The organism is Paenibacillus sp. GCM10023250, from assembly GCF_042653205.1.
GTDB lineage: Bacteria > Bacillota > Bacilli > Paenibacillales > Paenibacillaceae > Paenibacillus_Z.
Map to the genome: position 1 here is coordinate 1 of NZ_JBHSHY010000010.1, position 57,671 is coordinate 57,671.

The following is a 57,671-nucleotide window of genomic DNA, read 5'->3' on the forward strand; positions in this document are numbered from 1 at the left end:
GGGAGCGCGGCGGCGAGCAGCCGGCGGGCGGCAATGCCGGCGGCGCGGCGCCGCAAGCGAACCGGGCGCGCGGCGAGCAGCGCGCGTGGAAGCCGGAGGACGATTACAATCTCGATCGTCTGCTTGGCAATGACCGCAGCGGCGGCGACAACGCCGGCGGCGGCGATCCGAACCCGAACGGCGGCGCCCAAGGCAGCGGCGGCGAACGGCGCAAAGCCATTCGCACCGACATGTGGGGGCTGCCGGTCCGCAACGCCGGGTCGCTCAAGGATTACGGCGAGGACCCGGATGACAGCTACCGCTCGCGCGGCGAAGGCTCGCGGCGCGGACGGGGCGGCGGACGCCGCAGCACGGCCGGCGGCAGCGCGCCGCAAGCCGGCGGCAGCGCGCCGCAAGCCGGCGGCACGGGCTCGCGCCGCAAGAAGAAAGCCGGCGGCAATGCCGCAGCCGGCCAGCTGCAGATCGCGCCGGTGAATGGCGGCGGCGGTCAGGGCGGCGCAGGTCCGCGCAAGAAGAAGTCCGGCGGCGGCAACGCCACGGCGGCCTTCGTCCGGAAGAAACGCAAGTAAAGCGCGGGTTTCGCCCTTGAACCGTGTTGATTTCGGTTCGCAAAGTTGCTACAATGGACTTCTAGCTGCGGTTAGAAGTCCATTTTTATCCGGGGACGGACAGACAAGGGAGAGGTGAACGGCATGGCGAAGAAGAGCGATGGCAAGCAGCTCGCCCAGAATAAGAAGGCTTCCCATGACTATTTCATCGAAGACACCTTCGAAGCGGGCATGGTGCTGATGGGAAGCGAGATCAAGTCGCTGCGGATGGGCAAGGCGAACATCAGCGATGCGTTCGCGACGATCCGGAACGGCGAGATTTTCATCCACAACATGCACATCAGCTACTTCGAGCAGGGGAACCGGAGCAATCCGATGGACCCGACCCGGGCGCGCAAGCTGCTGCTGCACAAGGCGCAGATCCATAAGCTGCTCGGCCTGTCCAAGCAGGAAGGCTACGCGATCGTGCCGCTCAAGATTTACGTCAAGAACGGGTACGCGAAGCTGCTGATCGGTCTCGGCAAAGGCAAGAAGCAGTACGACAAGCGCGAGTCCGCGGCGAAGAAGGATGCCCAGCGCGATATCCAGCGCGCGCTTCGCGAGAAGCAGAAGGTCGCTCGCTAGGGCAGCGGCCGCAGACAAGGAAGCGAAGGAGATCGTCGGCACGGCTTCCAACAAGACATCGGTTCGCAATGGGCCGGCCTGTGGTATACTAATTAAGCAACACAACGACATGCTCGGTAACGTGAGGCCTGCGATTGATCAGGGTTTCATGCGTCGGCGCGTCGCCTGCTAAACGGAGGGCTGATCGCCGTTTATGCGATTCGGGGGCGTTTATGGATTCGACGGGGATAGTTCGAGCATGGGTTGCGGGTAGTGGGGAGCGTCCGCTTCATCAACGCTAAAGCCTATTAAACGGCAAACAACAACAACAACTCGCTTTCGCAGCTTAATAACCTGTGACGCGGCTTCTACCTTGCATCGCCCATGTGCCAGGCTAGGGGCTAACCTTTAGTGGGATACGCCGATCGGTCTCCGCCTGGGGTCGACGGAAGAAGATAATCAGGCTGACCCAAAACGTAGTCGGTTACGGGACGACGTTCGGGTGACATCAATACCGTGACTACACCCGTAGAAGCCTGTGTGGCGTTGTCTTCGGACAGGGGTTCAAATCCCCTCGCCTCCACCATGTAAATCCACTACCGCATGAGGTAGTGGATTTTTGCTTTTCCTAGGCCTATTCACTTGGACAATCCCTTGGGGCTATGATAAGGGGATCAATCGGGATAATAAGGAGAATCTGCAGCATGCTGCTCCTCACTCTCATCTAACCGAAGGTGAATTTGTATAGCGTTTGCGTACGGTATGAGTAGACTTGCCTGTTAAGGCAGGTTTCTTTGGCTGTGCCTTTGTCTATACGACGCCGGTAAGAAGAGACGACAGCATGAAAACAGATGTATTTTTATCCGGAGGGTTTTAATTGATACCGTTAAATAAGAGCGGTTTGCGCACGCTTTATTTGGGTTTATGGTATGAAGGAAATGGCATTTTCGCTTGCGGGTATTCTTGCGCCCGCGTGCGTAAGTCTGCTCTATGAGCCGTTTGGAATAACGGGCATCGTCCTCAACCGCTTGTCGACCGCATCATGCAACCCGCCGCCGATGAAGGGGCCTATTGCTGGTTGTTTCTGATTTTCAGCGATCGGAAGGTTTCCGGAATAGCGGTTCTATATCTAGCGACCGGAATCGTTATCATTGCCGTTACGTTAACGGCTATGCTACTTCGCCGAAGAAAGAGAAGTTAATTATGTTTGGCGGCGGATCGTGGTTTTGCACAGCCACGGCTCGCCTCCACCATCATGAACCACATCCGCCCGAGGATGTGGTTTTTGCTTTGCCGCCGCGCCATCCCTCTCCTTCCCAGAAGGAAAAACGCGCCCGGCAGGCGAATTAAATGTTCCGGACTTCGTGTTCCAGACTCATGGTGAGGTGATGGAGGATGCATCGTACGCATTGGCTGACATCCGCACGAACGGTTCAAGGGAAGATCGGCGTCTTGGCCAGGCTGCGGAACCGGTTCGGGTTTTCCTCGCTTCGCAAGCGCATCATGGCGTTTCTCACCGTCGGCTTCGCCGGCTGCGCCATCTTGATGGCGACGGTATCGTATAATGCGATTTACGCCATGCAGCGCGATAAGATCCAGACCTCGATGACGTTCGATCTGTACCAGCAGACGACCAAGCTGAACCAAATGTACAACAACCTGCTGCTGGTGACGCAGCAGATGACGCCGGAGGGAACGGTCGGCAACCTCATGGAGACCTATGTCTCCGCCAAGGATTCGTACAGCCAGCGCGTGCTCTCGCGCGACATCTCCTACAACATCGGCCTCATCACGTTCTCGAATCCGGCGATGGAGCTCGTCATGTATTATAATCCCGAGAGCGGGCAAGCCGCGTTGTCGAATTTGCCGCTTCGCGGAGACGTTGATATGCAAGCGCTTCCCAATGTAGCCGGCAAGGGCGTGCTGAACTACCAGTCCCCGCACAAATCGTTATGCCGCTTCAGCGACGACCAGGTCGTGTCGGTGACGCGGGACGTGACCTTCTCGGACGGCACGAAGCTGGTCGTGTACGTCGAGGCCAAGACGGATATCGCGACGGACATGAATTCGCTGACGGCGAACGTGAACATGCCGTATACGCTGGCGTTCACCGATGCGTCCGGCGCCGTGACCTACAGCAGCAATCCGGCGGCGCCCGCGGTGGGCGAGCGGCTCCGGCTAAGCGGGGCGTCAGGCGTGACGGACGATTACGTGTGGAGCCGGATGACGGGCGATTACGGCTACGACATCACGCTGCTGCTGCCCGTGAGCAGCTACAATCATGAGCTCTACACCTGGAAGAACCGCATGTATTGGATCCTCGCCGTCGGGCTGCTGATGATGGTGCTCCTCACGCTGCTGCTGCGGCGGCTGATCAACCGGCCGTTCCGCTTGATCGAGAAGGAGATGATCACGTTCGGCAAAGGGTACATGGGCACCCGGCAGTATCATACGGGCATCGACGAATTCGACCGGATCTTCGAGCAGTTCAATATCATGAAGCGGCAGATCCAGCAGCTAATCGTGGAGTCGGAGCAGAAGGAGAAGCGGCGGCATCAGCTGGAGCTCGAGAAGCTGGCGTACCAGATCAACCCGCATTTTCTGATGAATACGCTCAATTCCGTCCGCTGGCTGGCGGTGCTGCACAAGCAGGAGGAGATCGAGAAGTTCGTGGCCTCGCTGATCTTCCTGCTGAGCTACAACCTGGGCAAGTCGGAGGAGACGGCGACGTTCCGTTCGGAACTGCGGGTGATGCGGACGTATTTGGAGCTTCAGCAGATGCGGCATGATTTCGAGGTGGAGCTGGATATCGAGGAGGGCGCCTACCTCGACAGCCCCGTCGCGCGGTTCATCCTGCAGCCCATCGTGGAGAACGCCGTCTGCCACGGCCTGGACGATCACGGCCGGCTGGACATCCGCGTCGCGTCCGACGAGACGGAACGGCTGGTGCGCATCACGATTCGCGACGACGGCAAAGGGCTCAGCCAGGAAACGCTGGCCCTGCTGCAGCGCGACACGCCGGATCAGCAGCAGACGGGCTGGGGGATCGGGCTGCGCTACGTGCGCTCCATGCTGGAATCCTTTTACGGCCCGAATGCCCGCATGGGGATCGACAGCACGCCGAACCGCGGCACGACGGTCACGCTGACCCTGCCGTATATGCAATCCAGAAAGGAGCGGGGGATATGATCCGGGTATTGATCGTGGACGACGACAAGCTGGCGCGCAAAGGCTTGATCTCGATCCTGCCGTGGGCCGAGCACGATATGACGGTGGTCGGCGAAGCCGCGAACGGCGCGAAGGCGCTGGAGTTCATGGAACGGCATGAGGTGGACCTCATGTTCGTGGATCTCTCGATGCCCGTCATGTCGGGCATGGAGCTGCTTCGGGTCGCGCGGCAGAAGTTCCCGGGCCTGCGCTCCGTCGTGCTGTCGTTCCACGAAGAGTTCGAGAACGTGCAGACGGCGTACCGCATGGGCGTGCTCGATTACATCTCCAAGGTGCGGCTGGAATCCGAGGACGACGAGCAGATTCTGAAGCGGATCCGGCAGCAAATGACCAGCGAAGCGCGATTGCCGGCGCCGGCGCCTCGCGCGGCCGAGCTCCCTGCCTGGCCGGCGGCCGCTCCCGGGCCATCCGGCGGTTCCGCGGATGAAGCGCGGTGGGCCGCGCTGGAGCAGGAATGGCGCGCGCATTACTGGCTGTATAACGAAGCGGTGTTCCAGCGGCTCTGCAAGGAGACCATGGAAGCTGGCGTGGCGTTCCGCCGCGTGGAGGGGCTGTTCGTGCGCGTCCTGTCCCAGATGGAGAGCGTGATCGAGCTGGACGCCGAGCCGCGGTCCGACGTCCACGACGTCCGCTCGGCGATCGCGTGGCTGCGCGATTACCGGCAGCGCGTCTATGCGCGGGTCGCCGCCTCCGCGGATTGCGCCAACACGACGATGAGCATCCTGAAGGCGGTGCTGTACATTCGCGAGCAGGCGTCGAATCCGGTGCATGCCGAGGATGTCGCCGATCACGTGCATATGAGCCGAAGCTATTTCAGCCAATGCTTCAAGAAGCTGACGGGCGCCACGTTCAACGAATTCCTGCGGCAGGAGCGGATCGGCGCCGCCGAACGGCTGCTGTGCGAGACCAACCGCTCCATCGCTTGGGTGGCGCAGGCCGTCGGCTACAACGACTCCAAATATTTCTCGCAGCTCTTCTACGAACAGACCCGCCTGCTGCCCTCCGAGTTCCGCGCCCAGTTCCACAAGGGAGAGGAGTGAAGGGGGAAGAATGATCGCGGCAGAGCGAACAAATCTCTACCCCGCGGCGATATGCGCCGCAAAAGCCGACACAACCGTCGGCCTTTTTTTATGCGCTTACATTGTAAAATGAGGAGGCAAGATCAAGAGGGAGGGATTAGATGAAACGGAATATGGCAACGCTGCTGTCGGTCGCATTGCTCGGTCTCAGCTTGACGGCATGTTCGTCCAACAACTCATCCAACACTGATGTGAAAGCGCCGTCAAACGGGAACTCGGGCACGAACGCGAGCACCGGCGCGAACACGCCGCCGCTGACCGGCGACGACCTGGCCTTCTCCAAATTCCCGAAGCCGGTCGACGTCCACATCGGCATGGTGGTGGACCCGACGGACAAAACGCTGCCGGAAGGCGACAGCGTCAGCAACAACCAGTACACGCGCTACCTCAAGGACAAGTACAACATCAACGTCATCGTGGACTGGACCGCGGCGACGGGCAACGATTTCAAGCAGAAGGTCAGCCTGACGATCGCATCCGGCAAGCTGCCCGACGGCATGGTCGTCGACGACCGTTCCTTCATGACCAAGGCGGCCAGCTCGGGGCTGCTGTACGATATCACCGATCTGTTCCAGCAATATTCCTCTTCGCAGGTGAAGGACATCATGAACAGCACCGACGGCCGCGCGATGGAGAACGCCAGCTACAAAGGCAAGATGGTCTCGCTTCCGAACATCACCGTGGATACCGACGGCGTGCACGTCATGTGGATCCGCAAGGATTGGCTCGACAAGCTGAACCTGCCGGTGCCGAAGACGGTGGCGGATATCGAGAAGACGGCGAAAGCGTTCATGGACAACAAGATGGGCGGGGACAAGACGATCGGAATCGCCGGTCCGTCCAAGAACACGTTCCCGTACTCGACGTTCCTCGTCTCCTCCAACAATATGGGCGGCTTCGATCCGATCTTCGGCGCGATGGACGCGTATCCGGGCTATTGGCTCGACAACGGCGACGGGACGGTCTCGTACGGCACGCTGTCGGACAATACGAAGAAGTCGCTCGCGCTGCTGGCCGACTGGTACAAGAAGGGGCTGATCGACCCCGAGGTCGGGACCCGCGACAACGTCGGCGATCCGATCAACGCCAATCAGACGGGCATTTTCTTCGGTCCGTGGTGGAACGGCGGCTACGGCAATGGCGACTCCTTTAAGAACGATCCGACGGCGAACTGGCAGGCCTACCCGGTCTACTCCGACGATAACAAGTGGAACGTGCATATGAAGACGACGGGCAGCACCTACACCTTGATCAGCAAGAACGCCAAGCCGGACGTCGCCAAAGCCATTCTCATCATGAACAACGCGCTCGTGCGCGACGAGGCGACCTTCGATCTGTCCGTGAGCGTGGGCTGGTATCCGCTTCGCAACGTCATGGCCGCGGCCAACGAGACGGAATACGAGTATACCGAGCTGATGAAGGTGCTGAAGGGCGAAACCAAGCCCGAGGATTACAACAAGCCGAACAGCTTGTACAAACTGATGTATTCGGATGCGACCAAAGTGCAGAACGTCGTCAAGCCTCCGTACGACGAATTGAGCGTCAGCAACTTCAACACGGCGAACTTCGGCGACTTCCAGCGGATGTATTCGCTCCTGATCGGCGACCGTCCGTTCGCGACGACGCCGATCGACAAAAAGGTGTACAGCGTCACGTACAACCAGACGCCGACGATGGAGACGAAGTGGGCCAACCTCAAGAAGATGGAAGACGAGACCGTGCTGAAGATCATCCTCGGCCAGGCGCCCGTCGACTCCTTCGACAAGTTCGTGAAGGACTGGAAAGCGCAAGGCGGAGATGAGATTACGAAGGAAGTCGCGGAGCTGCTCAACAAGTAAGGTGCCATGCGGAAGCTTGCGGAAGGCGCCGGCGGTGCCGGTGCCTTCCGCGGGCGCCGCGATTCTGGCGGGAGGACGGAGGTTAGGCCGCAATGCGGAAATTAGGCCATCAGAAGCACTACTATGTCATGCTGCTGCCGGGCATGGTCTGGCTCGCGCTGTTCAATATCGTGCCGATGTTCGGCATTCTCATGGCGTTTCAGAATTATAACCCGGGCCTCGGCCTGTTCAAGTCCGAGTGGGTCGGGCTGGATAACTTCACGTACATGTTTCAGCTGAACGACAGCAAGACGGTCATCGTTAATACGTTCATCATCGCGATCGGCAAGATCGTGTTCAATTTGCTCGTTCCGCTCGTCTTCGCCATCCTGTTGAACGAGCTGCGCGGCATGCGGTACAAGAAGCTGGTGCAGACCGTCGTGTACCTGCCGCATTTCCTATCGTGGGTCATCATGGCGACGATCGTCATCGGGATTTTCGGCTATTACGGCGTTATCAATACGATCATCGGCATGTTCGGCGGGGATCCGAAGCTGTTCATGGCGGATGCGGGGATCTTCCGGCAGCTGCTCATCGGCACCGACGTGTGGAAGGAATTCGGCTTCAACGCCATCATCTATCTCGCGGCGCTGACGGGCGTCAACCTCAATCTATACGAAGCGGCGGCCATCGACGGCGCGAACCGCTGGCATATGATTCGGCATGTCACGCTGCCCGCGCTGTCGACCACGGTCGTGCTGCTCGGGGTCCTCAGCCTCGGCAACGTGCTGAACGCCGGCTTCGATCAAGTGTATAACCTGTACAACCCGCTCGTCTATTCGACCGGCGATATTTTGGACACCTGGGTATACCGGCTGGGCTTGCAAAACCTGCAGTTCTCGCTGGCGACGGCGGCCGGCCTGTTCAAATCCGTCATTAGCTTCGTCTTGATCTTCATCTCGTATCGTCTGGCGTATCGTTATGCCGACTACACGGTATTCTGAGGGAGGGCGCGAAATTGGTCAGAAATAAAACGTTAGGCTCCAGGACGTTTGAAATCGCCAACGTCCTCATCCTCGGCGTGCTGCTCGTGAGCTGCCTGTATCCGCTGTGGTACACCTTCTGCGTGTCGATCTCCGACAAGTCCGCCGCGAACGCGGGGCTCGTCACGATCTATCCGATCGGCTTCTCACTCACGCCGTACAAGGAAATCATCAACGACGGCAACTTCTTCAACGCATTCTGGATCTCGATCCAGCGGACCGTGCTCGGCACGGGCTTCTCGCTCCTCATGACGGTCTTGATGGCGTATCCGCTGGCGCGTCCGAAGAAGGATTTCAAGATGCGCAATACGTTCATGTGGGTGCTCGTGTTCTGCATGCTGTTCAACGGCGGCCTGATCCCGTGGTACCTTACGATCCAGAACTATCATCTGATCAATTCGATCTGGGCGCTCGTGCTCGGCGGAGGCGTGCCGGTGTTCGACGTCATTCTGATCATGAACTTCTTCCGCAACCTGCCGAAAGAGCTGAACGAGGCGGCCGTCGTCGACGGCGCCGGTCCGTGGTCGATCCTGTTCCGGGTGTACATCCCGTGCTCCATCCCCGTGCTGGCGGCCGTGGCGCTGTTCCTGAGCGTGTACCATTGGAACGAGTTCTTCAACGGCCTGGTGCTGATGAACACCGCCGATAAATATCCGCTCCAAACCTATATCCAGCAGCTCGTCGTCAACATTCCGGTCGGCACGAACCTCACGCCCGAGCAGTACAAGAAGCTGTCGGAGCTGTCGAACCGGACGCTGAACTCGGCCAAAGTATTCATCGCCATGGTGCCGATGCTGGTCGTCTATCCGTTTCTGCAGAAGTACTTCATCTCCGGCATCATGCTGGGCGCCGTGAAGGAATAAGGCCGGGGAAGACGAGAAGGCGGCTGCCGTCCCGGCGCCGGTCGGGGCGCGGAAACGCGTTTAGAGGCGTCTCGTTATCCGAACCGCGTAAACCGAGTAAACGGTAATGCCGAAAGCCGACCGCAGGGTCGGCTTTTTCGTGTCGGCTTTTCGGGCTTTGCAGGAATTTAGCGAATAATGTCGGGGGATTTTGACGAAACAAATCGAATAATGTCAATAAAGTTAACGCTAAAAATGAAAATCGCGATAAATTTTCATAAAACGTTAAAAAAATAAATATATTGACTCTCTTAAATCCGCGAATATATAATCTTCTCATAAATTGGGTAGGGATTGTCAGATTTAATGACATGATATCCGGTTTTTCACCACGGTCCGCGTTCGTAAGCATAGACTAACAAGCCGAGGCGGGGGGAACCAGAGAAGAGGTGATTGAACAGTCCGCAGCGTTTTTGCCCATCGGCGGCGAGAACAGCGCGCGGATCGTCGTTTTGCGAGCAATAGTTACTTACTAGTAAGTAAAGTTACTAACCTATTGTTAAAGCGTTTTCATGATCGTTATTCACTATTAGGCGAAGGAAGTGACAAAGCTTGACCAGAAAAAGCAAGAAAATGGCGGCTGCGGTCTTTTCGGCGATGCTGGCGCTTGGAGTCGTAACGCCCGCTTTGGCCATGCAATCCCAGCACCACGATCCGCTGCGAAAAAGCCAAATGAACGAAGAACCCCCCGCGCTTGATTCCGCAAGCCCCGTAATCCCCGCAAGTCTGGACGCGAGCGCCGCGGCCGGTCAAGCATCCGCCGGGCGTCCCGCGTTCGCGAGCATGCTGCCTGCCGTACCCGAATACGCCCCCGGCCGGGTGATCGTGAAGTACCGGTCATCGGACGCTGCCGTCCAGGCAGAATCGCTATCCGCGCAAATTACAGGCGCCAGCCCGCTGCCGGTTCCGAACGCGGAGCTGCTGAAGCTGGCGGAGGGCGCCGACGTACATAGCGTCATCGAGCAGCTGCGGAAGAACCCGAACGTGCTTTACGCGGAGCCCGACTACAAGGTCTCTTCCGCCTTGAACCCACAGACGTTCCGTCCGGCGGAAGACGCCGCCCCGGCTTCCGCGGCGGCCGCGAAGGCGGACGGCTCCCCCATCCTGCCGAACGATCCGCTGTTCCACGAACAATGGGGCCTGCATAACACCGGGCAAGACCTCAACGACGGCTCGGTTCCGGGCGGCACGCCCGACATCGACATGGATCTGCCGGAAGCCTGGGAGATCGCGCAGGGCGGCCAGGACGTCACCGTCGCCGTGATCGGCAACGGCGCCAAGACCGACGTGCCCGACCTGGTCGGCCGGATATGGACCAACCCGAACGAAATTCCGGATAACGGCGTGGATGACGACGGCAACGGGCTCGTCGATGACGTGAACGGCTGGGACTTTCTGCACGACGACAATACGGTGTTCGATACGAGCGACGGCCTGAGCGATCTGCTCGGCACGACGGTCGCCGGCCAGATCGCCGCCGCGATGAACAATAACGAAGGCATCGCCGGCGTCGCGCCGAACGCGAGCGTCATGCCGCTCAAGGTCGTGTCGCCGGACGGCGGCTACTTCTCCGACGTCGTCGATGCGATCGAATACGCCGAAGCGCACGGCGCGAAGATCGCCACGCTCGGCATCGTGTACACCTACAGAAGCAAGCTGATCGAGGACGCGATCAACGCCTCCAGCATGCTCTTCGTCGCTCCGGCGGGCGAGAGCTCAGGCATGTTCGGCCAAACCTTGAACCTCGACGTGGATCCGGTATACCCGGCCGCCTACCCGAGCCCGAACGTGCTGTCGGTGACCGGCGTCGACATTCTCGGCAACCTGGCGCTGGACAATGCGATCGGCCAGCAGTCCGTGGACGTCGCCGCGCCGTCCGAGCTGATCATCTCGACGGTGCCCGACATCGATGCCGGCTATGCGGCACAGATCGACAACGGCACGTACAAAGCCTATTACAACGGCATCGGCTTCGAGGAAGTTCCGATCGACGATCCGCAGTACGCCGGCCAGCGGCAGGATATGTTCGACCGCGCCATGAACTTCCTCAAGCCGGATGGCGCCGAGGCTCCGAGCATTCTGCTCGTGAACGACAGCCAGCGCAGCGGAGGCGGCGGCATCGGACCGATGTACGAGAGCGACCAGCTGGCGGTCTACGAAGAGCTGCTTCAGCATGCCGGCTACGCTTACGACACGGCAACCACGCAGGACGAGAGCTTCGACGGACCGCCCCTCGAGCAGCTGAAGGACTATGACATCGTCGTCTGGTTCACCGGAACGGCGGGGACGCTGAACGGCAAGAAGCTGATTACCGACGCCGACCAGGCCAATCTGACGGCGTACCTGAACGGCGGCGGACACCTGATGCTGACGGGTCAAGACGCTATCGATCAAAGCCCGGCCTCCCCGTTCGTGCGGGACGTGCTCGGCCTGACGATCGTCAAGGAAGGCGGGTACGTCTTTAAGGGCTGGGGCGTGCCGGACACGATCTACGACGGCCAGATCTACAAGCTGATGGATTTCGCGCTGTTCTACGATACGGTCATCAGCAACAAGCCGGACATGACGAAGGTCAACATCAAGAACAGTAACGGCAAGTATTCCTACTCGCAGGGAACGCTGTACGCTGCCGCTTACGCGGCCGGCGTGGCCGCGCTGGTGCAGGGCGAATACCCGGACCTGAGCGCCACGGACGTCAAGCAGCGCGTCGTGACGAGCGGCAAGCCGCTGGACAGCCTCAAGATGAGCACGGCGAGCGGCAGGCTGATCAGCGCGTACCGCGCGCTGTGGAACAAGGACATTCCGGGCATGACGCTGATCGATCCATCCGTGACCGGGAAGCTGGATCATGCGGCCGATCCGAACCATGTCTACGCCGTTGAGCTGAATGCCGGCGAAGAAGCGGCCTTCTCGCTGACCGGCGCGAAGGGCACGGACTTCGACCTGATCCTGTACGATTCCTCCGCGAAGACGGTGGCGAGCCGTGACGGCGCCGTGGCGTTCTCCGAAACGCCGGGGACGTCCTCCGAAACGATCAAGTTCCGTGCGTCCGAGAAAGGCACGTACTACATCAACGTCTATGCCGTTGCCGGCGCAGGCCAGTATACGCTGAACGTCGATTACGGCAACACGTCGGGCAAGTTCGAGGACGACGACGCATCGTTCACGTATGAGGGCGATTGGACGACGGTATCGGACGCTTCGTATTCCGGCGGCACCATGAAGCAGCTGACCGGGGAAGGCTCCGTCAAATTCGGCTTCCGCGGCAACCTGTTCGAATGGATCGGCACGAAGGGCGAGAATTTGGGCGTCGCCGAGATCCGGATCGACGGCTTCCCGGCGGGTTACGCCGACCTTAGCGGCAAGAAGAAGCAAACGCAGCAGTCGCTGTTCAAAATGGTCATCCCGAACGGGCACCACGACGTCGAGATCCGCGCCATGAAGGGCGCAAACCAGATCCTGGCCATCAACCTGGACGCCGTCGCGTTCTCCAGCTTGATCTCGCCGACGTCGAAGGCCGCGAGCTATACCGGCCCGTGGGCGTTCAAGTACGGCAAGAAATACCCGGACGGCTCCGAGAGCTACACGACGACGCCGGGCAGCGCGGTCGAATTCCCGTTCACGGGGACGAAGGTGACGGTCTGGTCCACGACGGGCAGCAACCGCGGCAAGGTGAAGATCTACATCGACGGACAGTCCGTAACGCCGACGCCGGTCGATCTGTACAGCGAGACGACGCGATACCAGGTGCCGGTCTTCACGTCGGGCGAGCTCGCCGGCGGCGCGCATAAGATCAAGATCGAGCATGCGGGCGAAAGCAATCCGAAGTCGAGCGGCGGCATCGTCACGATCGACGGCCTGGACGTCCTGAACCTGAACTAGCCCGAGAGACAGCTATTATTCCGATCCGAAATGGGGTACCTGAACGTGAATCCATCACTTCTCAAAAAATCGCTCTCGCTCGCGGCAATCTCGGTGCTGGCCGGCAGCGTCGTCACGACGAGCCTGCCCGCGGCGCATGCCGTCCCGGGAGACAAGCACTTCATCACGGAGGAAGGCCTGCAGGCGGTCACCCGCCTGCTGCAAGAAGCCGGGCCGGCAGCCGGCGCCGCGGCCTCCGGCGAGGCGTACGTGGCCGAAGACATCAATACGAAGTCGGCGGACGAAATCAACGTCATCGTGCAATTAAGCGGCCAGCCCGCGGCCGTCGGCCGCTATGCGGCCAAGCAAGGCTTCAAAACTTTGGCCGCGGCATCGACCGAGGCGAAGGTGCGCGCCGAGCAGGACGCGTTCGTCCAGCGCGCGCGGGCGAGCAGCGTGCCGTTCAAGGTCGACCGCCGCTTCGATACCGTCCTGAACGGGATGGAGATCACGATCCGCGCGGACGCGATTCCTCAGCTGGCCAAGCTGCCGGGCGTGAAGGCCGTTCATAAGAACATCCGCTATTATCCGGCCGACGTAGCCGACAGCTACCAAGCCGCCGCCGGATCGTCCGCGTTCGATACGGTGCCGCTCGAGCAGATCGGCGTCCTGCAGGCCTGGGAGCAAGGCTACACGGGCAAAGGGCTGAAGGTCGGCGTCCTCGATACCGGCATCGACTACAAGCATCCCGATCTCGCCGGCAATTACGTCGAAGGCGGCTACGATGCCATCAATCTGGATGACGACCCGTACGAGGACCTGCCGGAAGGCGATGGCGAAGGCTCCTACCACGGCACGCACGTCTCCGGCACCATTGCCGGGACGGCCTCGAACCCTACGGCCGAGCACGTGCAGAAGGGCGTCGCTTATGACGCCAAGCTGTACGCGTACAAGGTGCTCGGGCCGAATGGCGGCACGTCCGCGCAGGTCATCGACGGGATCGAGCATGCCGTCGAAGACCAGATGGACGTTATCAACATGTCCCTGGGCAGCGACCTGGAGAAGGATCCGAATTCGCCGGATGCCATCGCGGTGAACAACGCCGTCCTGGCGGGCGTCGTCGCCGTCGTCGCGAACGGCAACGCCGGCGCGGGCAATCATTATTATTATTCCATGGGCTCGCCGGCATCGGCGCAGCTGGCCATCTCCGTCGGCGCGGTGACGAGCGAGAGCATCCGCGTCGCGGGCGGGGTGCGCAGCGAGGTCGGCTCCACGGCGCACGAGGCGCACATGGACTTGATGAGCTGGACGCTGGACAAGGAGAACTTCAACGAGATGTTCGGCGACGGCCCGATCAAGGGCGTGTACGTCGGTCTCGGGTCGAACGACGATTACGATGGCCTCAGCAAGGAGTTCCTGGCCGATAAAATCGTCTTCATCTCCCGGGGCAATCTTACCTTCGACGAGAAGGTGAAGAACGCTGCCAAGCACGGCGCGAAGGCCGCGGTCATCTTCAACGGCAACGCCATCAGTCCGGAAATCAACGAACCCGATCTGTCCGAGAATATCGAGGGCCGCAACGGTCCGATCGGGCCGGTGGCCTTCCTCGGGGACAGCTACGACTATATCCCGACGTTCGACATGGCGGGCGATTCGGGACGCGCCTTGGCCCGCGAACTGAAGGCGCATCCGAACGAAACGCTGCAGTTCACGATGAAGAACGATTTCGAGAAGACGCCCGCGGCGGGCGACTTCATGGCGGACTTCAGCTCCAGAGGCCCGAACTCGGACGGCAACTACGGCATCAAGCCGGACCTGAGCGCGCCGGGCGTGCAAATCTTCTCGTCCGTGCCGGCTTACGGCGCAGCGAATCCGGACGCGAACTACGACCAAGCGTACGCTAAGATGAGCGGCACGAGCATGGCGACGCCGCACGTGGCGGGTCTCGCTCTGCTGATCAAGCAGGCGCATCCGGAATGGACGCCGACCGACATTCGCGCCGCGCTGGCGAATACGGCCGAGGAGATCGTCGACCAGGACGGAACGCCGTACGACGTCTATTCGCAAGGCGCCGGCCGGGTCGACGTCATGCACGCGATCGACACGCGCGCAATCATCGAATCGCTGGATCAGATCACGATCTATGACGACAAGATGAACCCGACGGTCATCCCGAGCGAGGCGAGCAGCGTCAGCTTCGGCCTGATGCAGCCGGGTGACGAGGCGGCGAAGCCGCTCCGCGTCAAGAACCTGTCGGAAGCGGCCGTGACGTACAGCGCGCAGGTCGTCATGCATCCGTCGGTCACCTCGGACCCGCATGACCCGGTTCCGACGCCGGATACCGGCAAGATCGCGGTGAAGCTGACCGGTCTCGCGGGCGACGCGGTGACGGTGGCGAAGGGCGGCGCGGTCGAATTCGGCTTGACGGCGGCTGTCAGCCCGCAGGCGAAGGTCGGCGTATACGAAGGCGAAGTGCTGCTCGAGAGCGACGGCCTTCCATCCCTGCACCTGCCGTTCGCGATTCACGTCGGCAAAGACTCGGAGGACAACGACTTCCCGATCCAGAACCTGACGCTCAGCGGCACGACCGTGTCGAAGGACGCGCCGATCGACGTCACGGCATCGCTGCCGACGGGCACTATCAATCATCTGTACGCGGCGATCTATGATCTGAACGACCAGCCGCTCGGCATCCTGGCCGAATACTACGATCTGGACGAGGAGAAGGACATCCTGAAGCCGCTCCCGTCCGACTTCGTCATCCCGGAATTCGACGGTTCGTACAACGTCGGCACCTGGCTGAACGACGGCAACAAGTATAACGAGCAGCTGCCGGAAGGGCGGTACAAAGTCGTCCTTGTCGCTTCGGAGTACGACGCTGCCTACAATCTCGTCGATCAATCCGCGGCGTTCAAAACGTTCTATGTGAGCGAAGACGAAGGCACTACGCCTCCGCCGCCGCCGACGGACCCGGGCTCGTTCCCGAGCTTCCCGGTTCAGCCGAACGACGCGGCCTATAACAAGGACGTGGCCGCATCCGTGATCGATAAGGGCCAGACGGGCGTTACCGTCGCGGCGCAATCGAGCCTGACCGGCGCGCAATTGGCGGTAACCGTCAATGACGCCGATCTGCAAGCGGCGCTGAAGGACGCGAAGCCGCCGGTCGCGCTGACCATCGGCGCGGCTTCCAAGGAGGCATCCTCCGCGACGCTGACGCTGACCGCCGCGCAGGCGAAGCAGCTGAAGGACGCGGGATTGACCGGCGCGCTCGTCTTCGCCTGGAACGACGCGTCCGTCTCCCTGCCGCTGTCGGCTCTGGCCCGTACGGCCGAGGGCGCGGACATCGTGATTACGATCAAGCGGGACGAAACCGGCAAAGCCGAGTTCGCGAAGCAAGCGCCGGACGCGACGGTGCTGGGTACGCCTTACGTCTTCGAAGCGAGCACGGTCAGCGGCGGCACGGCTTCGCCGCTCAAGCTGAACGCGGACGAAGCCGCGGCGCGCTCGTTCCTGGTTGCCGGCGACGCGGGCACGGCCGGCGCGCTGTACCTCGAGGGCGGCAAGGTCTATCCGGTTCCGGCCGCGATGACCAGGACCGCGGACGGCGCCACGATCGCGACGATCCGCCGTCCGGGCTTCTCGACGTATGCGGCGGCCACGCGCCATGCCGCATTCGCCGATACGGACAAGTCCTGGGCGAAGGAGCAGATCCAGTCGCTCGCGGACAAATTCCTGCTGAACGGCACGACGGCGACGACGTTCTCGCCGAAATCGAACGTAACCCGCGCGCAGTTCGCGTCCATGCTCGTCCGGGCGCTCGGCCTGCAGGCGCAGGATGCGGCGGCGCCGTTCGGCGACGTGAAGCGCGGCGACTGGTTCGCCTCCGACGTAGCGACGGCGTACGCGGCCGGGCTCGTCACAGGAGCGGACGGCCAGTTCAAGCCGAACGCGACGATTACGCGCCAAGACTTGACGGTCATGCTGGCGAGAGCGATCAAGCTCATCGGCCTGCAGCCATCGGGCACGGCCGGCTCGCACGCTTACGCGGACGCCGCGCAGTTCGGCGGCTACGCGAAGGACAGCATCCGCATCGTCACGGATGCCGGCCTGATGCAGGGCGTCGAGGCGCAGGGCAGCTACTACTTCCATCCGGCCGACGCGACGACGCGCGAAGCCGCGGCGAAAGTGCTGCATGACCTGCTGAAAGCCTCCGGGCGCATGCATTAATGCGGTGAATAATTAAGGAAGAGAACGAAAAGGCTGCCGAGCTCGGCAGCCTTTTCGTCGTTATCGGGGCAGGAGAGCGCCTAGGAGGCGGCGGGCGAGTCTCGGCCTGCTCACCCGAGGCGGCTTCACAGCGCCTCGATGATGTCGCCGGCGATCAGGCCGGCTTCCGTGGCGCGGGCGGCGACGGCCCGGTCGCCGGCTTCGCCGTGCAGGTACACGCCGGCCGCGGCCGCTTGCCCGGCGGTCAGCCCTTGGGCGAGCAGGCCGCCGATGATGCCGGCCAGCACATCGCCCGAGCCTCCCGTCGCCATGCCGGGATTGCCGGTCGGGTTCACGTACGCCGTCCCGTCCGGCGTCGCGACGACCGTGCCGGCGCCCTTCAGCGCGAGCGTGACGCCGTGCCGCTCGGCGAAGCGCCGCGCGAGGCCGATCCGGTCGCGCTGCACCTCGCGGACGGTCAGGCCGCAGAGCCGCGCCATCTCGCCGGGATGCGGCGTCAGCACGACCGGCGCCCGGCGGCGCGGCCAGGCGGCGAAGGGCTCGCCGCCGCCGTGTTCGCCGGCGGCGGCCAGCATGTTCAAGGCGTCGGCGTCCGCGACCAGCGGGACGCCGTCCGCCGCTTCCCAGACGGCGCGCAGCCAGGCGCCGTCGCCTTCCCATCGGCCGAGTCCCGGGCCGATGACGAGCGCTTGCTTGCCGGCGGCCAGCGCGGCAAGCGCCTCGGGCGGCGCGGCGCGCCAATCGCCGCGCCCGTCGTCGGGCACGCCGTGCAGCATCGCTTCCGGCAGCCGCCCGGCCATGGGCAGGGCAAGCGCCTCCGGCAGTGCCCAGCTGACGAGCCCGCTGCCGGCGCGCAGCGCCGCCTTCGCGGCGAGCAGCCCCGCGCCGCTCATCGCCCGCGAGCCCGCGGCGATCAGCGCGTGGCCGTACGTGCCCTTATGCGCGTCGGCTTGGCGGCGAAGCGGCCACGCGAGGCCGAGCCGCTCGCGGAACGCCCGCTCGCCGAGCGCGAACGCGCGGACGTCCATCGCCGCGGCCAGCGCCTCGGGGATGCCGATGGGCCGCACGACGACGCGGCCGGCCGCCTCCGCGCCGGGATGCTGCAGCAGCCCGCGCTTCGCCAGCGCGAGCGCGACGGTGACGGACGCGCGGATGCACGGCTCGGCCGTCCCGCCGGTGTCGGCGTTCAGGCCGCTCGGGATGTCCGCCGCCACGATCGGCAGCCCGCTCGCGTTCGCCGCCCGGATCAGCGCGGCGTACGGCTCCCGCGGCGCGCCGGCCGTGCCGGTGCCGAGCAGCGCGTCGACGAGGCCGTCGCAGCCTTCCCAGGCGGCGGGGCCGGCGTCCGCGAAGGCGCGCGCGGGAATGCCGAGCCGCTCCGCGATGCCGCGCTGCACGGCCGCGTCGCCGGTCAGCTGCTCCGGCGGCACGGCGTATACGAGCACCGCCTCATGGCCGAGCTCGCGCAGATGCCGCGCGCAGACGAGGCCGTCGCCGCCGTTGTTGCCTTTGCCGACGAGGATCGCCCATGCGGCCCGGGGTTTGCCCGCCTCGGCGAGCAGCCGGACTGCCTCCTCGGCGATGGCCCGGCCCGCGTTCTCCATCAGGACCAATGCCGGAATGCCGAGGCCGTCGATCGTTTGCCGGTCCAGCCGGCGCATTTCTTCGGATGTGACCAGGTACATGGAGCGTCCTCCCATCGATTCGTTTGTCGGGCAGGGGTTGTCCCGTTTCCTTCGATCTTACCCGTTTCCCCGGCCGGGAACAATGGGAGGCGCCAGACGCGCGGGCAGAGGCGGCTGCTGCTTGACCCTGCGGGTCCAGATTGCGAAGGCCGGGAGAAGCAGCCGAAGCGGAGATAAGAAGCGGAGCGGGACGGCTGGTTAACGGCATGAAGCATCCATGCGCAAAAGGGATACCCATGCGAGAGAGCATGGGTATCCCTTTTCTCGTGTTCTCCGATGCGGCGCGACCCTGCACCGCATCCTCTTCCGCCGGGCGGGCCGGCGAGGGTTCTCCGCCGCAGCCTCCTTTTAGCTTACGACAACTGCTCGATCAGCCACTGCGCGTCCGCGCCCAGCACCGCTTTGGCACCGTCGGACACGTTTTTGCCCATAGCCGGGTTGTTCAGATGCTTCAGGAAATCCCGCAGATGCTTGGCCGCCTGCTTCGGCTTGCCGCCGTCCTGCTGATGCTGCGCCTGGTCAAGCGCGTTGCCGAGCTGCGGCACGAGCGGACCGCGCAGGTCGCCGGAGGCTTGATAGCGGGCGACGAGCCGCTCCAACGCAGCGATGCTCGTCTCGACCCGGAAGCCGAACGTCTGCCGGATCGAGACGCCGGCGTAGTCCGTGAAGACGATCGCCGCCGTCCTGGCGCCAGTCATGCCGGCGAAGTCGAGCTCGGCGGCCGGATGCGCCGCATCGACCGTGTACGTACGACCGTCGACGGTGATCGCGGCCGACCGAACGGCCGTCAGGCCGGCCTGCAGCCGGAACGTCAGCGGCCGGTCATCCGGCACCGCGCCGCCCTCCGGCACCGCCGTTCCGCCGGCTTCCAGCGCGAAGGCCGCTTCGACCGGAAACATCACGCCGTGCGAGACGTTCCCCGCCTTGTCGACCGTCTTGATCGACACCGTGTACGTCGCGCCGTTCTCGATGCCCGGAAGGACGATGCTCTGGACGCCGCGCTTTACCTCGACCGTTTCGCCGACCGGCTGGCTGCCCTTCAGCAGCGCAAGCTGCACCTTCTCGGCGTCGGTGTCGTATGGGCCGTCCCAATAGAGCTTCACTTGGTCGTCTCCGCGCACGAGCTGCACATGCGTCACTTCGCCCGGCGCGACGTGGTCTTCCGCCGGCGTCCCGGGCGCCGGCGGCGCGTCGAATACGGCAGGATCGCCGAACGTGAACTTATCGAGGTTGTACAGATAATCCCCGCCCTTGAACAGCAGGAAGACGATATGCTTGCCGGTCACCTGCGCCGTCACGTTCGCCGTGAACCGTTCGAAATTTTGCCAGCCGCCCGTTCCCGTCACGGTGCTTGTCGCGATCAACGGGCCGCTCAGGCTGTCGAGGCGCACCTCGATCGTCCCGCCGCCCGTGTCGCTGGCGGCGTTGACGGTAAACGCCGTCGGGCTCGCGCTGCCGAAATCGACGTAATTATACATCGCGTACGGCTCGTTCGGTCCATAGACGCCGGCCAGGTACGTCTGCCCGCCGCCGTTCTCGCGGCCCACCGCGACGGCGGTCGTATAGTTCTCCGCCTCGAGCTTGCCGTACGCGTCCCGCGCCTGCCCCTTCACCGTCGAGAAGGTGAACCAGTCGAGATTGAGCGGATAGTCGCTGCCGTTTGCGCCGCGGAAGACGAGGTAGACGTCGCGAATGCCCTTCGCCCGCGTGTCGTCGAGATTGCCCATGATGTCGACCCACTTGTCCCACGTGCCCAGCGCCGGGATGTCGACCGTGCCGGCGATTGGACCGTCCAGGGCGTCAAGCCGCACTTCGATCGTGCCGCCCTGGCTGCCGCTCGCGACGTGGAACGTCGCGCCGGCGGCGGCGGCGCCGAAGTCGATGCCGCGGTAGACGGCATGCGCGCCGTTCGTAATGCCGTCGAGAAAGCCGAATTCGGCGTTCTTGCCGAGCCCGGCGGCATCGTCGTAATTGCCGGCCTTCAGCCGGGCGTAGGCGTCCGTGCGCGTCGGATCGGTCGTGGTGAACTTGAACCAGTTCAGGTTGAACAGATATTGGTCGTTCGTCTTCGTAAAGACGAGATAGACGTCATGCTTGCCGGTCACGACGCTCGGCCGTCCCTGATCGTCCGTCAGCAGCCCGACGGCGTCCGAGAAGTTGTTCCAGCCGCCGGTGCCCTGCACGTTCAAGGTGCCGGCCTTGGGGCCGTCCGGCGCGTCCAGCCGGATCTCGATATTGCCGCCGCCGGTGGCGCTCGCCGCCCGCGCGATGAAGCCCTTGGCCCCGCCCGCGCCGAAATCGACGTTCCGGTACGCCGCGTACATGCCCGGCTGAATGCCGCCGAGCTGAATGGTCCCGTCCGTGCTGTCCTCCATCACGAAGCCGGTGCCGATGTTGTATTTCTCCGCTTCGATGCGGTTGAACGGGTCCTTGTCCGCGTAGCGTACCTGCGCCGTCCGCGGCTCCAGCACGGACAGCGCCTCGACGGCGCCGGAGGCCGACCACGATTCGTACGTGCCGGCTAGCAGCTGCCCCGCCCAGTTGCCGTCGACGATGCCGTCCGGATTGCGGTTGCTCCAAGCCGTCTCCGCATTGAAGGCGAGCCAGTCGGCCAGCTCGCCGCGCGCCTGGACGTACGGGCCGTCGGTCTGCGGCTCCAGCGCCTCGAGCAGATAAGCCATATTGCGGATCAGGATCGTCTTGCCGCCCTTCAAGTCGCCGTTCGGGCCTTCGTAGCGCAGCAGGCCGTTCTCGTCGGTCAGGTCGCGCTTGGTGTAGGCCGCGGCCTTCACGGCATCGTCCAGGTACGTGCGGTCCCCGGTCAGCCGGTACAGGCCGGCGGCCGCGCCGATGAACGTGCCTTGATTGTAGTGCGTCGCGCCGCCGGCGGTCCCATTTCCGACCTCGAGGCGGTCGTATACTTTGCCGTTGCCGTCCGTCAGCATTGTTTTGCCCCATGTGTAAATCCGGGCTGCGGCTTGCAAATAACGGTCGTCCTGCGTGACGTCGTACAGGAACACCGCCGCTTCGGCCGCCGGGAAGTTAATGCACGCGTTCTTGCTGTCATGCTGGCTGTTCATCCACCAGATGCCGCCGCCCGCGAATTCGTCGTCCCACTGCGTGTCGTAGACGAAGTCGAAATAATACTTGGCCTTCTCCAGATAGCGCGGCTCTTGGGTGATCGCGTACGCCCGCGCGCTCGCCATCGCCCACCACATGATGTCGTCGTTGAAATGGTTGTTCGTCCAGTCGTCGCCGTACTTGGCGACCGTGCCGTCGAAGACGTCGTCGATCTGGGTCCGAAGCTGAGCCTTCAGCGCCGGGTCGGAAGTGTGCAGGTACGCGTCCATGACCGTCTCCCACAGCTCCGCTTCCACCCAGAAGCCTTGATAATTGTCGGCTTGCTTGGAATTGGCCCGGAAATACTTCGCGCTGCCGTCCCAGAAAGCCGCGTTGAACGCCTTGATAGCCGTGTCGGCGTCCGTAGACGAGTAGGCGTTCGCCTTGGGGGCGGGGCCCATGGCCGTGAGGGGAGCAAGCACCAGCGAGCAGGCGGCCGCAACCGCCAATAACCGGGATGTCGATTTGTTCAGCACCGTCAGGTTACCTCCATTGCAAAAGGATTGTTCGGCAGCATCTGCGATGAGGACGGACAAGGGTGAACCGAACTATGAAGCGCTTTCATCAACACTATAATTCTCTCGCTCGCGAGATGTCAATATATTCATTTTTATTCAAATGATATATCAATTCAGGCTGGGCGGCCGTTCGAGGTGTGCGCAAGTCGGCTTCGGCGCAGGCCGTCCGGCCGCGCATCCGAATCGGGCATCGCTAAATCGGGCCTGCTGTGGTATAGTATAAGTCTCGTATAAGATTGGAAATGCCGCGTACTGAAAGGGCAGCAGGGCTGCTTGGTTTCGATAGGCGGCTTTTTTCGAGGAGCGATAAGGAGGCTTGCGCCCGTGTACAATTCCCGCAAGAGAGTTCCGGTGGAGTACCCGACGGAAATGACCGCCATCTGGTCGTGTACGAAGGAGGACTGCAACGGCTGGATGCGCCAGCGTTATTCATTCGAGGATTCGCCCGTCTGCGCGCAGTGCGGATCGCCGATGGTGGCGGGCGAGAAGGAACTGCCGATTTTGTACGATTCGGGGCTGGAACGGAAAGCCGCCGAAAAGGAGTCGAAGGAGCGGACGGAAGAGTGACCTTCGGCCGTCCTACGGGGCGAACGCGCGTCAAAAGCCAAACAGACAACTGCGGGCAGTTGTCTGTTTGGCTTTTTTTTTGCGATGGGCATCAGGCGCTCTTGCCGGATTGAGCCGCCCGATACTGTTTGACATAGCCGAAACCCATTAACTGCTTGCGATGTTCGTCCCAGATCCGGAATCGAAGAGAGCGCAGGCTGGATATCAAGGTAACGGGGCGGACGCCGTTCAGCATCGGATTCTCGTCATGCGTCCGTTCCAAAAAGTAATTCGGGACCCGAGGGCTCAGATGATGGATATGGTGATACCCGATGTTTCCGGAGAACCACTGCAGGATGCCCGGCAATTTATAGAACGAGCTTCCGTTCAGCGCGGCATCGACATAGCTCCAATTCTCGTTCTTCTCGAAGTAGCTGTGTTCGAACTGGTGCTGGACGTAGAACAGCCAGAAGCCGGCCACGCCCGAGACAAGGAAGATCGGCGCTTGAATGAGCACGAATGCCTGCCAGCCGACCGCCTCGCACAGCAGCGCGGCGAGCGCGGCGATGCCTAGATTCGTGAGATGCGTATTGAGCCGTTCGGCCGTCTTCGCCTTTTTGCGATTAAACCGATAGTCGATCAGGAACACATAGATCGGACCTAAGCCGAACAGGATGAGCGGATTCCGGTAGATGCGGTAGCCGATACGCTTGAACAGGGGCAGGGCCACATATTCGTCGACCGTGAGCGTCCAGATATCGCCCGTTCCCCGCCGGTCCAAGTTGCCGTTGGTCGCATGATGAATGGCATGGCTGTTCCGCCACTGGCGAAATGGACTGAGGGTCAACACGCCCGCCAGCGTACCGATGATTTCGTTTGCCGTTCGGTTCGCGAAGAACGAGCCGTGGCAGCAGTCATGGAAAATGATGAAAACCCGAACCATAAGTCCGGCGGCGACCAAAGCGATCGCGAGCGTAAGCAAGTAGGAGACGGAAAGACTTCGATACGCTCCGTACCACAGCAAGATCAGCGGTACGAAGGTGTTGAACAGCTGCCAGACGCTGCGAGGCCAGCTCGAGCGTTCGTAGGGGGCGAGCAATTTCCGCAAATAGTTCAAACTTTTCGATAGGGTCATTCAAGAACTCCTCTGCTTTAGCGAACGCCTTGATTGTACCATACCGGCGTCTCCGGCGGAGGAAAGGGCATGAAGGGAAATGCAGGGGCGCGCTCAGCGGGACGCGTCGTCCCGCTGAGCGAGCAGCCCGACCGCCGCCGAGACGGCGCCGCGCAGCGCCGCCAGGTCCTTCGTGCTGGCCGCGTCAAGCGAAGCGCCGAACGGGTTCGCCGCCGTCCAGGCCGTGGCCAGCGCCATAATGGCGGTCATCAGGAAGTCGGGCGGGAACGCGCCGCCGATGCGTCCGTCGCGCTGCGCCTCCGCCAGCTCCTCGACCTTGGCGCCGTGCGCCGCGCCGCGTTCGGGGGGGACGACGTTGTGCTGCTCTAGGTTGAACCAGGCGAGCAGGCGCATCAGATCGGGACGGGACATCCCGAAATCGAACACGCGCGCCGCGTAGCCCGGAAGGTCGTCGGGCGTGAAAGCGATGTCCTCGTACACGCGCAGCAGGTGCTTCTTGAGCAGGGTGGCGAAGAGGGTTTCTTTATTTTCGAAATAGATGTAGATCAGGTTCTTGTTGCAGCCGGCCGCCTTGGCGATACGGTCGACCCGCGCGCCCGCGATGCCGTACGCGGAGAATTCCGCCATGGCCGCCTCCAGGATGCGCTCTCTCGACGCATCGGCGTTTCGCATCGTCATCAGTCCTCGCTTGTCGTGTGCTCTGCACGGTTTCGTTAAGGGACATTATATCACTTGATGATCATAATCGTCAGCGGGACGGTCCGCCGGTCGTTTCCGGCATTCACCAGTCCGTACGGACGCATGGCTTCGCGAAAGGTTGGGGACAATGGGAAATAGAATGCCGGCATGCGAGCCGGCGCCAATCCAGAGGGGTGATCGCATGGAAATGACCAACCGCAACGAGCCGCCGGAAACGATCTCGATTCGCACGAGCGTGACCTGGCGATTGCTGCGCAGATGCTACCGTTTGATGACACGCAAATAGGCGGCCCGCGCCCTTACGCGCATCGCCGCTGATGAAGCTGCGGACCCGGTTCGGGACGCGGCTTTTTTTTGCATGCCGTTACAGCACCTCGGGAAGGGCGTGATGCGCGCGGTCATGCAGCGGTCGTACAGCAGTCGTGCATGCGATGGAGGGTTCGGTGAAGGTTGGGAAGTTGGCGGGAAGGTTGTAATGGAAGTCCGGGAGGACCGCGGCGAGTGCGTCCCTCCCGGCATCCCAAGGACTCTGAAGCGATGACGGACGGTTCGGGGCTTACTGAATCGCTTCCGCGATCGGATCGGTCACTTTGTTGACCATTTGGTTGCGGCTGATCATATGGCCGGCTTGTCCGCCGACCGCGCGTCCGAGACGGTCGCCGAGCACGCCGCCCACGACCGCGCCGAGCACGGTGCCGACGCCCGGAAGCAGCGCGCTGCCGACGACGGCGCCGTATTCGACGCCGGCCATCACGCCTACCGCGCCGGTGACGTTTTCGACCGTATGGGCGGTGTATTCCCGCTTGCCCATCGAGCCATGCTGCAGGCTGCGCGTATCTTGAAGCTGGGTCATGCCACCCGAAAGAATGCCAGCCACGACCGAACTGCTTTGAATCATTGCAATTGCCTCCGTTTCTCGATATCCGATTCAGGCCGCCCGAAAAAAACGGCCTGCTCAGAGTGTGCCCCGATTCAGGCTAATGTTGCGTGTGCCGGTCGCTGGGAATGATTGTATCGGACGGGGCCGCGAACCTTCGCTGAACCGCCGCGCCCGCGCTCTTCGCCATATCCGTCATGTCGAGCACGCCCTCCGTACCCTTGACCGCCCAGCGGCGGACCGCCCTTCTGGCTTCCGGCGACAGCGCCAGCAGCAAGGCCGCCCCGCCCAGCAGCAAGCCTACGCGCGATTTGATCATGATTGTTTCCTCCTTTGTAGTCACGTCGGTCCCCGATTGCGATTACCGAACAAGTAGGCAAATTATCCCTCGCCATGCGGCGATCTATGCACGGTTCGGGCAGCGCGCGGCCCCTGCATAAGCCGATTCATCCTGCGTATACTACGCTAAATACCATGTACCATGCAGCTTTACCCCGAAAGGAGCTCTTCATGATCAGTCACACGCCTCACAATATCATTTGCCGCTCTTTGCCGGGGCGGATTCGCCTGGAATTCGCGGGACTGCAGCATAACAAGCGGATGGAAGCCGATTTGCGCCGGGAGCTGGCGCTATGGCCGGGCATCGCCGCCGTCGACGCTTCCGCGGTGACCGGACGGGTGCTTGTCCGGTACGACGAGCGCGTGCTCTCCGAGCCGGCGCTGCTGCGGCGGCTCGAGGAATTGGAGCGCGGCATCTCCGGGCAGTCGGGCGCGGCAGCGGGCGGACCGTCCGCGGCGCCGGCCGGGGAGGAGGCCGGGCCGGCTGCAGGGCTGGCGGCTCGGCCCGCGGCAGGGCCAGCCGCGCTCGAGCACGCGGACGGTCCGGCGCCGTCCATGGCAGCGGCGCACGCCATGACGGCGGCTTCGCTCGAGCTGCCGGCCGCGCACGCGGAGGCCGCGCACGGCGCGCCGCCCCCGGCGCCGGCTGATCCGCCGGATGCGCGGACGCGTCCGGACGGCGGCGAGCCCGGCAGGTCGGCCGACGCGCCGCTGCCGTCCACCCTCGCGCCGTCCCGAGTGCCCCTGCCGCTCGCCGTGGCGATGGGCGGCCTGCTCGCGCTCGGCGCGAAGCAGCTGATGTTCGGCCGATCCGCTTTGGCGGAGAAGCCAGGCTTGTTTTATATGTCCGGGGCGGTTGCGGCCGTCACCGGTTATCCGTTTTTGCGGCGGGGCTTCGACCGGTTCGCGGAATCTCGGAAGCTGAACGCCGATCTCGTACTGGGCACGGCCGCACTCGGACTCGCGCTGTTCCGCGAAAGCCTTGTCGTGCTGGGCGGCTTCACGGTGCTGCAGTATATGAATTGGCAGCGCAGCCGGCTCGGCGTCCGCGACATAGATGAGCAGCCGCTCGGCCCTGAGGTTCGGGCGTACAGCGAGCGCGCCGGCCGGCTCGGCCTCGCCGCCGCGGGCGTGACCTGGCTGCTGACGCGCAGCCCGATGCGGGCGCTAGGGGTGCTGCTCGCGTCCAATCCGCGTCCGGCGACCATTCCTGTGAAGGCGGCCTGGCAGCAGGCCGAGCTGGCGGCACGCGAAGCGCGCCATCCGCTGCCGGACTCGGTCTCGCTTGCGGCCATCGCGCAGTCCGGCACGCTGCTGCTGGAGAATACGTCGCTGCTCGCGGAAGCGGATTTCCGGGAGACGGCGTCGCTGTCGAACGACGAAGATCCGGACAAGCTCGTGTGCGCGGCGGCGAGCCTTATGGCCAAGGCGGATCATCCGTGGAAGACGGAGGTGCTGCGCAAAGCGAAGGATTCGTGCCGGACGCTGCGTACCGCCTTCCGGGTGGAGCGCGAGGAGGACGGGATGCGCGGCCTGATCGGCGGCGTGCCGTATTGCCTCGGCAGCTTGTCCAGCATGATGCGCCATGGCATCCCGTACGAAGCCTATTATGTAGAGGCGAAGCGGCTGGAGAGCAAAGGCTGCGAGGTGCTGTACCTGGCGAAGCAGGCCGGCGGCGGCTGGCATTGCCTCGGGCTGATCTACCGCGTGGAAGACATGAGCGCGGAATGGCGTACGATGCTCTCTCGTGCCCGCGAAGAAGGGCTGCAAGCGGCCGTGTGGGCGGACGGCGCCGGCTTCGGGCATGCTGCGATGGAACGCTTCGGCTTGCGGACGGATTGGCTGGACGCGCCGGCGTACGAAGTGGCGGAGCGCCTCGCCAAGCTGCATGAGGCTGGCGAAGCGGTGCTGCTCGTCGGCGAGCCGAACGACGACGACGAAGATGCCGGCTTCCGGTATCTGAAGGAAGCGGGCGCGCCGGTTGTCGCGCCGGACGGGCTTGCCCGGCTGCTGGATGCCAGACGGTCCGCGCGGCGGATCGGCGGAGCGGCCCGGTCGCATTTCAAGCTGACGCGGCTGTGGACCGCGTGCGGCGCGCTGCTCACTGCGGCGGGCGTTATCGGCGCGCCGCTCGCGAATCTGATCGGCGACGCGCTGTCGCTCGTCTTCCTGTCGCGCACGCAGCAGCTGGCGCTGCGCGAATTCCCGGCCGGCGGCGCGCCGCGTCCTGCGCCGGCCGCGGCGTTCGCGGCGCACGGCGAAGTGGCCGCGGCGTCGGAGACGGCGGCCTCCGGCGCCGCCCTGATTCATGCGCCTCCGGCGGCGCCGGACGCGGAGACCGCGGCATGGCACGGTCTCCCGTGGGAACGCGTCGCCGAGCGGTTCCGCGTGCGCATTCAGCACGGGCTGTCGGATGACGAAGCGCAGGCGCTCCGTCTCCGGTACGGACCGAACCGGCTCGCGGAGAAGCCGCCGACGCCGTGGATTGTCTCTTACCTCGGCCAGTTCAAGGAATTCACGACGCTTGTATTGCTCGGAACGACGGCCTTCGCCCTGCTGACGGGCGGGATGTTCGACGGGCTCGCGATGGGCGCCGTGCTGCTGGCGAACGCGGCGATCGGGACGTTTCAGGAACGGAAGGCCGAGCGGATCGTGGAGAGTCTGAACCGGGTGCTGCCGCACGATACCAAGGTGATCCGGGGCGGCGAGGAACGGCTGATCGGCGCGGCGGAGCTCGTGCCCGGCGACATCGTCCGCCTGGAGTCCGGCGACCAGGTGCCCGCCGACATCCGGATCGTCCGCGCCTGGAACCTGGAGGCCAACGAAGCCGCGCTGACCGGAGAGTCGCTGCCCGTCGCGAAGACGGAAACCGAAGCGGGCGGCGACTGCCCGCTGCCGGAACGCAGCTGCATGCTGCACATGGGCACGGACATTTCCCGCGGCAAGGCGCTCGGCGTCGTCGTACGGACCGGGATGGACACGGAGATCGGCCGCCTCATGGCGATGCTGAAGCGCGACGACCGCGCGCAGACGCCGCTTCAGGCCAGGGTCACGTCCATCAGCAAGCGGTTCATGAAGTACGCGTTCATCGCGGGCAGCGTCGTGTTCGCGGCGGGCCTGCTGCGCGGCATCCCGTTCCCGGCCTTGGTCGGATCCTCGATTACGCTGGTCGCTTCGGCGATTCCCGAAGGGCTGCCCGTCACCATTACGATCGGGCTGAGCGCCGGCCTCTTCCGCATGGCCAAGAACAGCGTGTACGTCCGCAAGCTCGCGGCGCTCGAGACGCTGGGCCGGGCCACGATCATTTGCACGGACAAGACGGGCACCTTGACGAAGAACGAAATGACCGTCAAGCAGATCGCTTCCGTCGGCCATGCCTGGGACGTCTCCGGCAGCGGCTACGATCCGGCGGGCGGGTTCCGGGAGAGGATGGTTAGGAGCGGCCCCGAGAGCTTGAAGGAGGGGATGAAAGAAGGCTGGAAGTCGTTCGGGGAGAACGGCGCCGCCGTCGCCCAGCCGGAGCTGCTGCGTCTGCTCCAGATCGCCTGCTTGTGCAACAACAGCCGATTGGCCAAAGAGGGCGATACGTGGACGATGCAGGGCGATCCGACCGAGGGCGCGCTTCTCGCGATGGCCTACAAGGGCGGCATCCGGCCGGAGCGGCTCGCCCATTGGCACCGCGGCGCGGAGGTGCCGTTCGACTCCGGCACGGGCAAGATGAGCGTCGTCTGCCGGGACGTCTCGAGCGGCGGCCACGCCTGCTCGATCTTCTCGAAGGGCGCGGTGGAGTCGATCCTCCGCCGCTGCGGGCGCTACCAGCACGAGGGCAAGATTTACCCGCTGAACGACCAGGTGCGGCAGCGGATCGTCGCGCAGAGCGAACGGTTGGCCGCCGGCGCCCTGCGCGTGCTCGCCTTCGCGTACCGTCCGCTGCTGGCGGACGAACACGACGGCCAGATCGGGCTCGACGAGCAGGATCTGATCTATGTCGGCATGGCCGGCATGATCGACCCGCCGAAGGCCGACGTCCGCGGGAGCATCGAAGAAGCGCTGGCGCTCGGCGTGAAGCCGGTCATGATCACGGGGGATCACCCGATCACCGCGATCGCCGTCGCCGAGCAGATCGGCATCGCCGCCGGCAGCCGGCCGGGCGACGTGCTGTCGGGCCACGAGCTCGACCGGATGAGCGATGAGGCGCTGGCGGAGGCCGTCGACCGCGTGTCCATCTACGCCCGCATGGCGCCGGAGCATAAGCGGCGCATCGTGGCGATGCTGCGGCGCAAGGGCCACGTCGTCGCCATGACCGGCGACGGCGTGAACGACAGTCCGGCGCTCCGGCAGGCCGACGTCGGCATCGCGATGGGGCGTGCCGGGACGGAAGTGAGCAAGGCGACGGCCGACATCGTGCTGAAGGAGGACCGGTTCGGCTCCATCGTGGACGGCGTGAAGGAAGGCCGCACGATCATCGGCAATATCCGCAAAGCGATCGGCTCCTTGCTGACCGGCAATCTCGCGGAAATCCTCGTCACCAGCACGGCGATCATTATGGGCATGCCGATCCCGCTCGTGCCGATTCAGATCTTGCTCATGAACATGCTGACGGACGCCATTCCGGCGATGATGCTGGCCGTGGACCCGGGCGGCCGGGCGAAGCAGACGGAGCGGACGGACATCGTGGACAAGCCGCTGTATCGGAAAGTCATCGCGCGCGGCGTCCTGCTGGGCGCGGGAGCGCTCGGCCTGTTCGGGCTGGCGCTGGCTTCCGGCCAGCCGGTGCCCGTGGCGCAAAGCATCGCGTTCGCGACGCTCGTGGCCGGGCAGCTCGGCCAGACGCTTTCCTGGCGGCGCGAGGGGAGCCGGCAGCCGGCGGCGGGGCGATGGCGCGAGGACCGGTATTTGCTCGGCGCCATGGCGTTCTCCTGCGCCGCGCTGCTGGCGGCGCTGTACGTGCCGGCGCTGAACGGGTTCTTCCATACGTCGCCGATTCCGCTGCCGCAATGGCTGCCGATATTGCTCGTTGCCGGCTCGGTGTCCACGCTGTCCAAGCCGATATTGACGCTGCTCGAACGCAAAGGCGCGGCGGCGCCACTGGTCCCGGCCGGTATCGCGGCCTAGACGGCGGCGCATAGACTTGACCGACACAGACTTGAACAACAAGCGAAACGACTTGAACCGATTCTTAAACGACCTTAACGATACGCGTGAGAAGGGGGTATCCGGCCATGCTGGAACGAAACACCGAGAAACTCATCATGGGCATGGCGTTCGCCTTCGCGGCGGCGACGCTGCTGCCGATCGTCAAGAATACGCTTAGGCCGCTCGCCGGGGCGGGGGCTGGCGAAGGAGCGGAAGCTGGTCCGGGCGCGGGAACGGGCGCCGTGACAGGCGCGATCGCCGGCGTGACGGACCGGATCCGGTATGCCTTGCGGACGGCCCGCGAAGAAGTGGAGGACATCGTCGCCGAAGCCCAGTTCGAACGGATGCGCAAACGGCTCGACCGCGAAATCGCGGCGGAAGCCGCGTATGCGATGGAGAAGGGGGAGGCGCCGCATGGCCAGCCAAGCCATTGACCAGCATCTGCGGGAGGCGCTCGCGCATCTCGAGCAGGCGATCAACCAGAGCATCGACGACGTGCAGGCCGATCCGTCCGCCAAGCAGGAGCTCGGCGGGAAATGGCAGCAGTTCCTCGGCGAGTTCTACGGCATGGTGAAAGAGAAGGGCGTCAAAACGCGGATTAACCTGCTGAGCTGGATTTCGTTCGCCCGGCTGCGTTAACCGGCTGGCGGGTCCGGCGGTACGGCGCGAGGCTGTAACCGTCGGCCGCATGGTGCCGCGTTTCGGCGGTGCGCTCCGCCCGAGGCAGTCCCGGGAACGCATCGCGGCAGGCAAGCATGACCAAACCTCCGGCTGCTTGTCAGCGGTCCGGAGGTTATTCATGAATAGGTGGCGGATGGGCCGCGATTGACGCGCGTTTCGGCATCCTAGCGGCGATTTTGTGCCGTGCGGTTCGTCAGGGCAGGGACAAGCTCCGCGGCATTTGCGCTGCCGGCTTTTTCGACCCCGATCGAGACTTGCATGCTCACTCAAACTGTTATACAATTATCTTAATGCAGGTCCGTAGCTCAATGGCAGAGCAACCGGCTCTTAACCGGTAGGTTGTGGGTTCGACCCCCACCGGGCCTATATCCCATCATCCTCCGTTCGCGATACGCGGGCGGGGGATTTTTTTTGGCTTGCGCCCGAAATCACCCTCCGGCCGATGAAGCCGCGGGGTTGTCCGATTTAAGGCGAGCAATGCTTTATCGCATCAATGATCAATGGCTTTAAATTTCAATCCGTATCAGGCGCGGCGGTCCGCGCCGGAAGGCGCATCGGCCGGCCGCCCGTCGAGGCCGCCGCTCCACAACTCACGCCCTTCGCCGCAGCCCGCGTCCGCTAGCCGTCAGCGTCCGCCGTCATCTCGCCCTTCGTCCTCGTCTACCCGCCGCCCGTCGCTCCCGCCGCGCTCAGCGCAGCTGGAAGCGGTAGACGTCGCTTCCCGAGACGCCTTCGGACACGCCGAACAGCACGTTCCCGTCCGGGCTCCAGGCCAGGCTCCGCACGATGCTCGGCACGTAATAGACGCTGGAGGCGTCCGTCAAGCCGCCGCCGCCGAAGCGGGCGACTTTGATGCTCTGCATGCCGGCGGTTTCGGGCTGCACGTAGGCGACGACGTCCCGCGCCGGATCGACCGCAAGGCTCGCGAACGCGCCTTCCGCGAGCAGGGCGGGCTTTTGTCCGCTTGCGGCCGAATAGAGCCCTTCGACCCCGTTCAACGTTCCGGACAGCAGCACGCCGCCGCCGCGCAGCGGCACGAACGCCTTGATGTCGCCGGCCGCTTCTTCCGCGATGTCGCCGGTCGCCGCATCGACGGAAAGGACGAGGCTTTGCTCCCGGTCCGGCAGGAAGTACTGCAGGTAGACGCGGTCAGCGTTCGGGGATGATGCCATCGCCATCATTTTGCCCAGTCCCAGCTTGCCCTTCCGGTTTTCGGCCGCCAGGAAGCTTTCGAGCGCGTCGGTCGTCACGACGATGTCGGTTCGTCCGGTGCGCAAGTCCCGCAGCGCGACCTCGCGGTTGGTCAGCTCCAGCACGCGTCCGTCGGCGAGCAGGCTCTGCCAGTTCTCCCAGTCGCCCGATTTGCTCAAGCGCGTGTCCGTCGGGCGCATGGCCCCCAGATCGTACCAGACCGTCTCGTTCGCGCCCGCGATGGCCTTCTGGTAGACCAGCGTCGTCTTGTCCGGCGACAGGGCGTACGTCTGGAGCCCGGCGTCGGACAACACCGCCGTTTGCCGCTCGCTCGCCACGTCGAGGACCGTCAGGCTGACTCGCGCGGGCGACGTGTCGACGGCCGATTGCGTCGACATGAAGAGGCGGTCGCCGCCGAGCGGCGCCATGCCGAGGACGGTGTCGGCGAGATGCCGCTTGACCGCCCCCTCGACGCGAAAGCCGGCTTCCGCGCCGTCCTCCAGCTGCGAGCGGTCCAGCACGAACGTCTTGTCTCCGCCGAAGGAACGCAGGTAGACGTTCCCGACGCCGAGGAACGACGCGGCGACGAGCGCCGCCATGACGGCGAGCCCGAGCGCGCGGACGGCGGCCCTCCTCAGGTTTCGTAGATCGTTACGCATGCGCCGCCCCTCCCAGCTCGATCGTCAGCGTCGTCCCTTTGCCCGGGGTGCTGCGGATATCTGCCCGTCCGCCGTGCCGTTCGGCGACGGTCTTGACGATGGCGAGGCCGAGACCGGCGCTGCCGCGCTCTTCCTCCGGCTTGTCGCCGGGCACGCGGTAAAACGGCTCGAACAACCGCGCCGCGTGCTCTGGCGGAATGCCGGGGCCGCGGTCGCGGACCGCGATGCGGACCGCCTCCGGTCCGGAACGCGCCGCCCGCACATCGACGGCCGAATCGACGCCGCCGTACTTCACGGCGTTATCGATGACGTTCAGCAGCATCTCCCGCAGCTTCTCCCGGTCGCCGCGCAGCGTCAGGCATTCCTCGGCGTCACAGCGGATCACGATGCCGTACTTGCCGGCCTTCACCTGCATGTCCTCGCAGAGGCTCCGCACCAGCGCGGTCAGGTCCACGGGCTCCGACCGATAGGCGATCCGCTCGGAACCGGACGTCGAGAAGGCCAGGATCTGCACGACTTTGTCGTTCAACCGCTGGCTCTCCTCGATGATGTACCGGATGCCTTTGTCAAAGAACGGCCGGTCCGTGAAGCCGTTCTCCTCCATTAGCTGCGCGTAGCCGCGTATCGTCGCGAGCGGCGTCTTGAGCTCATGGGTCACGTTATCGAAGAAGGTTTTGCTCATGTCTTGGGTGATCTTGAGCGCGTCCCGTTCCCGTTCGATCGTGGCGAACTGCTCGCGGATTTTCTCCACCATGCCGTTGAAGGCCCGGGCGAGCCGGGCGAGCTCGTCGTTACCGTCCGGAGCCGCCACCGGCTCGTAGAGGCCCTCGGACACGCGGCCGAGGCTGCGCGCAAGCCGGTCGACCGGGCGCGTGATCCGGTCCGCCAGCCAAGCGGCGGTCAGGAACACGAGCACGAAGATGCCTACCGCGAACCAGCGAAGCGCGGTCAGGAACCGGCTCGTGAACGTATCGAGGTCGGCATAGCGCTTCACCGTGTTCACGATGCCGATCCGCGTGCCGCCGGCCTCGATCGGGTTCGACAGGCTGATGAACGCGCCCGCGCCGTCGCGCCTGACCGAATAGGCGACATTGCCGCGCAGCGCCTGTGCGAAATCCGCGGAAGCGGGGGCCGAGTCCGCGTTCAGCGCCGAGAGGCTGCCGCCCCCCGCGTCGAAGACGGACACGGGGCTGCCCGCCGCGGCGCTCAGCTCCTTCACGAGCCCGTCGGCCTCGGCACGGAAGGCGTCCGCGTCCATCGCGATGTTTTTGGTCATAAAATATTGCTTGAGGTAAATGTTCATCGTCTTGGCGAGCTGCACGCCGTCCTGGCCGATGATCCGCGAGACGTTTTGCTCCGAGATCCGGATGGAGACGAGCAGCAGCGACAGCAGGCCGGCGACGATGACGAGCGTGAAGGCGACGAGCATCTTGTCCCGGATCGACGAGTCCGGGCGGAAGCGCCGGCGCTTCACGGCATCCGGTAGCCGACGGCGAAGACGGTATCGATGACGGATACCTCGCCGGGCTTGTCCAGCTTCTTGCGCAGCCGCTGCACGTGAATGTCCACGGTTCGCGTATCGCCGGCAAAATCGTAGCCCCAGACGCGGTTCAGCAGCTGCGGCCGCGTAAAGACGATGCCCCGGTGCTCGGCGAAGAAGAGCAGCAGCTCGAACTCTTTGTTTTTCAGCTCGATCTTCGTGCCTTCGCGGCACACCAGGCGCTGCGCCTTGCGAATCTCGATGTCCCCGCGGAGCGCGATCGTCTCCGGCGCCTGCGCCGCCTCGCGTCCGATGACCTGCTCGATGCGCCGGAACACGGCTTTGATCCGCACGACGACTTCGCGGACGTCGAACGGCTTGGTAATGTAATCGTCGGCCCCGAGCTCCATGCCGAGCAGCTTGTCGACCATGTCGGACTTGGCGGTCAGCATGATGATCGGAATGTTCCAGCCTTCACGGGATGCGGTCCGGCATAGGTCGAAGCCGCTCATGTCGGGCAGCATCAAGTCGAGCAGGATGAGGTCCGGCCGGCTCGCGCGGACCCGATTGGCCGCCTCGGTCCCGGAACCGGCGCTCGCCGCCGCGAAGCCTTCCCGCTCGAGCGCGTAGACGAGCAGCTCCGAGAGCGCCTTCTCGTCCTCGACGACCAGGATGGTGCGTTTATCCATAGTTGAAAGCCTCCGTGAAAGTGTGCGTTCCCCTCATCTTAGCAGGAGATTGCGGGGTTATTATGCGCAGCGCCATGATTTTACAATCTGGTTACAAGTCGGCCGCATGCCGGATACATCGCTGCTTCAATCGGCAACAGGACGCCGGTACACTGGGAGTAAACCAAGGCGCGGCGGCATTCCCGCGCGCCGGAGATAAAGGAGAACGAATCGAACATGAAGTCAACCTGGTGGATCCCGCTGCTGCTTGCCGCGATGCTGATGACGTTAACGGCCTGCGCCGGCGGGCCTTTTCAATCGAAAGCCGCTTCCGGGAGCGGCCTTGCGGGACAGGCCTCCGGCGACGCGGACGGCCGGCTCGCCGACGGCGGCGGCCCGAATGAACAAGCCGGCGGGGCTGCCGGTCAGCCTGACGGGCGCGCGGACGCGGCGGCCGGCGGCGCCGGCCAAGCGCCGGCGAACAGCGGCGGCGAGACGCCGGCGAGCGGCGGCGGAGCGGACGCCGAAGCCCGGCAGACGGTCGCAGAGCCGGACGCCGTGACGGCGCTCGTCAACAAGCGCAACAAGCTGCCGGACGCGTACGAACCGGACGACCTCGTGTATCCGGACGTCAAGTTCACGTTCCGCGAAAAGATCGAGAAGCGGATGATGCGCAAAGAAGCCGCGGACGCGCTCGAGGGGCTCTTCGCGGCCGCGAAGAAGGACGGCCTGCCCTTGGCCGGCGTGTCGGCGTACCGCTCGTTCAAACGGCAGAAGGAGCTGTTCGACCGCTACGTACGCGAGGACGGTCTCGCGAAAGCGGAGACGTACAGCGCCTATCCGGGCACGAGCGAGCACGAGACGGGACTCGCGATCGACGTCTCCGGCGCGGACGGCACGTGCCAGGCGACGGCTTGCTTCGCGGACAAGCCGGAGGCGGCTTGGCTCGCCGAGCACGCGCACGAATACGGCTTTATCATTCGGTATCCGAAGGGGAAAGAAGCCGTGACGGGCTACGTCTACGAGCCATGGCACCTCCGTTACGTCGGCGAGGCAACGGCTGCAGCCATGTACGGGCAGGGCTTGACGCTCGAGGAATACGAAGGCGCGGCCGCCGTGACCGCGCCGGGCGGCGACGCGGGGGCTGCGCGATGAGCGGCGCGGGGCAGCTGGCTGCCGCATCGGAACGGGAGGCGAGAGAGGAGGAGTTCAACCGGCTGTACGCGCGGTACGAGCGGCTCGTCCACGCTACGGCCTACGCGATCGTCCGGGACCGGTATTTGGCCCAGGACATCGCGCAGGAGGTATTTCTAAACATCTACGCCCGCCTCGATTCGGTGCGGAACGCCGCGAATCCGGAAGCTTGGATGACGACCGTTGCGCGGAACAAGGCGATCGATTACCGCCGCAAGGCGAGCGGGCGCGTGCTGCTGACGGACCGGGTCGAGCGCTGGAGCGCGGCGGCCTCCGGCCCGGACCGCGCCTCGGTCGCCGAAGACGCGCTTCGGCTGATTCTGCGGCTGGATCCGCTGCTGCGCCAGCCGCTCCTGCTCATCTACGCGCACGACCTGACCTACGAGCAGATCGCGCGCGCCGAGCGCCTGACGGTGGCCGCCGTGAAGACGCGCATCCACCGCGCGCGGAAACAGCTGCGCGCCATGGCGCGGGACTAAGCGCGCGTCCGCCGGCGCGCCGGCCCGCACGAACAGAAAGAGCCTTTGCCCCTGCGGGAGCAAAGGTTCTTTCTGTTCATACCCGCGCGGGGCGGCTGTCAACCGCGCCGCGGTCAACCGCGCCTCCGGCCGCTATGCCGCCCTGCGGCGGAACGCCCCGCGCGCGCATAAGACAACATCCCGCCGCTATATGATGATACAAGGCGTCTTAAAGCCGGCGCACTCGGCCAAGCGCGAAGGAGGAGACGACGGTGGATACGATCGGCAAGGGCGTGCCGAGGCTGGAATCGCGGGACAAGGTGACGGGCTTCGCCCGCTATACGAACGATACGGAAGCGTCCCGCCTGCTGCACGGGTGGCTGGTGACGAGCCCCCATGCTCATGCGCGGATCGTCGCCATCGACGCTTCCGACGCGTTGAAGCTCGGAGGCGTGCGCGCCGTCGTGACCGGGGAGGCGCATCCGGAGCCGACGGGGCCGCTGCTCGCCGACCGGCCGCCGCTGGCCTACGGCAAGGCGCGCTATTTCGGCGAGCCGATCGCGGTGGTCGTCGCCGACACGGAGCGTCTCGCGAAGCTGGCGGCGGGACGGATCCGCACCGCGTTCGAGCCCCTGCCGGCCGTGCGGTCCCCGAGCGCGGCCCTGCTGCCGGACGCGCCGCTCGTGCACGACGACCCGGCCGCGTACCGCCGGTACGGAGACGTGTACCCCGAGCCGAACAGCAATATCGGCAGCCGCACCCGCATCCGCAAAGGCGACATGAATGCAGGGTGGGCGGCCAGCGACGTCATCGTGGAGACTTCGCTGCGGTTCGGCCCGTCCGACCACGCCGCGATGGAGCCGCGCTCCGCCATCGTGGAGATCATGCCGAGCGGGCTCGTGCGGATCGAGTCGTCGACGCAGGACGGCTTTCATATGGGTCCGCTGTTCGAGCAGGTATTCGGCTTGAAGCAGACACAGGTCGCGACGCGCGTTCCTTTCGTCGGGGGCGCGTTCGGCGGGAAGGGCTCCGTGCAGCTGGAATATATCGCGTACCTGGCTTCGAAGGCGTGCGGGGGGCTGCCCGTCAAGATCAACAACGTCCGGGAGACGGACATGGCCGGCTCGCCCAGCCATATTGGCCTGGAAGCGGCCGTAAAGGTGGGCGCCTCGCGGGACGGCAAGCTGCAGGCCGTGGACATCACGTATTTATTCGATACCGGCGGCTACACGGATCTGGGACCTTCGGTGGCGAAGGCCGCAGCGGTCGACTGCACGGGGCCGTACCGCGTCGACAACGTCCGCTGCGACTCGCTGTGCGTGTATACGAACCATCCGTACGCGACGGCCTTCCGGGGCTTCGGCCATACGGAATCGCATTACTGCATCGAGCGGGCGATGGACCTGCTGGCGGACAGACTCGGGATGGATCCGCTCGCGCTGCGGCTGTTGAACGCCGTCAAGCCGGGGGACACGACGCCGACGCAGGCGCCGCTGAACCGCAGCAACCTGGGCGACGTGGAGCAGTGCATCGCGCGGCTGAAGACGCTGATCCGCTGGGAGGACGGCAGGCGGGTCGAGGACGCCGGCGGCAAGGTGAGGGCGAAGGGCGCGGCCTGCATATGGAAGACGTCCACGTCCAAGATCGACACCGGCAGCGGCGCGGTCGTCACGTTCAACCCGGACGGCAGCCTGAATCTCGGGGTCGGCCCGAGCGAGATCGGGCAGGGGAACCGGACCGCGATGGCGCAGCTGCTGGCCCGGCGGATGGACGTTCCGCTGTCGCGGGTGCGGGTCAAAATGGACGTCGACACGGAGCTGACCCCCGAGCATTGGAAGACGGTCGCAAGCTCGTCCACGATGATGGCCGGCCGGGCGGTGCTCGGCGCCGCGGACGACGCGCTCGCGCAGCTAAAGCGCAACGCCTCGCGCGTGCTGAAGCGCCCGCCGGAGGAGCTGGAGACCGCCGGCGGCGCGGTGTACGCCAGGGACGACCCGAAGCGGCGCCTGACGTTCGGCGACCTCGCGAACGGCTACGCCTATCCGGACGGGAGCACCGCCGGGGAACCGGTCATCGGCCGGGGGACGTTCCGGGTGCACGGGCTGCGGACGCTCGACCCCGAGACGGGCAAAGGCATTCCCGGCCCGCAGTGGACCGTCGGCGCGCAGGCCGTCGAAGTCGAGCTCGACACCCGCGACTGGACGTACCGCATCCTGACGGCGGCGTCCGTGTTCGACGCCGGCCGCGTGCTGAACGAAGCGCTGGCGCGCGGGCAGGTCATGGGCGGCATGAACATGGGGCTCAGCTTCGCCACGCGCGAAGGCTTCCTGTTCGACGAAGCGGGCGCGGTGCTTAACCCGCAGCTGCGGACGTACAAGATCACCCGCTACGGGGAAACGCCGGACTACTTGGTGGACTTCGTCGAGACGCCGTACCTCGACGGCCCGTACGGCGCGAGGGGCATCGGGGAGCACAGCACGATCGGCATGCCGGCGGCGCTCGCGAACGCGCTGTCGGCCGCGGCCGGCGTCCCGCTGAACGAGCTTCCGCTGACCCCGGAGCTGATTTGGCGGCATAAGGAGGGCGGTGGACAGCCATGATTGCGTACGACTTCGAATATTTCCGGCCGGCGTCCGTCAGCGAAGCGGTCCGGCTGTACCGGCAGGCGGAGGCGCGAGGCCTGTCGCCGCTCTATTACGCGGGCGGCTCGGAGATCATCTCGATGGCGCGCCTGGAGCAGCTGCGCACCGGGGCGGTCATCGACATCAAGGCGATCCCCGACTGCTGCGTCATGGAATTCCGCGGCGGCCGGCTCGTCATCGGGGCGGCGGTGCCGCTGATCGCGGTGGAGGAGCATCCGCTGTTCCCGCTGCTCGCTGACACGGCGCGGGACGTGGCCGACCATACGAACCGGAACCGCATCACCGTCGGCGGCAATTTATGCGGCCGGTTCTACTATCGGGAAGCGCTGCTGCCCTTCCTGCTCGCCGACGCCGAAGCCGTGCTCGCAGGGCCGGACGGGACGCGGACCGTGCCGATCGCCGATATTCTGAATGGCGAGCCGCGGCTCGCGCCGGGCGAGCTGCTCGTGCAGGTGATGGCCGACCGCCGGTATTTCGGGCTGCCGTACGTGACGGTCAAGAAGACGAAGATGGAACGCATCGACTATCCGCTCGTCCGCGTGACGGCCTTGAAGACGGGCGAAGGCATCCGGATCGCGTTCAGCGGCGTCAGCGCCATACCGTTCCGTTCGGCGCGGCTGGAGGCGATCCTGAACGACGCCTCGCTCCCTATGGAGGAGCGGATCGACCGCGCCATCGCGGAATGGCCGGCGCCGATATTGAGCGACATGCTCGCCTCGGCGGCGTACCGGACGTTCGTGCTGCGCAACACGCTGCAGGATACGATGGCGGAATTGGAACGGAGGGGCATATGAGCGATCGGGGTATCGTCAAAGGCGAAATGGAGCTGCTGGCCAACGGCAAGCGGCGGCCCGTCGTCGTCCGCTCGGCGGATACGCTGCTGCGGGTGCTCCGCGAAAACTTGGGGCTCACGGGGGCGAAGGCCGGCTGCGAGAACGGCGACTGCGGCGCCTGCACGGTCATGCTGAACGGCCTCGCGGTCAAGTCCTGCCTGGTGCTGGCCATCGAGACGCACGGCATGCGCATCACGACCATCGAGGGCTTGGAGGACGCGCCGATCCAGCAGGCGTTCATCGACCATTTCGCGTTTCAATGCGGCTTCTGCACGTCGGGCTTCATCATGAATTGCCAGGCGCTCGTCGAACGGGTCCCGGATGCGGACGAAGCCGTCGTGACGGAATGGCTGCGCTCCAATATTTGCCGCTGCACGAGCTACCAGGAGATCCGGGCGGCGATCCATGCGGTGCTCGGTCGTGAATGACCGCTGCCGCATGCTGCGGGCGCTGAAGGCGCAAGGCCGGCAGCGCTGCGCCATGGCGACGGTGATCGCGGTGGAGGGCTCGGCCTATCGGCACGCAGGCGCCAAAATGCTGATCGCCGAGGACGGGACCGCGCACGGCGTCATCAGCGCGGGCTGCCTGGAGGAGGATCTGCGGCACCGCGCCGTGGAGGTCATGGCCGCCGGCCGGCCGCTGTCGCTGACGTACGACCTGCGCGCGGAGGACGATCTGTCCTGGGGCCGCGGAGCGGGCTGCAACGGGCGCGTCACCGTCTATGTCGAGCCGTGCGCCTGGACGGACGGGGCCGAAGGCGGCGGGGCGTCCGTCTGGGCACGCGCGGCGGCATGCCTGGAGCGGGGCGCGCAGGTCGTGCATGCGCGGCGGCTGCGCGGCGGGGGCGAGGCGATCGGCGCGGGGGACGAGGCGAGCGGGACGGGACCGCGGCCGAGGCCCGAGGCGCCGCCGCGGCCGGAGGAAGGGAGCAGGTGGGCGGGCCGCCAAGGCGGGGGCGAGGCGGCTCTACTCCCGGAGGACGAACACGGGCGGGAAGACCGCCGCGGCGGTGCTGGCGAGGCCGAGGCGGCTGTGCAGCCGGAGCGCGCGGGTTACCGCGATGACGGGGGAGATTCTTGGCGCGGCGGGGAGCGGGACGATGGGCCTGGGTTGTTCTACGCGGAGGACGGCGAGATGTTCGGACGCGCGGCGGGGCTGGAGGCGCCGGACGGCTGGCTGCTTGCGGCGCTCGACCGGTTCCTTGCGCGCGGCGCGGCGATCGGGACCGTGCCGCTGCCCGCGGGCGAAGGGATGCTGCTGCTCGAGCTCTACCGGCCGCCGGAGCGGCTGATCGTCTTCGGCGCGGGGCCCGATACCGAGCCGCTGGTCCGGCTCGCGGCGGCGGCGGACTTCGCCGTCACGGTCGTCGATCCGCGCGAGGCGAGGTGCAGCGCGGCGCATTATCCTGACGCGCGGCTCGTCGCCCTGCACCCGGAGACGTACCTCGCGCGGCATCCGATTCCCGCGGACGCTTTCGTGCTCGTCATGACGCACGGCTTCGCGCAGGACCGGGAGATCGTGCGGCGGCTGATGGCGGCGCCGCCCCGCTACGCCGGCGTCCTGGGCGCGCGGGGCCGGACGGAGCGGCTGGTCGCGCCTGATCCCGTGCCGGGCTGGCTGCGCGCGCCGGTCGGCGCGGACATCGGCGCCGAGGGGCCGGAGGAGATCGCCGTCAGCATCGTCGCGGAGCTGATCGGGCACCGGAGCGGCCGGCGCCGGAGGCGGACATGAGCCGGGTCGGCGCCGTGATTCTCGCGGCCGGCATGTCGACGCGGATGGGGCGGTTCAAGCCGCTTGTTCCCTTGGCCGGCAAGCCATTGTTCCGCTACGCGGCGGAGACCGCGCTCGCGGCGGGGCTGTCCCCGGTCGTCCTGGTCGGAGGCCACCGCGTGCGGGAGCTTGCCGCGGCGGCGGCTCCGTTCGGCGCGCGGCTCGTGATCGCCGAAAACCCGGCGTACCAGACGGGGATGGCATCCTCGCTGCGGACCGGCATCGCGGCGCCGGCGGACCGGACGGACGCGGCGCTCGTGTTTCTGGCCGACCAGCCGCTCGTCCCGCGCGCCGTCGTGGACGCGCTGCTGCGTGAGTACGGCCGCGGCCGCGGCGAGGGCGTCCGCATCGTGCGGCCCGCCTACGCCGGCGCGCCGGGCCATCCCGTGCTGTTCGACGCCGGGCTGTACGCGGAGTTCGCGGCGTTGAGCGGCGACGAGGGCGGCAAGTCCATCCTCGCCCGGCACCGCGCCGCGCTGCGGATCCTCCCGTTCGGCGACGCGGCATGGGGGCTGGACGCCGACACGCCCGAGGGACTGTCGGAGCTGGAGGCGCGATTGGCGCGGGAACCAGGCGGACCGGGGTGAGGGCATGCGGCCGGGCGCACGAGCGACGTGCGCCACGCTTGCTGGTTGAGGCGCGCCGCAGGTCGGCGTGCGCCCGCGGCGCTTGCCGACCGGTTGCAGCGGCGGGGAGGCCGTTGCCCGCTTGCCGTACGGGCGGGCAGCTCCTGCCGCCCCGCCCGCCGCCGTCCTGCCGTCTGGACAAGCTTTTGCCGCCAAGCGCCGAAATGCTGCTTTTCCGCATTCCCGGCGGTCTGCAAAATCGTGGAAGTTTATGGAAATATCTCTTATGATAGATTCATATCCTAAACGATACGGGGGTGGGGATATGGGTTTGCCGCTTCTGCTGCTGGCGGCTCTGCTGGCGTGCGCTTGCGCCGCGGGCTTGGTCTTGTTTCGCGCGAATACGATTCCCTCCGCCCTTCCTTCGGACGCGCCGGCAGGCGGCAGGCTGTCCGTCGTCATCCCGGCGCGCAACGAGGCGCGCAATCTGCCTCGCCTATTGGGCTCGCTGCGGGCGCAGACGCTCCGGCCGTTCGAGGTCATCGTCGTGGACGACGGATCGGAGGACGAGACGCGGGCCGTCGCGGAGGGCTTCGGTGTTACCGTCGTTGCCGGCACGCCGCCGCCCCCGGGCTGGACGGGCAAAAACTGGGCCGTCTGGAACGGCTACCAACGTACGTCCGGCGAGCTGATTGCCTTCCTCGACGCGGACGTGCGGCTCGCGCCGGGGGCGCTGGCTGCGCTGCTCGCGGCGCGGGCGAAGACGGGGGGCGTCGTCTCCGTCGTGCCGTTCCACCAGACGGAGCGGTTTTACGAACGGCTGGCGCTCGTCGCGAACATCCTGGGGCTGTTCGCGTTCACATCCCCGTTCGAGCGGACCAACCCGAAGAAGGGGCTATACGGGTCGTGCATCCTGACGGCGCGGGACGATTACGAACGGGCGCAGGGCCATGAGGCGATCAAATCCGAGCTGCTGGACGACCTGAACCTAGGCGCCAAATTCACGGAGGCCGGCATTCCGGTGACGAATTTTATCGGCCGCGGCACGGTGTCCTTCCGCATGTACCCCGGCGGCATCCGCAGCGAGATCGAAGGCTTCAGCAAAGGCGCGGTGCTCAGCACGGGCAAACTGAACGGGCGGACGATCGCGCTCGTGGCCGCGTGGCTCGTCGGGCTGATCGCGGCGGAGGCGGCGCCATTCCTGCTCGGCACCTCCTGGGCTTGGCCGTTCGTCGCCGCCTACGCGCTCTATACGGCGCAGATTTATTATTTCGTGCGCTATACGGGCCGCTTCGGCCGGTGGCTGCCGGCGGTTCACCTGCTGAGCACCGCGTTTTTCCTGTATGTGATGGCATACTCGGCGTACCAGGTCGTCTTCCTGGGGCATGTCGCATGGAAGGGAAGGCGCATCGAGGTGGGAGGCCGGGAAAATCGATGATCATCGTGTGGACGGTTCTGTCTTTTCTCTGCGGTTCCCTGATGTTCTCCTACTGGCTCGGCCTACTGGCGAACCATAACTTGCGCGACGTCGGCGACGGCAATCCGGGCGCGATCAATTTGTGGCAAGCGGCGGGCTATTCGTACGGGCTGGCCGGCATCGCGCTGGATTTTGCGAAAGGCTGGGCGCCGCTCTTCGCGCTCGCCGCGACGGGCGCGTTGGACGGGTATGGCCTCGTGCCCCCCGCCGCCGCCGCGATTCTCGGGCATATGTTCTCCCCGTTCCTGCGCGGGCGGGGCGGCAAAGCAATCGCCGTGACGTTCGGGGTATGGAGCGGGCTGACGGGCTTCGCCGCCTCGCTCGCTTATGCCGTCATTTTGGCGGCGCTGCTGGCCGGCTCCCGGCTGTTCACGCGGGGCAAGCCGACCTCCTCGGCGGCGGACGGCTTTCAGGTCGTGGCCGGCATGCTGCTGCTGACGGGCTATCTGGCCGTCGCCGGCTATCCGGGCGCGACGGTGCTGTTCGGGCTCGTCAGCTTCGGGCTGCTCGCGTACGCCCACCGGCGGGAGCTGCGGCGGTTCTTCGCGCAGGTGCAGGACAGCCGGGGACGATAGCCTGGCGCGTGACGCGTTGGGGGCGGCGGTTTTGGGCGCGGGGGGGCGCCGGTGCGGTTGAGTGTGCGGCGCATGGCACGCGAGGAAGGTTGTTCGTTCGCTCGCTAGGTCAGGCGAGGTACACTCCGGCGCCGCTGTGGGCCAGGCATTGCCGCGGGGATGCGCCTTCGCAGCCAGACAAGCTAGCCACGCGGACAGGAAAGCCGTTAATGGCGCGAAAGGCTTCATTTTCGGCGCTTCGCGGCCACAGGAGCCGCTATTGGGCCGGATCGAGGGGAAATCGGCGGTTTGGCACCCGAATAGCGGAACGTGTGGCCGCCTAATCGCGAAAATCGCCGTTTTCGGCGAAATAGCGGCATCTGTGTCCGCCAAACTAGCGGGCTGGCTCTTGTTGCCGAGGACAGCCGCAGCCGTCTCCGTTGCAGGCGGCCCCGAAACCATCCCCGAGAAGCCCGGTCAGCACAGGCCGGGCTTTCGCGCGGCGTGGCATCGTTCACGCCATGAATAATCAACGTCGTAACATAGCTGGCGATTCTGCCGAACCGCGAGCCTTTCCCCTCAATGGCTGAATCCTTGCCCCGTCCGCAGCGCCGTGAACGCATAGATCTCGCGCATCATGCCCGCGACCTGCCGGCGGCCTGCCGGCATCATGCCGGCGACCGCGATCCTCATCGTGCCGGCTCCCCGGCTGCTTCGGAACGGCCCTCGCGGCGCGCGGCCGCTTCGGCTTCCGCCTGCAGATAGAGCGCCGCCGCGGCTTCGTCCAGCACGACCTCGACGTTCGGATGCAGCTGCAGCACGGTCGCCGGGCATTCGGTCGTGATCGGTCCGCGCAGCGCCCGGGCGACGATCCCGGCCTTCTCCTCGCCGACCGCCACGAGGACGATCCGGCGGGAGCGCATCACGGTGCCCCAGCCGAACGTCACGGCCGCCGTCGGCACGTCCTCCAGCCGGCCGCCGAACAGCGGCGCGTACAGCTGCCGGTTGACCTCCGCGATCGGCGTCACGAACGAACGCGCGGGCAGCGAGGCGGCCGGCTCGATGAAGCAGAGGTGGCCGTTGATGCCGAGGCCGACGAGCTGATAGTCGATGCCGCCGTGCGCCTCGATGAACCGCTCCATGCGCTCGCACTCGTCCTCGGGGCGCTCCGCCATGCCGTCCGGGATGAAGCGGCGCTCCTCGGGATGGCGGATGTGGCCGAAGAAGTGGCGCTGCATATAGGCGTGGTAGCTTTCCTCGTGCTCGCGGGGGATCCCGATCTGCTCGTCAGGATTGACGAACCAGCAGGATGAGAAATCGGCGGCGCCCGCCTGCTCCCGCGCGATCAGTTCCCGGTAAATGCCGGTGCGCAGCGGGGTGTTCCCGGTCGTCCAGGCGATCAGGGCGTCCGGCTTCGCGGCGACGACCTCCGCGATGTCGTCGGCGATGCGGGCGCCGATCCGGTCAAGCGGCAAAACGCGAATGTTCATGTGAAGCAGCCTCCTTCAGGTAACGGGGGGAGCGGCAAACGCCCCAGGGACCCGTTTCATCCCATAAGTATGGCAAAGGGGATCGGAAAAGTCGATGAAAGGAACCGAATATTTGGTGTACGGATTTGACGTGCGGCCGTCCGCCTGGCGCGGGAGCAGGGGCATATGGACGGCTGCCGGTCCGCGGCGGCGCAGGCGGGATGCGGGACGTTTGGCGTGATAACGGACTGTTCGAATCCGCGCGCGGGCTTATAATGGAGATGTCGAAAGGACGAATAGGGTTGGCCGGGGAGGATACGGGAATATGAAGACGAAAGCATGGTACGCCAAGGCGCCGTTTCAATTCGAGCTACGCGAGGGCGAGCTGGGGGCGATCGGCGAGGACGAAGTGCTGATCCGCGTCAAAGCGTGCGGGATCTGCGGCACGGACATGACAAGCGTGAAGTCGGCCGCGGCCGACTGGGAGGCGATCGGGCACGAAATCGCGGGCGTCGTGGTCGAGAAGGGCGCGCGCGTCGGGCATGTCGGCGTCGGCGCGTCGGTGACGCTGGAGACGAGCACGTTTTGCCGGACGTGCGAATGGTGCCGGGACGGCCGGTACGACTTGTGCAACAAAGGGCCGAGCTTCTGGGGGCGCCGCTTCTCCATGGGCTTCGCCGAGTACGTCGTCGCGCCGAAGGAGGTCGTCGTGCCGTTCGAGGGGCTGTCCTTCGCGGTTGCGTCGCTCGTGGAGCCGCTCGGCGTGGCGGTCGACCTGACGGAGACGGTCGACATCCGCATGGGCGAGGACGTGCTGGTGCTGGGCCTCGGGCCGATCGGCCTGATGGCGCTTCGTCTCGCGAAGCTGCGGGGCGCGCGCAAAATCTACGCGGCGGCCCGCTCCCACTCCGTTAAGCGCATCGAGACGGCGCTCGCGTTCGGGGCGGATGAGATCATCTACACGGACAAGACGCCGCTCGAGACGTACCCGTTCGAACGCGGCGGGGTGGACCGCGTGCTCGTCACGTCGCCGCCGCAGACGATCCCGCCCGCGTTCAAGGCGGCGCGGACGGGCGGCGTGATCGGCTACATCGGCATCGAATACGGCGCGGGCGCGAGCATCTCGTTCGACGCGAACGAATTCCACTTCAAGAAGCTGCAGCTGCGGGGTTCCCACGCGACGCCGGCGCTGTTCTTCCCGAAATGCATCGAGCTGTTGAAGTCGGGCGCCGTCGACGGCGACGCGCTCATCTCGCATACGTTCGCGTTGGACGAGTTTCCGGATGCGATGAAGGCGCTGCGCGACGACCGCGGGTCGGCCATCAAGATGGTCATGGTGAACGAGTAGGGAGAGCAGCAACCCGAATGGCGAAGAGCCCGGCCGAGCAGGCCGGGCTTTTCGCCGTGCTTGGCGCACGGGGGAGGCGGCGTCAATCGCGCGGTCCGGCCGTTCCGGCGTTCCCGGGGCGCATCCCGGCGCCGACCCGAACGTTTAACGGCATGAACCGCCCTCCTTTTGCTGAACGCGACTGCAGCCTGCGGCCGATAACCGAATACCGCGGCAGCGCACAGCCGACACCAAGCCGCCAAGCGGCACGTGTCGGCTATTTATGTTGGATTTTGTTGATTTGGCGTAAAGGAGCCGACCTTCCCGTCTTCGCGGCCGACCGTCCCGGCAAGCGCAAGGCTTCGTGCCGCGCCGGCGCCGTGCAGCGAAGAGGCTTGCAAAACCAAGCACGGGAGCGGGGATTTGCGGCTGCGAGTTTAATATACTGTTAAATCTCCCGGATACGGTTGAATTGCAGGGGAGGCCAATGTATGCTGAATACAAACAACATAATCACAACTAAATACATTATAAAACCAATCGGAGGGACATTCGTGAGAGACATCATTTTGATCGACCGCAACCAACCGGCGTACAAAGGCAATCTGCATCTGCATACCACGTGGTCGGACGGCCGGCTGCCGGCGGCGGAAGTCGTCGAAGCGTTCAAAGCGAAGGGCTATCATTTTATTTCGATCAGCGACCATGACGTGTACACCCGCACGGACGAATTCAATACGGCCGATTTCATCACGCTTCCGGGCACTTCTCGTCGACGCCGGTCGTGCCGAGCGGCCGGTTCTGGGCGCGGGTCAAGGCGATGTGCGAGAAGTACGGAGCGCTCTTGATCTTCGACGAGATCATCGAGGGCTTCGGCCGCACGGGCCGCATGTTCGCCTGCGAGCACAGCGTCACGCCGGATGTGCTCGTCCTCGGCAAGTCGCTCGGCGGCGGGCTGCTGCCGTTCGCGGGCATCGTGACGCGCGAGGCGTACAACACGCTGCCGCATGTCTCGATCGGCCACTACACGCACGAGAAGAACGGGTTGTGCGCCGCGGCGGGGCTCGCGATGATCGAGTACGTCGAGAAGCACGATCTCGTGCGGCAGGCCGAGCGCGTCGGCGCGTTCGCGCTGGATTGGCTCGAAAGCCTGCGCGCGGGCTGTCCGCTCGTCAGCCACGTCAGCGGCAAGGGGCTGCATATCGGGATCGAGCTGGTGAAGGGCGTCGGCGCAAAGGAGAAGGCCGTGGCGGAAGCCGAGGCTGTCATGTACAAGGCGATGGAGCGGGGCGTCGCTTTCAAGATCATCGAGGGCAACGTCATCACGCTGCGCCCGTCCCTGCTCATTACGGAGGACGAGATGCGCGGGGCGCTCGAAATCATCGGGCAATGCATCCGCGAAGCCGCGGACGGCTGCGGTTACGAATAACGGCGCAAATGGTATAATAGGCAATAAACAGATTCGAAGGGGAGAACGGCATGTCCCTGGCGGGAGAAGAACGGAAGCGCGGCATTCTCTTCATGCTGAACGAGAAGGGTAAAGTCAACGTCAACGAGCTGTCGCAAAAATTCGACGTCACGACGGAAACGATCCGGCGCGATCTGGACGAGCTGGAGAAAGACAACAAGCTCAAGAAGGTGTACGGCGGGGCGGTGAAATTCGCGCACGACATCGAGCCGGCGTACCACGAGCGGGAAGTCAGCCGCGCGGAGGAGAAACGGCTGATCGGCCAGCACGCGGCGAAGCTGATCGACGACCACGACGTGCTGGTCATCGACGAGGGCAGCACGGCGATGCAGATCATCCATTACCTGGAGGGCAAGCGCGAGCTGACGGTTCTCGTGTGCGCCATCCCGGCGCTCACCCTGCTGATCGAATACCAGAAGCGGGGCGTCTTCGACGGCAAAATCATTTTCATCGGCGGCGAGGTCAACGCCAAGCATCTGCGGGTGTCGGGGCCGATCGCCGAGAAGATGATGGAGGACTTCTACGTGAACAAGTCGTTCATCTCCGTGGACGGCGTGTCGCTGGATAGCGGCCTGTCCGGATTCGACTACGAGCGGGCGCTGTTCACGCGCAAGCTGGTCCGCAGCTCCGAGACCGTGGTCGCGGTGGCGGATTCGTCCAAGATCGGCAAGCGGACGGTCGCCAAGATCGCCGACCTCTCCGACGTGCACTACATCGTCTCGAACGAAGGGCCGCCCGCCGGCTGGGAGAAAGCGCTGCAGGACATGAGCGTGACCTGGGTGTCGTGAGGCTCCGGGCGGGACGGGCTAGGCCGAGACGCGAGGGCGGACTGATTTCCTAGTTCGTTTCCAATGGATTGCAATGCCTGCTCGTCCTGTGTTAGAATGGCAATACTTACAAGGAACGGAGGGTTACGTGTGATAGACTTTATCCGGTTGAGAACGTTGCGCGGCTAATTGAATAGCGCCAATGCTCTGCCCTGTGCAGAGGATCTCAGGATAGGTCTGTCCGCTTGAAGGTAACCCGTTAGCTTTCATCGACGCCTACGAACCGCCGGCCGGCAGCTGGTCCGGTTCGCGTCGTTGCCTTCGGCTTCATACTCGGCCCGGCGCCGCGTCCCGCCCACCCGCGGGCTTCTTCGCGGCACCCGCTGCCGAACCGACCTTTCGCCCGCTGGCGGGAAGCTATGGCTTCCGTACGCCGCGCGGGCGCCGATCCCGAGTTCCTCCGCTTACGCACAGGCCGGCGCGCCGTGCGTTTTTTGTTTTGTCCCCGTTTTTGTCGCAGACAAAGGAGGAATCACGTATATGATGGAACAACCTAGCTTGCAAAAAGCCATAATCGTCGGCGTTAATTTGAACGACCGGCCAGACTTCGCGTACGCGATGGAGGAGCTCCGGAACTTGGCGGAAGCCTGCAATATGGAGGTCGTCGGCGAGCTGACGCAGAAGGCGGTCAAGCTCAACGGCTCCCACTATCTCGGCACGGGCAAGGTCGAGGAGCTGTCCGCTCTCTCGGAGGGCCTCGAGGCCTCGACGATCATCTTCAACGACGAGCTGTCGCCGTCGCAGCTGCGCAACCTCGAAGGCGAGCTGCAGCGCCGGGTCATCGACCGCACGATTCTCATTCTCGACATCTTCGCCGAGCGCGCCCAGACGCGCGAAGCGCAGCTGCAGGTCGAGGTCGCGCAGCTGCAGTACATGCTGCCGCGTCTCGTCGGCCTGCGCGAATCGCTCGGCCGCCAAGGCGGCGGCTCCGGCCTCAAGAACCGCGGCGCGGGCGAGACGAAGCTCGAGCTCGACCGCCGGCGGATCGAGGAGCGGATCTCCGCGCTGCAGGACGACCTCGAGAAGCTCGTCGCGCGGCGCCAGGTGCAGCGCAAGCAGCGCCGGAAGACCGGCGTGCCGGTCGTCTGTCTCGTCGGCTACACGAACGCCGGCAAGTCCAGCCTCATGAACGCGCTGCTTGCCCGGTACATGCCGGATTCCGCCAAGCAAGTGCTGGCCAAAGACATGCTGTTCGCGACGCTGGAGACGTCCGTGCGGGGCATCGACCTGCCGGACAACAAGTCGTTCCTGCTGACCGACACCGTCGGCTTCGTCAGCCAGCTGCCGCATCACCTCGTCAAGGCGTTCCGCTCCACGCTCGAGGAGGTCGCGGAAGCCGACCTGCTAATCCAGGTCGTCGATTACGCGAACCTGGAGCACGATCGGCTGATCGAGGTGACGAACGAGACGCTGAAGGCGCTCGGCGCGGACCACATTCCGATGGTGTACGCGTACAACAAGACTGACCTGACGGGCGAAGCCTATCCGCGCGCGGAGGGGGACGCCGTCTATCTCTCCGTCAAGGAGGAGGCGGGACTCGAGGAGCTGGTCGCGCTCGTGAAGCAGCGGATCTTCCAGGATTACGTGCGCTGCGATGTCGTCATTCCGTTCACGGAAGGGCGGCTCGTCTCGTACTTCAATGCCAACGGCAACGTGCTCGCCACGAGCTACGAGCCGAACGGCACGCGCCTGACGATGGAGTGCAGGCAGGCGGATTACGACAAATACCGCCACGTGTTCGTCGAGCCGGCGGCGGTGGAATAAGCCGCGGCAAGTCAGGAGCAATGCCCGGTCCCTAAGAGCCTGGTTCCCGAAAGTCCGGTCCCTGAGAGCCCGGTCTCGTAAGCCCCGTCCCAGATAGCCCGGTCGCGCAAGCCCGGTCCCCAATGCGGACCGGGCTTTTTTTCGCGGCGTTCGCGCCGGACTCGCGGGCGAAGCGGCGCCGGGCTGGAAAAACGGGCATACTAGCCCATGTCTCGCAAAAACATCTCGCCTTCTCTTAAAAAGTCTCGCCTATCCGGTATCCGGCGTGCCGGCGGCCGCGGCCGCGCAAAAAAAGACCGGCGCTTGCGCGGCAAGCGGCCGGTCCCCGTGAAGCGCATATGAGGCCTAGATGCAGAATGAAGCGATAATGACAGGCGTCCCGGTCTCCTGGTCTCTCGTTAAGGCGAACGCCGCTCCCCGGCGCTTCCCGGGTTACTCGAAGAACAGGAAGTGCGTCGGCACCGGCCGCGGCCGGCCGTCCGACGGATGGTTCACGACACGGCCGTCGAACACGAGCGTCGACGAGCCGCCGCCGTCGAGGTTGTAGCCGTCGACGGCCCCGAAGCGCTGCAGCAGAATCTGCGCTTCGGCGAGCGTCGCGCCCGAGCTGCCGTTCTCGTTGCGTCCGTCGATGACGAGCAAGAGCAGTTGGTTGTCCTTGTAGTTGGCGATGATCGTCCGCGGCGCGCGCAGCGGGTTCGACTGCCACTTCGCGGGAATCGGCTGCGCGCGTCCGTTCTGCAGCAGCACCGGCACGAAGGAGGCGCCGAACCGCGGCTTCTCGCGGTCCAGCTGGTCCTCGCTCGCGTACTTGCCGCCGATCAGCTCCATCTTGTTGTTCATGCCGACGAAGAACAGGTCCTTGTACGACGGATCGAAGCCGTTCAGGTAGCTGCCGTTCATGACCGTGGTGCTGAGCGGATACCGCTTGCCGCCGTCATCCGCGAAGCCGCCGGCATTCACCCCGGCGATGGCGCCGTACCGCCTCGCGGCGGCGAGCGTCGTCTCGGCGCCGCCGTTCTTGTCCTGCCCGAGCACCATCTTCATCGCGTCCGGCGACTTCAGCTTGACCTTGAGCGCGTAGCCGGTGAAATGCTGCGCCCGTACGACGAACAGCTGCGCGCGGATGTTGTCCGAGTCGATCTGCTTCGCGGGCGCGCCGATCTTCCGCGTGATGCGGCGGTCGTAGATTTTGTACGGCCGGTCGGCCTGCGAATCGGCGAGCGTGACGATGGCGCCCATGCTTTCGTTCGTGGCCGCGTACAGCGCGATCGATTTCTTCAGCGACTTGGCGGTCGCGAGCGCCGTCTGCTTCGCCTGGTCGAGGCCGGCGGCCAGCTTGTCGGCGTTCGCCGCCGCGGGGGCCGCGGCCGGCTGCGGGAAGGCGTCGTCCGGCAGCGTGATGGACAGGTCCGCCGCGAGCAGCCAGACGACGAGCCCGATGAACGGGGCGCAGGTCAACAGGCAGAAGCGATTAATGTGTTTAACCGTTAACCTCATTCCGGCACCCTCATTTGAGCACGTCCAAGCTTTTCTGGAGCTCGGCCAGCTTCTTCTCGACCTCGCTCAGCTGCGTGAACAGCTTGTTGCTGTTGTCGGTCTTGGAGTTTGCGTTATCCTTCGTGAATTCCAGCAGCTCGTTCAAGGCGTCGACCTTGCCCTGCACCTTGCTCAGCTCGCCGGAGAATTGGGTTTGCATCTGCTTCAGCTGCGCATCGTAGTCGTGCTGCATGGCGGTGATCTGCCGCGAGGTCTGCTCGCCGATCTCCCGGGTCAGCTTGGCCTTCAGCTGGCCGGCGTACCAGACGGTGCCGGCTGCGCCGCAGCCGATGAGCAGCACCCATACCGCCAGGAACAGCGGAACGGACGGCTTCGAGCGGCGCGCGGTCCGTTCCGCCGTGCGCGGCGCCGTCGTCTCGATGTTCGTTTCCATGCGAATTCATCACTCCTTACCTTCTGACTGACTGAGGACTTAAGCTTGCGGGTCTAGCAAATTCGACAACCGCGTCTACCAATCGAACCCCTATTCTACCACAAAAGGGGTAGAAACGCGTAAACGCGGCGTGAAGGATCGGCAAACGCCGACAGGCCGCGGCGGCAGCCGGCGCGCGTGCCCGCCGAATAGGCGAGCCTTCGGACTTAATGGTATAATGGCCGCAAATCCCAACCATTCGCGAGAGAAGGGCAGCTGCGCGTGAGACTTCGGAAGATCTACGACAACTACATCCGCAACAACCTGTTCGTGAAAGTCATCCTCGTCTTCGCCGTCATCGTGAACCTGACGATCATCACGCTCTCCTATTTCCTCTTCACCCTCATGTCGGCGTCCGTCGTGAACGGGGAGCTGAGCAGCCAGAAGCAGGCGATGGAGCGGGTCAACCGTTACATGGAGCAGAAGTACGACTGGGTGCGGAACACGGTGCAGGATATCTACCGGAACAGCGCGCTTGCAAGCAACGCTTCGTATTTCCTGCAGCATTCGTACGGCGACTACGCGCAGTACCTGCTGGACCAGAACTACCCCGGCGGCAACGAAAGCGCGGTCGACATCCTCGGCTTCCTGTCCGACCGGATGGAGGCGGATGCCGACATACAGAACGTGCTGCTGTACAGCGCCGACATGCAGCAGCTGTACGCGTTCAACCGCAACGGGCCGCGCCGGCTGTATACGACCAATCCAATCCGGTCCTACATCCCGGAGATCATGGCGGCGGAAGGGCCGGTCGCGGCGACGCCGAACCTATGGATCCGCAAGCTGATCGGCCAGTGGAACCCGCAGCTGTATTCGATGCGCAGCCAGATCAACGACCGCAACTCGCTTAAGAACATCGGCCAGCTGCTCGTCTATTTCGACGCCGGCATGGTGAGCCGGTCGCTCGACCAGAGCCGGACGCCGCTCAAGGGCGAGATCGTCGTGGTAACGCCGGACGGGCAGGTGCTGTCCGATTCGGCGAACGGGTATTACGGCAAGCCGTTCCCGTACATGCGGCAGATCGGCTCCCTCAAGGACACCGTCATGCTGGACGAGCCCGCTTATATCAATACGCTAACGCAGAGCAAGGCCGGCTTCACCGTCGTCGGCATCACGCCGAAGCGCGTGATGGCCGAGGCCTACGCGGGGCTGAAGCGGACGATCATCCTGATCAGCACCGCCTGCATCATCGTCGCGGTCATCGTCCCGTCCGCGGTCATCTTCAGCATCGCGCGCCGGACGAACCGGATCGTCCACTTCATGCGCAAGGTCGAGGGCGGCGACCTGTCGGCCCGCCTGCAGGACGCCCGCGAGGACGAGCTCGGGCAGATCTCCCGGAGCTTCAACGATATGCTCGACGAGCTCGGACGGCATATCGACCGGGAGTACAAGGCGGAGCTGCGGCTCAAGCAGACGGAGCTGGCGGCGCTGCAGGCGCGGATCAACCCGCATTTCCTGTACAACACGCTCGAGGTCATCCGCATGCGGGCGGTGTCCCAGGGGGCGGCGGACGTCGGCGAGATGATCTACAGCCTGGCCGCGCTGTTCCGCAGCTCCGTCGACGCCAAGGCGGAGAGCACGCTCGGCGAGGAGCTGGAGATGTGCCGGCTGTATCTGGAGCTGTTCCGGATCCGGTACAAGGATAAATTCACGTACGCGATCAGCTGCGGCCGGGAGCTCGTGCCGGCGCCCGTGTCCAAGCTGCTGCTGCAGCCGATCGTGGAAAACTATATCCTGCACGGCCTCGACTCCCGGCGCAGGGACAACCGGCTGACGATCGAGGCCGCGCGGGAGGACGGCTTGATCGTCGTGCGCGTGCGCGACAACGGCAAGGGCATCGAGCCGGAGCGGCTGGCCGCCGTCATGCGCCGGCTGAAGGCGCCGGAGAACGAGGAGTCCCAATCCTTCGGGCTGCGCAGCGTGCACGAACGGATCGGCCTCGTGTACGGCCCTGGGTACGGTCTGTATCTCGAAAGCGCGCCGGGGAGGGGCACATCGGTGACGGTGAGCTGGCCCGCGGCGGAGTACGGAAAGGAAGCTGGCGATGTATAAAGTATTGCTTGTCGACGACGAGCCGTTCATCACGGAAGGGCTCAGCGACGCGGTGGACTGGTCGGCCTTCGGCCTCGAGGTCGTCGGCACGGCCGAAGACGGCGACGAAGCGCTGAGGCGGATCATCGAGGTATGCGTCGACCTGCTCATCACCGACATATCCATGCCGATCTTGACGGGACTCGAGCTGATTCGCCGGGCGCGCCTCATCCGGCCCCAGCTGAAGGTCATCATCCTGAGCGGCTACAACGAGTTCGATTACTTGAAGGAAGGCATGCGACTAGGCATCGAGAACTACCTGCTGAAGCCGATCCGCTTCGAGGAGCTGGAGGCGACGCTGGCCGACACGGTGCGCAAGCTGGACGCCGACAAGCCGATGCCGGTCTTCGGCGAGGATGAGATCGGCATCCTGCGCGACAACGTCCTGACGCGCTGGGCGAATGGGCGGATCGCGTTCCCGGAGCTGGCCGAACGCGCGGCGTTGCTCGGCATCGACCTGACGAAGCCGTTTGCGGCCTTCGCCATCGTCCGCTTCGGGCCGCCGGCGGGCGCCGGCACGGAACAGGGCGGCCCGGCCGGCGGCGCTGAGGGCAGCCTGGACGCCGGCGGCGGGGCGGGCGCCACACCAGCGGGCGCCGCTCCGCCGGGTGCCACCCCGGAGGGCGCCTACCGGCCCGGAGCCGTTCCGGCGTTCCCCATCCTCGCAGCGGATGCGGCGGCGCTGACGGCGGAAGGCGAAGCGGACGGGCTGTCATTCGTGCCGTTTCTGAACGAAGACGAAGACTTCACCGTCGCCTGCTGCTGCATAAACGGCGGAGAGGCGGATCATGCTAAGGTAGCGAAGTCGCTGGCGCGGCTGGCGGATCGCTGGGAACGCCGCGGGCTCGCGCCGCGCATCGCCCTCGGCGGGTTGGCGCCGGCCGCGGACGCCGCGGCCAGCTTCGCGCAGGCACGCAGGGCGCAGCAGTTCTTCCTCGTGCTGCCGGACAGGCGGCTGCTCGATTACGCCGCCATCTCGCGGGAGACGTCGGCCGTGCCGGCGGAATTGTTCGATTGGGACGCGTATGCCAAGCCGATCCTCGCCAAGGACAAGGACGAGCTGCAGGCCCGCATCGCGCGGGACTTCGCGGCGATCCGGACAGCGGGGGGCTTAAGTCCCGCAAGGGCGAGGGCCGCGGCGGTCGAGCTGATCATTCTCATGAAGATGGAAGTGGACAAGCTCGGCCGCGCGGACGCCGCGGAGCTGTTCCGGGACG

40 protein-coding genes, 1 tRNA gene, 1 other RNA gene and 1 pseudogene (1 of these 43 running past the window's edge) are annotated in these 57,671 nt (G+C 65.0%); 31 read left to right on the forward strand and 12 right to left on the reverse strand.

Annotated features, from left to right (window positions below):
* The 10 genes and pseudogenes from ACFPB1_RS10525 to ACFPB1_RS10570 all read left to right on the forward strand — a co-directional run.
* A pseudogene (locus ACFPB1_RS10525) lies at positions 1-569 on the forward strand (hypothetical protein); the annotation flags it as partial.
* Positions 570-692: 123 nt separating this feature from the next.
* A complete protein-coding gene (gene smpB, locus ACFPB1_RS10530; protein WP_379224841.1) occupies positions 693-1,172 on the forward strand; it encodes an SsrA-binding protein SmpB in 480 nt (159 codons plus the stop codon).
* A gap of 202 nt (positions 1,173-1,374) precedes the next feature.
* Positions 1,375-1,737, forward strand: a transfer-messenger RNA (tmRNA) gene (ssrA, locus tag ACFPB1_RS10535).
* A gap of 809 nt (positions 1,738-2,546) precedes the next feature.
* On the forward strand, positions 2,547-4,340 hold the full coding sequence (locus ACFPB1_RS10540) for a sensor histidine kinase (RefSeq protein ID WP_379224843.1): 1,794 nt from the start codon (positions 2,547-2,549) through the stop codon (positions 4,338-4,340).
* On the forward strand, positions 4,337-5,419 hold the full coding sequence (locus tag ACFPB1_RS10545) for a response regulator transcription factor (protein WP_379224845.1): 1,083 nt from the start codon (positions 4,337-4,339) through the stop codon (positions 5,417-5,419). Before ACFPB1_RS10540 ends, ACFPB1_RS10545 begins: the two co-directional genes overlap by 4 nt.
* A gap of 140 nt (positions 5,420-5,559) precedes the next feature.
* A complete protein-coding gene (locus ACFPB1_RS10550) occupies positions 5,560-7,296 on the forward strand; it encodes an extracellular solute-binding protein (RefSeq protein WP_379224847.1) in 1,737 nt (578 codons plus the stop codon).
* Positions 7,297-7,388: 92 nt separating this feature from the next.
* Positions 7,389-8,279, forward strand: coding sequence for an ABC transporter permease (locus tag ACFPB1_RS10555; protein ID WP_379224849.1), 891 nt, complete (start codon positions 7,389-7,391; stop codon positions 8,277-8,279).
* 14 nt (positions 8,280-8,293) lie between these two features.
* A complete protein-coding gene (locus tag ACFPB1_RS10560) occupies positions 8,294-9,181 on the forward strand; it encodes a carbohydrate ABC transporter permease (RefSeq protein ID WP_379224851.1) in 888 nt (295 codons plus the stop codon).
* A 591-nt stretch (positions 9,182-9,772) separates the two neighbouring features.
* Complete coding sequence (locus ACFPB1_RS10565; RefSeq protein ID WP_379224853.1) at positions 9,773-13,102, forward strand: S8 family serine peptidase; 3,330 nt, start codon at positions 9,773-9,775, stop codon at positions 13,100-13,102.
* A 45-nt stretch (positions 13,103-13,147) separates the two neighbouring features.
* A complete protein-coding gene (locus ACFPB1_RS10570) occupies positions 13,148-17,308 on the forward strand; it encodes a S8 family serine peptidase (protein WP_379224855.1) in 4,161 nt (1,386 codons plus the stop codon).
* A gap of 125 nt (positions 17,309-17,433) precedes the next feature.
* Here the strand turns inward: ACFPB1_RS10570 and ACFPB1_RS10575 are convergent, their stop codons facing one another.
* Positions 17,434-18,993, reverse strand: coding sequence for an NAD(P)H-hydrate dehydratase (locus ACFPB1_RS10575; RefSeq protein ID WP_379224857.1), 1,560 nt, complete (start codon positions 18,991-18,993; stop codon positions 17,434-17,436).
* 353 nt (positions 18,994-19,346) lie between these two features.
* Positions 19,347-22,589, reverse strand: coding sequence for a carbohydrate-binding protein (locus ACFPB1_RS10580; protein WP_379224859.1), 3,243 nt, complete (start codon positions 22,587-22,589; stop codon positions 19,347-19,349).
* A 366-nt stretch (positions 22,590-22,955) separates the two neighbouring features.
* Between ACFPB1_RS10580 and ACFPB1_RS10585 the strand changes: the two genes are divergently transcribed.
* On the forward strand, positions 22,956-23,198 hold the full coding sequence (locus tag ACFPB1_RS10585) for a cold-shock protein (RefSeq protein WP_379224861.1): 243 nt from the start codon (positions 22,956-22,958) through the stop codon (positions 23,196-23,198).
* Positions 23,199-23,289: 91 nt separating this feature from the next.
* On the opposite strand, the gene ACFPB1_RS10590 is transcribed toward ACFPB1_RS10585, so the two are convergent.
* The 4 genes from ACFPB1_RS10590 to ACFPB1_RS10605 all read right to left on the reverse strand — a co-directional run bounded on the left by ACFPB1_RS10590 (position 23,290) and on the right by ACFPB1_RS10605 (position 26,207).
* Positions 23,290-24,312: a fatty acid desaturase gene (locus ACFPB1_RS10590; RefSeq protein WP_379224863.1), complete on the reverse strand. Its 1,023-nt coding sequence runs from the start codon at positions 24,310-24,312 to the stop codon at positions 23,290-23,292.
* Positions 24,313-24,405: 93 nt separating this feature from the next.
* Positions 24,406-24,984, reverse strand: coding sequence for a TetR family transcriptional regulator (locus ACFPB1_RS10595; RefSeq protein ID WP_379224866.1), 579 nt, complete (start codon positions 24,982-24,984; stop codon positions 24,406-24,408).
* A 583-nt stretch (positions 24,985-25,567) separates the two neighbouring features.
* Positions 25,568-25,909: a hypothetical protein gene (locus ACFPB1_RS10600; protein WP_379224868.1), complete on the reverse strand. Its 342-nt coding sequence runs from the start codon at positions 25,907-25,909 to the stop codon at positions 25,568-25,570.
* Between the two features lie 79 nt (positions 25,910-25,988).
* The gene (locus ACFPB1_RS10605; protein WP_379224870.1) at positions 25,989-26,207 is read right to left on the reverse strand and encodes a hypothetical protein; all 219 of its coding nucleotides are present in this window, start codon (positions 26,205-26,207) and stop codon (positions 25,989-25,991) included.
* 191 nt (positions 26,208-26,398) lie between these two features.
* On the opposite strand from ACFPB1_RS10605, the gene ACFPB1_RS10610 reads away from it, so the two are divergent.
* The 4 genes from ACFPB1_RS10610 to ACFPB1_RS10625 all read left to right on the forward strand — a co-directional run bounded on the left by ACFPB1_RS10610 (position 26,399) and on the right by ACFPB1_RS10625 (position 32,410).
* Positions 26,399-31,342, forward strand: coding sequence for an HAD-IC family P-type ATPase (locus ACFPB1_RS10610; RefSeq protein WP_379224872.1), 4,944 nt, complete (start codon positions 26,399-26,401; stop codon positions 31,340-31,342).
* A 107-nt stretch (positions 31,343-31,449) separates the two neighbouring features.
* Positions 31,450-31,797, forward strand: coding sequence for a DUF5132 domain-containing protein (locus ACFPB1_RS10615; protein WP_379224874.1), 348 nt, complete (start codon positions 31,450-31,452; stop codon positions 31,795-31,797).
* A complete protein-coding gene (locus tag ACFPB1_RS10620; RefSeq protein ID WP_379224876.1) occupies positions 31,778-32,002 on the forward strand; it encodes a hypothetical protein in 225 nt (74 codons plus the stop codon). Before ACFPB1_RS10615 ends, ACFPB1_RS10620 begins: the two co-directional genes overlap by 20 nt.
* A 336-nt stretch (positions 32,003-32,338) precedes the next feature.
* A tRNA-Lys gene (locus tag ACFPB1_RS10625) sits at positions 32,339-32,410 on the forward strand.
* Between the two features lie 323 nt (positions 32,411-32,733).
* Here the strand turns inward: ACFPB1_RS10625 and ACFPB1_RS10630 are convergent.
* From ACFPB1_RS10630 to ACFPB1_RS10640, 3 genes are read right to left on the reverse strand one after another with little or no spacing between them, the layout of a single operon-like run.
* Entirely contained in the window at positions 32,734-33,894 is a 1,161-nt protein-coding gene (locus tag ACFPB1_RS10630; protein ID WP_379224878.1) for a hypothetical protein, read from the reverse strand.
* Positions 33,887-35,368 (reverse strand): sensor histidine kinase, encoded by a 1,482-nt coding sequence (locus ACFPB1_RS10635; protein WP_379224880.1) that lies wholly within the window; start codon positions 35,366-35,368, stop codon positions 33,887-33,889. The genes ACFPB1_RS10630 and ACFPB1_RS10635 overlap by 8 nt, the downstream gene beginning before the upstream one ends.
* Entirely contained in the window at positions 35,365-36,063 is a 699-nt protein-coding gene (locus tag ACFPB1_RS10640; protein ID WP_379224882.1) for a response regulator transcription factor, read from the reverse strand. Before ACFPB1_RS10640 ends, ACFPB1_RS10635 begins: the two co-directional genes overlap by 4 nt.
* 216 nt (positions 36,064-36,279) lie before the next feature.
* Between ACFPB1_RS10640 and ACFPB1_RS10645 the strand changes: the two genes are divergently transcribed.
* The 9 genes from ACFPB1_RS10645 to ACFPB1_RS10685 all read left to right on the forward strand — a co-directional run bounded on the left by ACFPB1_RS10645 (position 36,280) and on the right by ACFPB1_RS10685 (position 45,557).
* On the forward strand, positions 36,280-37,197 hold the full coding sequence (locus ACFPB1_RS10645; RefSeq protein WP_379224884.1) for a M15 family metallopeptidase: 918 nt from the start codon (positions 36,280-36,282) through the stop codon (positions 37,195-37,197).
* The gene (locus ACFPB1_RS10650) at positions 37,194-37,715 is read left to right on the forward strand and encodes an RNA polymerase sigma factor (protein ID WP_379224886.1); all 522 of its coding nucleotides are present in this window, start codon (positions 37,194-37,196) and stop codon (positions 37,713-37,715) included. Before ACFPB1_RS10645 ends, ACFPB1_RS10650 begins: the two co-directional genes overlap by 4 nt.
* A gap of 251 nt (positions 37,716-37,966) precedes the next feature.
* On the forward strand, positions 37,967-40,294 hold the full coding sequence (locus ACFPB1_RS10655; protein ID WP_379224888.1) for a xanthine dehydrogenase family protein molybdopterin-binding subunit: 2,328 nt from the start codon (positions 37,967-37,969) through the stop codon (positions 40,292-40,294).
* A complete protein-coding gene (locus ACFPB1_RS10660; protein WP_379224890.1) occupies positions 40,291-41,130 on the forward strand; it encodes an FAD binding domain-containing protein in 840 nt (279 codons plus the stop codon). The genes ACFPB1_RS10655 and ACFPB1_RS10660 overlap by 4 nt, the downstream gene beginning before the upstream one ends.
* Positions 41,127-41,597 carry a (2Fe-2S)-binding protein gene (locus ACFPB1_RS10665; RefSeq protein ID WP_379224892.1) on the forward strand — a complete coding sequence of 157 codons (471 nt, stop codon included), beginning with the start codon at positions 41,127-41,129 and terminating at the stop codon, positions 41,595-41,597. The genes ACFPB1_RS10660 and ACFPB1_RS10665 overlap by 4 nt, the downstream gene beginning before the upstream one ends.
* Positions 41,590-42,900, forward strand: a complete 1,311-nt coding sequence (locus ACFPB1_RS10670) for an XdhC family protein (protein WP_379224894.1) — start codon at positions 41,590-41,592, stop codon at positions 42,898-42,900. Before ACFPB1_RS10665 ends, ACFPB1_RS10670 begins: the two co-directional genes overlap by 8 nt.
* Positions 42,897-43,526: a nucleotidyltransferase family protein gene (locus tag ACFPB1_RS10675; RefSeq protein ID WP_379224896.1), complete on the forward strand. Its 630-nt coding sequence runs from the start codon at positions 42,897-42,899 to the stop codon at positions 43,524-43,526. The genes ACFPB1_RS10670 and ACFPB1_RS10675 overlap by 4 nt, the downstream gene beginning before the upstream one ends.
* 304 nt (positions 43,527-43,830) lie before the next feature.
* A complete protein-coding gene (locus ACFPB1_RS10680) occupies positions 43,831-44,943 on the forward strand; it encodes a glycosyltransferase (protein ID WP_379224898.1) in 1,113 nt (370 codons plus the stop codon).
* Positions 44,940-45,557 (forward strand): glycerol-3-phosphate acyltransferase, encoded by a 618-nt coding sequence (locus ACFPB1_RS10685; protein ID WP_379224900.1) that lies wholly within the window; start codon positions 44,940-44,942, stop codon positions 45,555-45,557. Before ACFPB1_RS10680 ends, ACFPB1_RS10685 begins: the two co-directional genes overlap by 4 nt.
* 668 nt (positions 45,558-46,225) lie before the next feature.
* Here the strand turns inward: ACFPB1_RS10685 and ACFPB1_RS10690 are convergent.
* Positions 46,226-47,026, reverse strand: coding sequence for a glucosamine-6-phosphate deaminase (locus ACFPB1_RS10690; RefSeq protein WP_379224902.1), 801 nt, complete (start codon positions 47,024-47,026; stop codon positions 46,226-46,228).
* Positions 47,027-47,330: 304 nt separating this feature from the next.
* On the opposite strand from ACFPB1_RS10690, the gene ACFPB1_RS10695 reads away from it, so the two are divergent.
* From ACFPB1_RS10695 to hflX, 5 genes are all read left to right on the forward strand, one after another.
* Positions 47,331-48,353, forward strand: a complete 1,023-nt coding sequence (locus tag ACFPB1_RS10695; RefSeq protein ID WP_379224904.1) for a zinc-dependent alcohol dehydrogenase — start codon at positions 47,331-47,333, stop codon at positions 48,351-48,353.
* Between the two features lie 533 nt (positions 48,354-48,886).
* Entirely contained in the window at positions 48,887-49,180 is a 294-nt protein-coding gene (locus ACFPB1_RS10700) for a PHP domain-containing protein (protein WP_379224907.1), read from the forward strand.
* Positions 49,153-49,761, forward strand: coding sequence for an aminotransferase class III-fold pyridoxal phosphate-dependent enzyme (locus ACFPB1_RS10705; RefSeq protein ID WP_379224909.1), 609 nt, complete (start codon positions 49,153-49,155; stop codon positions 49,759-49,761). Before ACFPB1_RS10700 ends, ACFPB1_RS10705 begins: the two co-directional genes overlap by 28 nt.
* Before the next feature lie 50 nt (positions 49,762-49,811).
* Positions 49,812-50,588 (forward strand): DeoR/GlpR family DNA-binding transcription regulator, encoded by a 777-nt coding sequence (locus ACFPB1_RS10710; RefSeq protein ID WP_379224911.1) that lies wholly within the window; start codon positions 49,812-49,814, stop codon positions 50,586-50,588.
* A gap of 522 nt (positions 50,589-51,110) precedes the next feature.
* Positions 51,111-52,391: a GTPase HflX gene (gene hflX / locus ACFPB1_RS10715; protein ID WP_379225070.1), complete on the forward strand. Its 1,281-nt coding sequence runs from the start codon at positions 51,111-51,113 to the stop codon at positions 52,389-52,391.
* A 432-nt stretch (positions 52,392-52,823) separates the two neighbouring features.
* Here hflX and ACFPB1_RS10720 read toward each other — a convergent pair whose 3' ends face one another.
* Both ACFPB1_RS10720 and ACFPB1_RS10725 read right to left on the reverse strand, forming a co-directional pair.
* Positions 52,824-53,891 carry a phosphodiester glycosidase family protein gene (locus tag ACFPB1_RS10720; RefSeq protein ID WP_379224913.1) on the reverse strand — a complete coding sequence of 356 codons (1,068 nt, stop codon included), beginning with the start codon at positions 53,889-53,891 and terminating at the stop codon, positions 52,824-52,826.
* Between the two features lie 10 nt (positions 53,892-53,901).
* On the reverse strand, positions 53,902-54,324 hold the full coding sequence (locus ACFPB1_RS10725; RefSeq protein ID WP_379224915.1) for a hypothetical protein: 423 nt from the start codon (positions 54,322-54,324) through the stop codon (positions 53,902-53,904).
* Positions 54,325-54,585: 261 nt separating this feature from the next.
* Here ACFPB1_RS10725 and ACFPB1_RS10730 point away from each other — a divergent pair, with 261 nt between their 5' ends.
* Together ACFPB1_RS10730 and ACFPB1_RS10735 are read left to right on the forward strand one after the other, a co-directional pair.
* Positions 54,586-56,415 (forward strand): sensor histidine kinase, encoded by a 1,830-nt coding sequence (locus ACFPB1_RS10730; protein WP_379224917.1) that lies wholly within the window; start codon positions 54,586-54,588, stop codon positions 56,413-56,415.
* Positions 56,408-57,671 carry the 5' portion of a response regulator transcription factor gene (locus ACFPB1_RS10735; RefSeq protein WP_379224919.1) on the forward strand. The gene runs 416 nt beyond the window's last position, so the window shows 1,264 of its 1,680 coding nt (coding positions 1-1,264); it begins with the start codon at positions 56,408-56,410; the stop codon falls past the right edge of the window. The genes ACFPB1_RS10730 and ACFPB1_RS10735 overlap by 8 nt, the downstream gene beginning before the upstream one ends.

What these genes read in the sequence shown, in the direction of transcription:
- smpB (WP_379224841.1), top strand. Translation starts at nt 693, where the DNA reads ATGGCGAAGAAGAGCGATGGCAAGCAGCTCGCCCAGAATAAGAAGGCT.
- ACFPB1_RS10540 (WP_379224843.1), top strand. Translation starts at nt 2,547, where the DNA reads ATGCATCGTACGCATTGGCTGACATCCGCACGAACGGTTCAAGGGAAG.
- ACFPB1_RS10545 (WP_379224845.1), top strand. Translation starts at nt 4,337, where the DNA reads ATGATCCGGGTATTGATCGTGGACGACGACAAGCTGGCGCGCAAAGGC.
- ACFPB1_RS10550 (WP_379224847.1), top strand. Translation starts at nt 5,560, where the DNA reads ATGAAACGGAATATGGCAACGCTGCTGTCGGTCGCATTGCTCGGTCTC.
- ACFPB1_RS10555 (WP_379224849.1), top strand. Translation starts at nt 7,389, where the DNA reads ATGCGGAAATTAGGCCATCAGAAGCACTACTATGTCATGCTGCTGCCG.
- ACFPB1_RS10575 (WP_379224857.1), bottom strand. Translation starts at nt 18,993, where the DNA reads ATGTACCTGGTCACATCCGAAGAAATGCGCCGGCTGGACCGGCAAACG.
- ACFPB1_RS10590 (WP_379224863.1), bottom strand. Translation starts at nt 24,312, where the DNA reads ATGACCCTATCGAAAAGTTTGAACTATTTGCGGAAATTGCTCGCCCCC.
- ACFPB1_RS10595 (WP_379224866.1), bottom strand. Translation starts at nt 24,984, where the DNA reads ATGCGAAACGCCGATGCGTCGAGAGAGCGCATCCTGGAGGCGGCCATG.
- ACFPB1_RS10600 (WP_379224868.1), bottom strand. Translation starts at nt 25,909, where the DNA reads ATGATTCAAAGCAGTTCGGTCGTGGCTGGCATTCTTTCGGGTGGCATG.
- ACFPB1_RS10605 (WP_379224870.1), bottom strand. Translation starts at nt 26,207, where the DNA reads ATGATCAAATCGCGCGTAGGCTTGCTGCTGGGCGGGGCGGCCTTGCTG.
- ACFPB1_RS10610 (WP_379224872.1), top strand. Translation starts at nt 26,399, where the DNA reads ATGATCAGTCACACGCCTCACAATATCATTTGCCGCTCTTTGCCGGGG.
- ACFPB1_RS10615 (WP_379224874.1), top strand. Translation starts at nt 31,450, where the DNA reads ATGCTGGAACGAAACACCGAGAAACTCATCATGGGCATGGCGTTCGCC.
- ACFPB1_RS10620 (WP_379224876.1), top strand. Translation starts at nt 31,778, where the DNA reads ATGGCCAGCCAAGCCATTGACCAGCATCTGCGGGAGGCGCTCGCGCAT.
- ACFPB1_RS10630 (WP_379224878.1), bottom strand. Translation starts at nt 33,894, where the DNA reads ATGCGTAACGATCTACGAAACCTGAGGAGGGCCGCCGTCCGCGCGCTC.
- ACFPB1_RS10640 (WP_379224882.1), bottom strand. Translation starts at nt 36,063, where the DNA reads ATGGATAAACGCACCATCCTGGTCGTCGAGGACGAGAAGGCGCTCTCG.
- ACFPB1_RS10645 (WP_379224884.1), top strand. Translation starts at nt 36,280, where the DNA reads ATGAAGTCAACCTGGTGGATCCCGCTGCTGCTTGCCGCGATGCTGATG.
- ACFPB1_RS10650 (WP_379224886.1), top strand. Translation starts at nt 37,194, where the DNA reads ATGAGCGGCGCGGGGCAGCTGGCTGCCGCATCGGAACGGGAGGCGAGA.
- ACFPB1_RS10660 (WP_379224890.1), top strand. Translation starts at nt 40,291, where the DNA reads ATGATTGCGTACGACTTCGAATATTTCCGGCCGGCGTCCGTCAGCGAA.
- ACFPB1_RS10665 (WP_379224892.1), top strand. Translation starts at nt 41,127, where the DNA reads ATGAGCGATCGGGGTATCGTCAAAGGCGAAATGGAGCTGCTGGCCAAC.
- ACFPB1_RS10675 (WP_379224896.1), top strand. Translation starts at nt 42,897, where the DNA reads ATGAGCCGGGTCGGCGCCGTGATTCTCGCGGCCGGCATGTCGACGCGG.
- ACFPB1_RS10680 (WP_379224898.1), top strand. Translation starts at nt 43,831, where the DNA reads ATGGGTTTGCCGCTTCTGCTGCTGGCGGCTCTGCTGGCGTGCGCTTGC.
- ACFPB1_RS10685 (WP_379224900.1), top strand. Translation starts at nt 44,940, where the DNA reads ATGATCATCGTGTGGACGGTTCTGTCTTTTCTCTGCGGTTCCCTGATG.
- ACFPB1_RS10690 (WP_379224902.1), bottom strand. Translation starts at nt 47,026, where the DNA reads ATGAACATTCGCGTTTTGCCGCTTGACCGGATCGGCGCCCGCATCGCC.
- ACFPB1_RS10695 (WP_379224904.1), top strand. Translation starts at nt 47,331, where the DNA reads ATGAAGACGAAAGCATGGTACGCCAAGGCGCCGTTTCAATTCGAGCTA.
- ACFPB1_RS10705 (WP_379224909.1), top strand. Translation starts at nt 49,153, where the DNA reads ATGTGCGAGAAGTACGGAGCGCTCTTGATCTTCGACGAGATCATCGAG.
- ACFPB1_RS10710 (WP_379224911.1), top strand. Translation starts at nt 49,812, where the DNA reads ATGTCCCTGGCGGGAGAAGAACGGAAGCGCGGCATTCTCTTCATGCTG.
- hflX (WP_379225070.1), top strand. Translation starts at nt 51,111, where the DNA reads ATGGAACAACCTAGCTTGCAAAAAGCCATAATCGTCGGCGTTAATTTG.
- ACFPB1_RS10720 (WP_379224913.1), bottom strand. Translation starts at nt 53,891, where the DNA reads ATGAGGTTAACGGTTAAACACATTAATCGCTTCTGCCTGTTGACCTGC.
- ACFPB1_RS10725 (WP_379224915.1), bottom strand. Translation starts at nt 54,324, where the DNA reads ATGGAAACGAACATCGAGACGACGGCGCCGCGCACGGCGGAACGGACC.